General features: G+C 63.6%; 56 protein-coding genes (2 of these 56 only partly in view). 34 read left to right on the top strand and 22 right to left on the bottom strand.

Annotated features, from left to right (window positions below; genetic code table 11):
* Nucleotides 1–175: the start of a class I adenylate-forming enzyme family protein gene (locus G6N68_RS06845; RefSeq protein ID WP_371871543.1), read on the bottom strand. Its footprint begins 1,403 nt before the window's first position; 175 of the gene's 1,578 nt are visible here — the first part of the coding sequence; it begins with the start codon at nt 173–175; its stop codon lies beyond the left edge, outside the window.
* A gap of 55 nt (nt 176–230) precedes the next feature.
* Here G6N68_RS06845 and G6N68_RS06840 point away from each other — a divergent pair, with 55 nt between their 5' ends.
* Nucleotides 231–1,097, top strand: a complete 867-nt coding sequence (locus tag G6N68_RS06840; protein ID WP_163709536.1) for an SDR family NAD(P)-dependent oxidoreductase — start codon at nt 231–233, stop codon at nt 1,095–1,097.
* Between the two features lie 5 nt (nt 1,098–1,102).
* Here G6N68_RS06840 and G6N68_RS06835 read toward each other — a convergent pair whose 3' ends face one another.
* Nucleotides 1,103–1,924, bottom strand: coding sequence for an enoyl-CoA hydratase/isomerase family protein (locus G6N68_RS06835; RefSeq protein WP_163709532.1), 822 nt, complete (start codon nt 1,922–1,924; stop codon nt 1,103–1,105).
* A 108-nt stretch (nt 1,925–2,032) separates the two neighbouring features.
* Here G6N68_RS06835 and G6N68_RS06830 point away from each other — a divergent pair, with 108 nt between their 5' ends.
* The 11 genes from G6N68_RS06830 to G6N68_RS06780 all read left to right on the top strand — a co-directional run bounded on the left by G6N68_RS06830 (nt 2,033) and on the right by G6N68_RS06780 (nt 12,550).
* Nucleotides 2,033–3,283: a hotdog family protein gene (locus tag G6N68_RS06830; protein WP_163709530.1), complete on the top strand. Its 1,251-nt coding sequence runs from the start codon at nt 2,033–2,035 to the stop codon at nt 3,281–3,283.
* A 4-nt stretch (nt 3,284–3,287) separates the two neighbouring features.
* A complete protein-coding gene (locus tag G6N68_RS06825) occupies nt 3,288–4,094 on the top strand; it encodes an enoyl-CoA hydratase/isomerase family protein (protein WP_163718284.1) in 807 nt (268 codons plus the stop codon).
* A 7-nt stretch (nt 4,095–4,101) separates the two neighbouring features.
* Nucleotides 4,102–5,352 (top strand): acyl-CoA dehydrogenase family protein, encoded by a 1,251-nt coding sequence (locus tag G6N68_RS06820; protein WP_163709526.1) that lies wholly within the window; start codon nt 4,102–4,104, stop codon nt 5,350–5,352.
* Entirely contained in the window at nt 5,349–6,164 is an 816-nt protein-coding gene (locus tag G6N68_RS06815; protein ID WP_163718282.1) for an enoyl-CoA hydratase/isomerase family protein, read from the top strand. The genes G6N68_RS06820 and G6N68_RS06815 overlap by 4 nt, the downstream gene beginning before the upstream one ends.
* Nucleotides 6,161–6,961 (top strand): enoyl-CoA hydratase/isomerase family protein, encoded by an 801-nt coding sequence (locus G6N68_RS06810; protein WP_163709522.1) that lies wholly within the window; start codon nt 6,161–6,163, stop codon nt 6,959–6,961. Before G6N68_RS06815 ends, G6N68_RS06810 begins: the two co-directional genes overlap by 4 nt.
* Nucleotides 6,958–8,403, top strand: coding sequence for a class I adenylate-forming enzyme family protein (locus G6N68_RS06805; protein ID WP_163709518.1), 1,446 nt, complete (start codon nt 6,958–6,960; stop codon nt 8,401–8,403). Before G6N68_RS06810 ends, G6N68_RS06805 begins: the two co-directional genes overlap by 4 nt.
* Nucleotides 8,404–8,812: 409 nt before the next feature.
* Entirely contained in the window at nt 8,813–9,496 is a 684-nt protein-coding gene (locus tag G6N68_RS06800) for a hypothetical protein (RefSeq protein WP_163709514.1), read from the top strand.
* A gap of 91 nt (nt 9,497–9,587) precedes the next feature.
* Nucleotides 9,588–9,941, top strand: a complete 354-nt coding sequence (locus G6N68_RS06795; protein ID WP_163718280.1) for a hypothetical protein — start codon at nt 9,588–9,590, stop codon at nt 9,939–9,941.
* A gap of 1 nt (nt 9,942) precedes the next feature.
* A complete protein-coding gene (locus tag G6N68_RS06790; RefSeq protein WP_163709509.1) occupies nt 9,943–10,542 on the top strand; it encodes an SDR family oxidoreductase in 600 nt (199 codons plus the stop codon).
* Nucleotides 10,539–11,297: an SDR family NAD(P)-dependent oxidoreductase gene (locus G6N68_RS06785; RefSeq protein WP_163709506.1), complete on the top strand. Its 759-nt coding sequence runs from the start codon at nt 10,539–10,541 to the stop codon at nt 11,295–11,297. The genes G6N68_RS06790 and G6N68_RS06785 overlap by 4 nt, the downstream gene beginning before the upstream one ends.
* Nucleotides 11,298–11,371: 74 nt before the next feature.
* A complete protein-coding gene (locus G6N68_RS06780; RefSeq protein ID WP_163709503.1) occupies nt 11,372–12,550 on the top strand; it encodes an amidohydrolase family protein in 1,179 nt (392 codons plus the stop codon).
* On the opposite strand, the gene G6N68_RS06775 is transcribed toward G6N68_RS06780, so the two are convergent.
* Entirely contained in the window at nt 12,537–13,985 is a 1,449-nt protein-coding gene (locus G6N68_RS06775) for a cytochrome P450 (protein ID WP_163709499.1), read from the bottom strand. The two genes, G6N68_RS06780 and G6N68_RS06775, sit on opposite strands and share 14 nt — an antisense overlap.
* 119 nt (nt 13,986–14,104) lie before the next feature.
* Here G6N68_RS06775 and G6N68_RS06770 point away from each other — a divergent pair, with 119 nt between their 5' ends.
* Nucleotides 14,105–14,767, top strand: a complete 663-nt coding sequence (locus tag G6N68_RS06770) for a TetR/AcrR family transcriptional regulator (protein WP_163718278.1) — start codon at nt 14,105–14,107, stop codon at nt 14,765–14,767.
* Here G6N68_RS06770 and G6N68_RS06765 read toward each other — a convergent pair.
* Genes G6N68_RS06765 through G6N68_RS06750 form a run of 4 tightly spaced genes read right to left on the bottom strand, consistent with a single transcriptional unit; the run spans nt 14,764 to nt 19,684 of the window.
* On the bottom strand, nt 14,764–16,302 hold the full coding sequence (locus tag G6N68_RS06765) for a class I adenylate-forming enzyme family protein (protein ID WP_371871542.1): 1,539 nt from the start codon (nt 16,300–16,302) through the stop codon (nt 14,764–14,766). The two genes, G6N68_RS06770 and G6N68_RS06765, sit on opposite strands and share 4 nt — an antisense overlap.
* Nucleotides 16,303–16,310: 8 nt before the next feature.
* Nucleotides 16,311–17,513, bottom strand: coding sequence for an acyl-CoA dehydrogenase family protein (locus G6N68_RS06760; protein ID WP_163709493.1), 1,203 nt, complete (start codon nt 17,511–17,513; stop codon nt 16,311–16,313).
* Complete coding sequence (locus G6N68_RS06755) at nt 17,510–18,484, bottom strand: acyl-CoA dehydrogenase family protein (RefSeq protein ID WP_163709491.1); 975 nt, start codon at nt 18,482–18,484, stop codon at nt 17,510–17,512. The genes G6N68_RS06760 and G6N68_RS06755 overlap by 4 nt, the downstream gene beginning before the upstream one ends.
* Nucleotides 18,485–18,490: 6 nt before the next feature.
* Nucleotides 18,491–19,684, bottom strand: a complete 1,194-nt coding sequence (locus G6N68_RS06750) for an amidohydrolase family protein (protein ID WP_240355411.1) — start codon at nt 19,682–19,684, stop codon at nt 18,491–18,493.
* A 138-nt stretch (nt 19,685–19,822) separates the two neighbouring features.
* Between G6N68_RS06750 and G6N68_RS06745 the strand changes: the two genes are divergently transcribed.
* The 5 genes from G6N68_RS06745 to G6N68_RS06725 all read left to right on the top strand — a co-directional run bounded on the left by G6N68_RS06745 (nt 19,823) and on the right by G6N68_RS06725 (nt 24,253).
* Nucleotides 19,823–20,950, top strand: a complete 1,128-nt coding sequence (locus G6N68_RS06745) for an acyl-CoA dehydrogenase family protein (RefSeq protein ID WP_163709489.1) — start codon at nt 19,823–19,825, stop codon at nt 20,948–20,950.
* The gene (locus G6N68_RS06740) at nt 20,947–21,855 is read left to right on the top strand and encodes a TIGR03619 family F420-dependent LLM class oxidoreductase (RefSeq protein WP_163709486.1); all 909 of its coding nucleotides are present in this window, start codon (nt 20,947–20,949) and stop codon (nt 21,853–21,855) included. Before G6N68_RS06745 ends, G6N68_RS06740 begins: the two co-directional genes overlap by 4 nt.
* A gap of 11 nt (nt 21,856–21,866) precedes the next feature.
* On the top strand, nt 21,867–22,490 hold the full coding sequence (locus tag G6N68_RS06735) for a cysteine hydrolase family protein (RefSeq protein WP_163709483.1): 624 nt from the start codon (nt 21,867–21,869) through the stop codon (nt 22,488–22,490).
* Between the two features lie 93 nt (nt 22,491–22,583).
* Entirely contained in the window at nt 22,584–23,777 is a 1,194-nt protein-coding gene (locus G6N68_RS06730) for an amidohydrolase family protein (RefSeq protein ID WP_163709480.1), read from the top strand.
* On the top strand, nt 23,774–24,253 hold the full coding sequence (locus G6N68_RS06725) for a MaoC family dehydratase (RefSeq protein WP_163709477.1): 480 nt from the start codon (nt 23,774–23,776) through the stop codon (nt 24,251–24,253). Before G6N68_RS06730 ends, G6N68_RS06725 begins: the two co-directional genes overlap by 4 nt.
* Nucleotides 24,254–24,290: 37 nt before the next feature.
* Here the strand turns inward: G6N68_RS06725 and G6N68_RS06720 are convergent, their stop codons facing one another.
* A complete protein-coding gene (locus G6N68_RS06720) occupies nt 24,291–26,684 on the bottom strand; it encodes a CaiB/BaiF CoA transferase family protein (protein ID WP_163709474.1) in 2,394 nt (797 codons plus the stop codon).
* A complete protein-coding gene (locus G6N68_RS06715) occupies nt 26,681–28,153 on the bottom strand; it encodes an aldehyde dehydrogenase family protein (RefSeq protein WP_163709470.1) in 1,473 nt (490 codons plus the stop codon). Before G6N68_RS06715 ends, G6N68_RS06720 begins: the two co-directional genes overlap by 4 nt.
* Nucleotides 28,154–28,404: 251 nt before the next feature.
* Here G6N68_RS06715 and G6N68_RS06710 point away from each other — a divergent pair, with 251 nt between their 5' ends.
* The 7 genes from G6N68_RS06710 to G6N68_RS06680 are packed head-to-tail and all read left to right on the top strand — an operon-like array spanning nt 28,405 to nt 34,508.
* Entirely contained in the window at nt 28,405–29,577 is a 1,173-nt protein-coding gene (locus tag G6N68_RS06710) for a cytochrome P450 (protein WP_163718274.1), read from the top strand.
* A complete protein-coding gene (locus tag G6N68_RS06705; RefSeq protein WP_163709466.1) occupies nt 29,577–30,764 on the top strand; it encodes an acyl-CoA dehydrogenase family protein in 1,188 nt (395 codons plus the stop codon). Before G6N68_RS06710 ends, G6N68_RS06705 begins: the two co-directional genes overlap by 1 nt.
* 14 nt (nt 30,765–30,778) lie before the next feature.
* Nucleotides 30,779–31,327, top strand: a complete 549-nt coding sequence (locus G6N68_RS06700) for an FAS1-like dehydratase domain-containing protein (RefSeq protein ID WP_163709463.1) — start codon at nt 30,779–30,781, stop codon at nt 31,325–31,327.
* Nucleotides 31,327–31,740 carry a Zn-ribbon domain-containing OB-fold protein gene (locus G6N68_RS06695; protein ID WP_163709460.1) on the top strand — a complete coding sequence of 138 codons (414 nt, stop codon included), beginning with the start codon at nt 31,327–31,329 and terminating at the stop codon, nt 31,738–31,740. Before G6N68_RS06700 ends, G6N68_RS06695 begins: the two co-directional genes overlap by 1 nt.
* 26 nt (nt 31,741–31,766) lie before the next feature.
* On the top strand, nt 31,767–32,876 hold the full coding sequence (locus G6N68_RS06690) for an acyl-CoA dehydrogenase family protein (RefSeq protein WP_163709458.1): 1,110 nt from the start codon (nt 31,767–31,769) through the stop codon (nt 32,874–32,876).
* The gene (locus G6N68_RS06685; RefSeq protein ID WP_163709455.1) at nt 32,869–33,333 is read left to right on the top strand and encodes a MaoC family dehydratase; all 465 of its coding nucleotides are present in this window, start codon (nt 32,869–32,871) and stop codon (nt 33,331–33,333) included. Before G6N68_RS06690 ends, G6N68_RS06685 begins: the two co-directional genes overlap by 8 nt.
* A complete protein-coding gene (locus tag G6N68_RS06680) occupies nt 33,330–34,508 on the top strand; it encodes a lipid-transfer protein (RefSeq protein ID WP_163709452.1) in 1,179 nt (392 codons plus the stop codon). The genes G6N68_RS06685 and G6N68_RS06680 overlap by 4 nt, the downstream gene beginning before the upstream one ends.
* Nucleotide 34,509: 1 nt before the next feature.
* Here G6N68_RS06680 and G6N68_RS06675 read toward each other — a convergent pair whose 3' ends face one another.
* Together G6N68_RS06675 and G6N68_RS06670 are read right to left on the bottom strand one after the other, a co-directional pair.
* Nucleotides 34,510–35,745 (bottom strand): cytochrome P450, encoded by a 1,236-nt coding sequence (locus G6N68_RS06675; protein WP_163709449.1) that lies wholly within the window; start codon nt 35,743–35,745, stop codon nt 34,510–34,512.
* Nucleotides 35,742–36,974: a CaiB/BaiF CoA transferase family protein gene (locus G6N68_RS06670; protein WP_163709446.1), complete on the bottom strand. Its 1,233-nt coding sequence runs from the start codon at nt 36,972–36,974 to the stop codon at nt 35,742–35,744. Before G6N68_RS06670 ends, G6N68_RS06675 begins: the two co-directional genes overlap by 4 nt.
* A 126-nt stretch (nt 36,975–37,100) precedes the next feature.
* Here G6N68_RS06670 and G6N68_RS06665 point away from each other — a divergent pair, with 126 nt between their 5' ends.
* Nucleotides 37,101–38,714, top strand: coding sequence for a class I adenylate-forming enzyme family protein (locus G6N68_RS06665; RefSeq protein ID WP_163709444.1), 1,614 nt, complete (start codon nt 37,101–37,103; stop codon nt 38,712–38,714).
* 102 nt (nt 38,715–38,816) lie between these two features.
* Nucleotides 38,817–39,656 (top strand): mycofactocin-coupled SDR family oxidoreductase, encoded by an 840-nt coding sequence (locus G6N68_RS06660; protein WP_163709439.1) that lies wholly within the window; start codon nt 38,817–38,819, stop codon nt 39,654–39,656.
* Here the strand turns inward: G6N68_RS06660 and G6N68_RS06655 are convergent.
* Both G6N68_RS06655 and G6N68_RS06650 read right to left on the bottom strand, forming a co-directional pair.
* A complete protein-coding gene (locus G6N68_RS06655; protein WP_163709436.1) occupies nt 39,653–40,345 on the bottom strand; it encodes an alpha/beta fold hydrolase in 693 nt (230 codons plus the stop codon). The genes G6N68_RS06660 and G6N68_RS06655 overlap by 4 nt on opposite strands.
* A 37-nt stretch (nt 40,346–40,382) precedes the next feature.
* Complete coding sequence (locus tag G6N68_RS06650; protein WP_240355409.1) at nt 40,383–41,447, bottom strand: spirocyclase AveC family protein; 1,065 nt, start codon at nt 41,445–41,447, stop codon at nt 40,383–40,385.
* Nucleotides 41,448–41,694: 247 nt separating this feature from the next.
* Between G6N68_RS06650 and G6N68_RS06645 the strand changes: the two genes are divergently transcribed.
* Nucleotides 41,695–42,441 carry an SDR family oxidoreductase gene (locus G6N68_RS06645; RefSeq protein WP_163709433.1) on the top strand — a complete coding sequence of 249 codons (747 nt, stop codon included), beginning with the start codon at nt 41,695–41,697 and terminating at the stop codon, nt 42,439–42,441.
* A gap of 15 nt (nt 42,442–42,456) precedes the next feature.
* Nucleotides 42,457–43,260, top strand: a complete 804-nt coding sequence (locus G6N68_RS06640; protein WP_163709430.1) for an SDR family NAD(P)-dependent oxidoreductase — start codon at nt 42,457–42,459, stop codon at nt 43,258–43,260.
* 19 nt (nt 43,261–43,279) lie between these two features.
* Here G6N68_RS06640 and G6N68_RS06635 read toward each other — a convergent pair whose 3' ends face one another.
* From G6N68_RS06635 to G6N68_RS06625, 3 genes are read right to left on the bottom strand one after another with little or no spacing between them, the layout of a single operon-like run.
* A complete protein-coding gene (locus G6N68_RS06635) occupies nt 43,280–44,179 on the bottom strand; it encodes an SDR family NAD(P)-dependent oxidoreductase (RefSeq protein WP_163709426.1) in 900 nt (299 codons plus the stop codon).
* Between the two features lie 26 nt (nt 44,180–44,205).
* Nucleotides 44,206–45,273: an NAD(P)H-dependent amine dehydrogenase family protein gene (locus tag G6N68_RS06630; RefSeq protein WP_163709423.1), complete on the bottom strand. Its 1,068-nt coding sequence runs from the start codon at nt 45,271–45,273 to the stop codon at nt 44,206–44,208.
* Nucleotides 45,270–46,508, bottom strand: a complete 1,239-nt coding sequence (locus tag G6N68_RS06625; RefSeq protein WP_163709420.1) for a cytochrome P450 — start codon at nt 46,506–46,508, stop codon at nt 45,270–45,272. The genes G6N68_RS06630 and G6N68_RS06625 overlap by 4 nt, the downstream gene beginning before the upstream one ends.
* A 126-nt stretch (nt 46,509–46,634) precedes the next feature.
* On the opposite strand from G6N68_RS06625, the gene G6N68_RS06620 reads away from it, so the two are divergent.
* Entirely contained in the window at nt 46,635–47,714 is a 1,080-nt protein-coding gene (locus G6N68_RS06620; RefSeq protein ID WP_163718268.1) for an NAD(P)H-dependent amine dehydrogenase family protein, read from the top strand.
* Here G6N68_RS06620 and G6N68_RS06615 read toward each other — a convergent pair.
* A complete protein-coding gene (locus G6N68_RS06615) occupies nt 47,685–48,830 on the bottom strand; it encodes an ABC transporter substrate-binding protein (RefSeq protein WP_163709417.1) in 1,146 nt (381 codons plus the stop codon). The two genes, G6N68_RS06620 and G6N68_RS06615, sit on opposite strands and share 30 nt — an antisense overlap.
* 52 nt (nt 48,831–48,882) lie before the next feature.
* On the opposite strand from G6N68_RS06615, the gene G6N68_RS06610 reads away from it, so the two are divergent.
* From G6N68_RS06610 to G6N68_RS06595, 4 genes are all read left to right on the top strand, one after another.
* Nucleotides 48,883–49,515, top strand: coding sequence for a TetR/AcrR family transcriptional regulator (locus tag G6N68_RS06610; RefSeq protein WP_163709414.1), 633 nt, complete (start codon nt 48,883–48,885; stop codon nt 49,513–49,515).
* Between the two features lie 110 nt (nt 49,516–49,625).
* Nucleotides 49,626–50,420: an SDR family oxidoreductase gene (locus tag G6N68_RS06605; RefSeq protein WP_163709412.1), complete on the top strand. Its 795-nt coding sequence runs from the start codon at nt 49,626–49,628 to the stop codon at nt 50,418–50,420.
* 28 nt (nt 50,421–50,448) lie between these two features.
* Entirely contained in the window at nt 50,449–51,612 is a 1,164-nt protein-coding gene (locus tag G6N68_RS06600; protein ID WP_163709409.1) for an NDMA-dependent alcohol dehydrogenase, read from the top strand.
* A gap of 13 nt (nt 51,613–51,625) precedes the next feature.
* On the top strand, nt 51,626–52,636 hold the full coding sequence (locus G6N68_RS06595) for a hypothetical protein (protein ID WP_163709406.1): 1,011 nt from the start codon (nt 51,626–51,628) through the stop codon (nt 52,634–52,636).
* Here G6N68_RS06595 and G6N68_RS06590 read toward each other — a convergent pair.
* From G6N68_RS06590 to G6N68_RS06570, 5 genes are all read right to left on the bottom strand, one after another.
* On the bottom strand, nt 52,631–53,482 hold the full coding sequence (locus tag G6N68_RS06590) for an SDR family NAD(P)-dependent oxidoreductase (protein ID WP_163709403.1): 852 nt from the start codon (nt 53,480–53,482) through the stop codon (nt 52,631–52,633). The genes G6N68_RS06595 and G6N68_RS06590 overlap by 6 nt on opposite strands.
* Before the next feature lie 10 nt (nt 53,483–53,492).
* A complete protein-coding gene (locus G6N68_RS06585; protein WP_163709400.1) occupies nt 53,493–55,037 on the bottom strand; it encodes a flavin-containing monooxygenase in 1,545 nt (514 codons plus the stop codon).
* 69 nt (nt 55,038–55,106) lie between these two features.
* Entirely contained in the window at nt 55,107–56,204 is a 1,098-nt protein-coding gene (locus tag G6N68_RS06580; protein ID WP_163718266.1) for an NAD(P)H-dependent amine dehydrogenase family protein, read from the bottom strand.
* An 11-nt stretch (nt 56,205–56,215) separates the two neighbouring features.
* Nucleotides 56,216–57,295 carry an NAD(P)H-dependent amine dehydrogenase family protein gene (locus G6N68_RS06575; protein ID WP_163709395.1) on the bottom strand — a complete coding sequence of 360 codons (1,080 nt, stop codon included), beginning with the start codon at nt 57,293–57,295 and terminating at the stop codon, nt 56,216–56,218.
* Between the two features lie 11 nt (nt 57,296–57,306).
* Nucleotides 57,307–57,671, bottom strand: partial view of an SDR family NAD(P)-dependent oxidoreductase gene (locus G6N68_RS06570; RefSeq protein ID WP_069420268.1) — the 3' portion only. Its footprint extends 424 nt past the window's final position; the window shows 365 of its 789 coding nt (coding positions 425–789); its start codon lies beyond the right edge, outside the window; the stop codon is at nt 57,307–57,309.

Genomic DNA, 57,671 nt, shown 5'->3' with positions numbered 1-57,671 from the left:
CGTAGGTTAGTTGGCCGTCGCGCTGCAGCACCGCGAGTCGGCTCGGGTATTGCGCCGCGGCTGAACGCACTAGATCAATGGGCTGCCCCGACCAGACCCCCGCGGCGCGGTACTGAGGCCGCAATGCGCCGGCTCGCCGGAAGGCATGTCGCAGCAATCCGGTCGGGCCATCCATGGCTTCCTCCGATGCAAATGATTGTTCTCGATCTAGTAAATGTAACCTCTCACCCATGCCGTCAATGACTTTCGACAACCAGGTAGCCATCGTGACGGGTGCCGGCGGTGGACTCGGTCGCTGTCACGCGTTGGAGTTGGCCCGCCGCGGTGCGCGCGTCGTCGTCAACGACCTGGGCAGCGCCGTCGACGGCAGTGGCGCCTCGACGTCCGCTGCCCAGTCCGTGGTCGACGAGATCACCGCGGCGGGCGGAACCGCGATCGCCAACGGCGACTCGGTGGCAACCGAGGAGGGTGGCGCAGCGATCGTCAAAGCCGCCATGGACGCTTTCGGCCGAGTGGACGTGCTGGTGAACAACGCGGGCATCCTGCGCGACGCTTCGTTCAAGAACATGACGGCGGAGCAGGTGGACGCCGTGATCGCGGTGCATCTCACCGGCGCCTTCAATGTGACCAGGGCGGTCTGGCCGATAATGCGCGAGCAGAACTACGGCAGGATTGTTCAAACGACCTCGGGTACCGGGCTTTTCGGGAACTTCGGCCAGGCCAACTACGGCGCCGCGAAAATGGGACTGGTGGGCATGATGCATGTCCTGGCCATCGAGGGAGCCCGCAACGGCATCGCCATCAATGCGATCGCGCCCATCGCCCGCACCCGAATGACGGAGCAGATCATGGGTGAGGCGGGCAAGGACATGGACCCCGAACTGGTCACCCCCGTGGTGGTATACCTGTCGCACTCCAGTTGCGACCGCACCGCACACATCTATTCGGTGGGCGCCGGTAAGGTGTCGCGGGTGTTCATCGGCGTGACCAAGGGGATCGAGGACACAGCGCTGACCGCGGAGAAGGTGGCCCAGTCGATCGACGAGATCGACGACACCGCCACGTACACCATTCGGGGCGGGCCGACCCCCGGCTAGGTCGTTCAGCGCCCCTGAAACCGGGGCTCGCGCCGCTCGGCGAACGATGCCAGCCCCTCCTGCAGGTCCGCGGTGCCCGACACCACCTCCTGGGCCCACGCTTCCTGCTCGAAGGCTCGGTCGCGCCCCGACTCGGACGAGACCGCGAGCAGGCGCTTGGTCAAACCGAGCATCACCGTGGGGCCCGCCGCCAGTCGAACGGCAAGCTCTTTCGCGGCCGCATCGGTATTGTCCAGTGGCACCACGCGATTGACCAGCCCGAGCCTCTCACACTCCGCGGCACCAACCGGTTCACCGAGCATCAGGAGCTCGGTTGCCTTGCGCAGACCGACAATTCTGGTCAGCAGGTGGATGGCACCTGAGTCCGGGAGGATGCCGCGATGCACAAACGCCGCCACAAGCCTTGCCTCCGTGGACATGACAACCAGATCGCACGCCAGCACCAGGCTCGCGCCCGCCCCTGCTGCGACGCCCTTGACGGCCGCAACCACCGGTTTGTCGCAGTCCAGCACCGACGCAATGAGCCGCTGCCAACCGTGCTGCAACATGCGCGCCACGTCACCCGGGCGGCGCTGCGGTGGCGGTTCTGCTGCCCCTTGCTCTCCCGCCGACGGCAGTACCGCACCGGAACAGAAGTGCCGGGAACCGGCCGCGGTGAGCAGTACGGCGCGAACCGCCGGGTCGTTGTTCGCCTGCAAAAAGGCGTCGGTGAGGGCATCACGAGCCAACGGCGACAACGAATTTCCCACTCCGGGGCGATCTATTGTGATGCGGGCGACCGCGTCATCGCCGGTCGTCACCACGATCCCGGACGCTTCTTCAACCATCGGTCAGCCCCTGCGTTAACGACGTTTCCGTTTTTCGGGTATCTTAATTTCCATCTCGTCCGGCCCTCTATCCGACCAAGACACGGGCCACAATGGGGAGGCAATCCGATGGCGGAGACCGGCCGAATCACCGACGAAGGCCTGGCCAGCCTGCGCGCCACCATCGGCATTGCCGTTCCGCACCCGCAACCTCCTCACTACCTGCGCCCCAACGAGGACGCGTTTCGGCACGTCGCCGAGAGCTATGGCGACGCCAACCCACTCTGGACCGATCCGGAGTACGCGGCCAAATCCGTGTGGGGTGAGTCTGTCGCGCCGCCCGCCCTTATCGGGGGCGACACGCTGATCGGCGAGGATGAAGTCACCACCCTCTCCGACGAGGAACGCGCGCTCACCAAGGGCGACCCACTGCGCGGTGTACATGCCTTCTACGCGTCGTCCTCGCGCGAGTGGTGGGCCCCGTTGCGCGCCAACCACCGAGTCTTTCGCCGCAATGCACTGGTGGCCGCCCTCGACAAGTCGAGCGAGTTCGCCGGCCGCGCCGTCCACGAGTGGTCCGCGCAGGTATTCCGTGACGACGAGGGCACGATCCTGGGCGGCCAGTACCGCAACATGATTCGCACCGAGCGCAGCAAGGCGCGCGGCCGCAAGAAGTACGAAGCGGTCGAGCTCAAGACCTGGACCGTCGAGGAGATCGCCGAGCTCGACGAACGCTATGCACGCGAGACCGTGCGCGGGAGTGAGCCGCGCTGGTGGGAAGACGTCAACGAAGGAGACCAGGTTGGCCCGCTGACCAAGGGGCCGCTCACCGTGACCGACATGGTCTGTTGGCACGTCGGCATGGGCACCGGAATCTACGGGGTCCGGCCCCTCGGCCTCGCGTGGCGCAACCGGCAACGCATTCCGCGCTTCTATACGCCCAATGAGCAGGGTGTGCCCGATGTTCAACAACGCGTGCACTGGGACCCCGCCGCCGCTCGGAATGCGGGCAACCCCACCACCTTTGACTATGGCCGCATGCGCGAGACCTGGCTGATCCACCTATGCACGAACTGGATGGGTGACGACGCTTGGTTATGGAAGCTCGATTGTGAGTTCCGCCTGTTCAATTACGTCGGTGACCTGCACACCATCACCGGTTCGGTGGTACGCAAGTACCTCGCCGAGGGTGAACGCCCGGCCGTCGATCTCGAACTTGCCGCGACCAACCACCGCGGCCAGATCACCACACCTGGGCACGCGACGATCCTGCTTCCCAGCCGGGAGCGCGGACCGGTGCGCTTGCCCGACCCGCCTGGCGGTGCGACGAATCTGACCGATCTGCTGACCGCCGTGTCGGCGCAATTCAGTGAGCGCTGATCGGATGAATTACGACAGCGTCCCCGGACTTCAAGCCGCACAACAGGGCTCGATGCTGCGGTTGACCCTGGATCGCGCCGACCGCCGCAATGCGGTCAACGATGTGATGCTCGACACCGTGATCGGACATCTCGCGGCGGCCGGCGTCGACGAGTCGGTGCGGGTTATCCGCATCGATGCCGAGGGGCCGGATTTCTGCGCCGGCTCAGACCTGATCGCCAACAACGCGAAGTCGGAACGCAAGCCACGCGTGGGCAGCACGCAGCGCCGCCTGCCCAACAAAGCTAATCGGCTCATCCCGCTGATGTTGGAGACGCAGGTGCCGATCGTGGCCGTGGTGCGAGGTTGGGCCACCGGTCTAGGCTTCCACATTGCGCTGGCCGCCGATTTCTGCGTGGCCGCCGACGACGCCCGCTTCTGGGAGCCGTTCATGGCCCGCGGCTTCTCGCCCGACAGCGGTGCGGCATGGTTGCTGCCCCGGTTGATCGGCATGGTCCGCACCAGGCAACTACTCATGCTCGGACAAGAAATCACCGGGGCTACCGCGGCGGACTGGGGCATCATCCACGGCGCCGTCCCCGCAGACCAATTGGACAATGCCGCAACCGAACTCGTATCAACCCTCGCCGAAGCACCCACGGTTGCGCTCGGGCTCACCAAGTGGCTGCTGCAGAGCGGCAATGGACTGGACCTTGACCGACACCTACAGAACGAGGCGATGGCGCTCGAAATATCCAGCCGCAGTGAGGATTTCCGCGAGGGCCTGGCCGCGTTCAAAGACAAGCGCAAGCCGGAATTCCAGGGCCGGTGAGACGATCATGACCAGGCTACCGATCAGCGAATCCACCAGCGTGACCGCAGCGGTCGAGGCGGTCGAACACTGGATCGCAGCGGAGGTGCCCGAATCTTGGCGGACGGCGGCCGCCGAGGGGCCAAAAGCGTTGCGCGCCGTCCGAAGCCCCGCCGACTACGAGCGGTGGTACCCGACGTTCGCGCGGTCGGGCCTGGTCGTGCCAACCTGGCTACCCGAATACGGTGGGCTGGGCGTCGGAGCCGAAGTGGCACGCGCGATCGAGGAGACGCTACGTCCACTGCGGCTTTCCCGGCTCAATCCGTTGGGCCTCTACAACACCGCTGCAGCGCTGTTCAGTCATGGCACCGAGGAACAACGTCGCCGTTTCCTGCCGCCGATAGTGCGCAACGAGGAGAAGTGGTGCCAGCTGTTCAGTGAGCCCGGTGCCGGTTCCGATCTCGCCTCGCTCGCCACGCGCGCGGTCCGCGACGGCGACGGGTGGGTGATCACCGGACAAAAGGTCTGGACCACCTGGGCGCACGAAGCCGACTTCGCGATCCTGCTCGCCCGCACCGACCCCGAACAGCCAAAACACAAGGGCATCACCTACTTTTTGCTCGACATGCACCAACCGGGCGTCCAGGTCCGTCCCCTCCGCCAAATAACCGGTGAGGCCGAATTCAACGAGGTCTTTCTCGACGGAGCCCGCGTTCCGGACGCACATCGCGTCGGCGAACTCAACGACGGATGGCGAGTCAGCGCCGCGACGTTGTCCAGCGAACGACAGATGGTTTCGGGTTCGGGCTCGGGGGCGGGCTCGGGTCGTTTGGGCGGATCCAGCGCAGAGCGCCTGATCAGTCTCGCCCGGGAAACCGGGCGGTGGGACGATCCCGTCGTCAGGGGCAAAATCATGCGTCTGTGGGCGCAGGAGCAGGTCCGCGCCTGGACCAACGCCCGGGTCCGCGCGGCACTTTCGGCCGGGCAATCGCCCGGAGCCGCCTCGTCGATCGGCAAGGTACACCAAGCCGTTCTCAATCAGCAGATCCAAGATCTCATGGTCGACCTGCTGGGCACCGACGCCGTAGCGTGGCCCGCCACCGACGACCCGGACGCGATGCCGCGGGAAGTACACGGCATGCTGCGCAGCCTCGCCAACGGGACCGAAGGCGGCACCACCGACATCAACAAGAACATCCTGGGCGAACGGGTACTCGGGTTGCCCAGAGAACCCGACCCATGGAAGGGCAAGCCCTGGAAGGACATCCCGCGGTCGTGAGCCCCTACCAACGCCTGGACGTCGAGAAGTCGGACGGCGTCGGATGGCTCATCCTGAACCGACCCGACGCCGGCAACGCCTTCGACGCCCTGATGCTCGACGAACTCGAAGCCGCGTGGCGCGAACTCGATGCCGACCCCGAGGTGCGGGTCATCGTCAACACCGCCAACGGCAAGGCATTCTGCACGGGTATGGACGTCGTGCAGGTAGCGCGCGACAAAGATGCGATGCGCCGACATTCCCGCCGGACCCGGGACGCCACGCTGATGATCTCGTCATGGCACTGCCAGGTGTGGAAACCGGTGATCGCTGCGGTAAATGGGGTGTGCGCGGGCGGCGGGCTGCACCTGGTGGCGGATGCCGACATCGTCATCGCCGCGGAGTCGGCGTCGTTCGTTGACCCCCATGTATCGGTGGGCCAGGCCGTGGCCTACGAGGCGATCACCCTGCTGCGGAAGTCACCGATGGAGGCCATCACCCGAATGGCGCTCATCGGCAAGGGCGAACGCGTCTCGGCGCAGCGCGCATACGAATTGGGGATCCTCTCCGAGGTGGTGCCGGACGACCAACTTCGCGCAGCGGCGGCGCGACTGGCCGCGGCGATCGCCACTAACTCACCTACGGCCATGCGCGCCACCAAAAAAGCGCTGTGGCGATCTCTGGAGGTCGGTCTTACCCAGGCGCGCAACGAAGCGGCCGAAGAGATCTGGCAGTTGCGCAACCACCCCGACCATGCCGAAGGGGTTCGCGCGTGGCGCGAAAAGCGGGTTCCACAATGGCAACCGCTGTCCGATGCAGTGGAGGTTCCGTGACGTATCAATGGCTCATCGTCGAGAAGCACGGTCCCGTCGGCTGGATCATCAACAACCGTCCCGAACGGCTCAACGCCTACGACGCGGTGATGCGTGAGGAATTCCCCAGAGCGTGGGCCGAATTGGACGCCGATCCACAGGTGCGCGTCATCGTGCATACCGGAAACGGTCGGGCCTTCCAGGTGGGCGCCGACGTCGACGATCTCGACGGCGAGGCCGTGCTGCAGTTTCAGAAAACGATGCAAACGCTCGACCTCAAACTCACCGCCTGGCACTGCAAGGTCGGAAAGCCGGTGATCACCGCGGTCAACGGGGTGTGCGCGGGTGGTGGCCTGCATTGGGTGGCCGACGCCGACATCGTCATCGCTGCCGCCGATGCGACTTTCGTGGACCCCCATGTGTCCATCGGTCAAGTCTCCGCGCTGGAGACCATCGCTCTCATGCGCAAGGTGCCGGCAGAGGCGGTGCTTCGGATGGCACTCATCGGCAGTCACGAACGCCTGACCGCGCAGCGCGCCTACCAACTCGGCATGATCAGCGAGGTCATTGACCCGCCGGAGAAGTTGCGCGACGCCGCGCAAGCGCTCGCGGAAAAGATCGCCAGGAACTCACCGGCGGCGATGCGAGCGACCAAGCGGGCGTTGTGGGGTGCGCTCGAGTACGGCTTGACCGACGCTTGCCGCGCAGGCGCCAAGCATCTGACGTCCATGTGGGGCCATCCAGACCAGAACGAGGGACCGTTGGCATTCGCCGAGAAGAGGACGCCGAACTGGTCTCCGCTGGAGAGCGAATCGTGAGCCTGGCGGAGGTATTGGACGGCCCGCCCGACATCGCCGTCCACACGCTCGGCGGCGACGTGACACGAAACGAATTGGCGGCCAGCGCAGATCGATTGAGCAAGGTGCTCACCGAGATTGGCTTGACCACCGGCCAGGTCGTCGCCGCCATGCTGCCCAATGACTCCGTCACCATCGCCGCGCTGTTCGGAACCTGGCGTGCCGGCGGGGTGTACACGCCGCTCAATCCTCGGGCACCCGACGCCGAGCTTGTCACGCAACTCGAGACATTGCGGCCTGTTGCGGTGATCACCACTCCGGCACTGGCGCAGCGCTTCGCTGCATCCGGTTTGCCGGTCGTCGCGGGCTCGGAGCTCGAATGGTCCGTGACGTCCACTTCCGCACCACCGGCGGGACGGCGCAGTTACGACGCCGATGTCGCCCTGCTGCAGTTCACTTCGGGCACCACCGGTCCACCGAAGCCGGTGCCGTTGCGTCATGCCACCGTGTTGGATCTGATCGACCGACTGCTGGACAAGCTGCGAGGGGCGAAATCCGCCACGGCCGAGAAGCGCACCCCGATGCCTAACCTGGTGCCGCTGTCCTTGTCGTTGTGGGCCGGTATCTACCAGGTGCTGTTCGCATTTCGGGCCGGCGCCGGCGTGGTGCTGATGGAGCGGTTTTCGCCTACAGACTTCGCGGCGTTGGTCAAGCGGCATCAGTTGCGCTCCACCGTGTTACCGCCAGCGGCCTTGACCATGGTGCTGCACGACGACTCCGTAACAGACCTGTCACCGTTGCGGATCGTCCGCTCGATTACCGCTCCCCTGTCTCCGGTTCAGGCCGCCCGCTTCCGCCACAAGTTCGGCGTGCTGGTGCTGAACTCCTACGGACAGACCGAACTCGGTGGCGAAGTGGTCGGATGGTCGGCCGCCGACGCGCGTGAATGGGGTGAAACGAAGCTGGGTTCGGTCGGGCGGCCGCTCCCGGGCATTGATGTGACGATCCGGAACGACGAGGTGATGGTCCGCACGCCCACCACCGCGGCACGCAAGATCGATCCGGCATTCCTGGACCGACTCACCGACGACGGCTGGTTTCACACCGGCGATCTCGGCTGGTTCGATGACGACGGGTTCCTGTGGCTCGACGGCCGGGTGTCGGAGATGATCAATCGGGGCGGGCTCAAGGTGTTTCCTGGCGCGGTGGAGGACGTGCTGGTGGCCGCAGACGGCGTGCGCGAGGCCGCGGTCGTTGGCATTCCGGATGAGCGACTGGGCGAGGTGCCCTGGGCGTTTGTGGTGCGCTCCGACCCATCCCTCACCGAGACCGCGCTGGTGTCCTGGTGTCGCGAACGGCTGACGCCATACCGCGTCCCGGCTCGCATTGTCTTCGTCGATCAGTTGCCGCGCAACGATGTTGGCAAGGTGGTCAAGCGGGAACTGGCCGCGCTGGCTCAGTAGTCACGCCGGCTGCTGGTGCTCGCCGACGGCGCTTCCATTCGCCGAGCGTATGGCCTTTGGCCCCTCGGGCGTCGACACCACCGGCCGCCAGCCATGCCATCGGCGAGAACCGATACTCTCGTATTTCGAAAGTGGTGTTACTCTTCGATGCAAATACAAATTTCCAGCAGGCGAAGGGGGCGACCATGTGGCAGGAGCTCGTCCGCCTGGCGGTGACATGGGTTGTCATGTGCGGACTGGTCGCGTTCTTCTACTGGATGCTGGCCAACATCGGTACGTTCTGATGGACGACCAAGACCGCCGACGCCGCCGCGGACTCATCGCGTTCCAGATCTTCATCTACGGCCTGCTGATCGCGATGTTCGCCATCCAGTTGCAGATGTACTTCACCAGGGACTGGTGACCGACCATGACACTGGATCAATCAGCCACCCTAGACGAGCACGAGGACCAGACAAGACAGACGCAGCGGCGCGCCGACCGATGGCTGATCGCCGGCACAACGCTGATGGGCACCCTGGTGCTCGGCCCGATCGGCCTCCCTATCTTTTGCCGCGGCCTCTACTTACTCAGAAGGGCGCAACGCGAGGGGCTCTCCGTCCGGCCGACGATGGTCACCCTCATCGGATATGTCGTCATTCTGGACGCCGCCCTCAATAGCATCGGCTGGGCGCTGGATCTGTTCGCCAACCACGCCTTGATCACTCGCACGGTATTCACCGCATGGGGCAACCTGATCGACGCCGGCTACTTCTGGCATTACAACGAACTTTGGATCGGCGGCGCCAGCGCCCCCGGCGAAAAGGCTTGGGTCATGGTCTGCGTCCTCATCGCCTTCCCGATGCGGATCGCCGCCGCAATCGCCTTCCTGCAGATGAAGCGTTGGGGACATCAGTGGCTGATCGTGACCTGCTGGTTCGGCATCGTGCTCTGGACCGGCTACATCTTCAACATGACGATCTACGCCGACGTGCGCTACACCGCCGTCGGCCTGCCCGTACTCGGCTGGTGGGCATTCAACATCTTCTACATCACCCCATTCCTGGCGATTCCCTACCTACACACCGTGAACCGGGAAATCTTCTCCGACTAGCGAGGAAGGAAGGACCGTGTCTCAAACCACCTCGGAGGCAACGGATCCGGTTGCATCGCTGCCGATCGGAACCACTTCAACCTGGGCGAGGATGCACAAATGGCTCAGGAGAGGACTGTACGTCTGCCTCTTTGGATTGGTCATCGAGGGATCGATGACCGTGCCGGTGATGGCGATCTGGTACGGGTGGCCGACGCTGTCCCTCACCGAGATCTGCAGTGAGTTGATGAAGGTGCGCTACTCCGACGACGCGCTGGAATGCCACCAGCCGTATCCGATCGGCGGCCCACCGTTCGGAGGTGCGCCCGAAGCCGCCGGCCAACAAACTGCTCGCGACGACTGGGGGGTTCAGCCCAAACCGAAGTATGACCGCATCGGTTTCAGGGATCTGATCAGGATCCACGACGAACGCGTCGCCAAGCAGTCAAGCGGGCCACATCCGTGACGTGACTGGTCGAACGGTCGTCATCGGGCCGACCAAGGAATTGTCCGCCGCGCTCGCCGACGGACTCGATGCATCCTTTGTCGGGAACAGCACGGAGACATTGCCGGACGCCGATGGCGTGGTCATCGTCGTCGACCCCGATCCCGGACCCGGGCTGCTCAGTGCCCTGCACCCCGAGGAATGGGACCGCATCGTGAACACGGCGATGTGGGACACACTCGCCGTGTTGCAACGCGCTCGCCGTTCCCTGCTTCAGTCCCGTGGACGCATCGTTCTCGTGGTGCCGACCATCGGCCTAGCCGGCGCCGCCCGACTCGTCGGCTATATCACTGCGCTCGAAGGTGTCCGCGCCATGGCGAAATCGGCTGCTCGACAATGGAGTTCCGAAGGCATCTCGGTAAATGTCGTCGCGACGGCCTTGCGACTGTTCGCCCCCGACGAAGCCGCCGCGGCGGCACACCTGTCGGCTCCCGCAGTCCAGGATTCCGCCTCGCTTCTCCAATCTGTTGTGGAGTCAGTCAAATTCCTGCTGCTACCAAACCTCGATCACGTCGCCGGCGAGACCATCGTGGTCGACGGCGGCTCGGTGATGCTGCCGTGACCCTCACCGGCATGACGACTCTCGTGACCGGATCCGGCGCAGGAGTCGGCCGCGGTATCGCGCTGGCCCTGGCCTCGCAAGGCGCACACGTCATCGTCGCCACCCGGACGGAGACCGGCCTGGCGGTCACAGCCGAAATAGTTTCGCGCGGAGGAGCCGCGACGTTCGCCTGCTGCGACGTTACCGACGGCGCGGCGGTCGCCGACGCGGTAGAACTCGCGGTCGCGACAACCGGGCGGCTCGACGCCGTGGTACACAACGCCACCAGCAATCTTTCGAGCCAGCCCCATCAGCTGGCAGATGTCGACCGTGAGCTCTGGGACAGCCATTTCTCGGTGTCCGTTCGCGGCGCCTATCATTGCGCCGTTGCTGCGTTTGCAGCGCTCAAAGAGCGAGGCGGAACTTTACTAGTCATGACCTCGCCCGCCGGCATCGAGGGCAGCGCGACGCTACCCCTGTACGCCACGATGAAGGGTGCACTGCGCGGCTTCGCCAAAAGCCTCGCCCGCGAATGGGCTCCCTACCACATCACCGTCAATGCCGTCTCCCCCTTGGCCTTTTCACCTGCGATGACTGCCGCGATTAAAGCCGATCCTGAGATGGAGGACAGGTTGGCGCGTCGAATTCCGCTGGGACGCATCGGAGACCCCGAGCGCGACGTCGGATCGGCCGTGGCATTCCTGGTGAGCCCGGCGGCGAGATATGTCACCGGTCAGACCCTCGGCGTGGACGGCGGTCATTACACGAACCTCTAACGCACAGCTGAAAATACGCATTCTCGCATTCGGATATAGTGATCTTCGATAGCTGAGCCTGCAGGGAGGCGGCCATGGCAGATGGACAAGCGTTCGAGGTCTGGGATGCCGACAACCACATGTACGAGACCATCGACGCCTACACCCGGTACCTGCCGGACAAGTACGCCGAAGCGCTGAAGTTCGTTGACATCAACGGCCGCAAGAAATTGCAGATCCTTGGCACCATCACCGAGTGCATCCCGAACCCAACCTACGAAGTGATTCCGACGCCCGGCGCATGGGCCGACTACTACCGCGGAATCAACCCGGAGGGCAAGACGTTGCGGGAACTCGCCGACCCGATCCGCTGCCCTGACGAATTCCGGCGCCCGGACTTACGCCTGGCGTTGATGGACCGTCAAGGCGTCGACGGCGCCGTGATGTTCCCGACAACGGCGGGAATGCTCGAAGAACGAACGAAATCCGATACTGAGCTCACCCATGCGATCACCCACGCCTTCAACCGATGGCTGCTCGACGACTGGACATTTAACTACCAGAACCGGATCTTTCCCGTTCCCGCTATCTCGCTGAACGATCCCGCCAAGGGCGTCCAAGAGCTCGAATGGTGCCTCGCCAACGGCGCGAAGACGGTGCTGATTCGGCCCGCGCCGGTGCCCCGCGAAGACGGCACCTCCCGGTCTCCGGCGCTGCCGGAATTCGACGACTTCTGGCGACTGGTCGAGTCGTCGGGCATCTCCGTGCAGATGCACAACTCGGATGCGGGGTACGACCGCTACCTGAACGACTGGGAAGATGGCGACGAGTTCCAGGGCTTCCAGCTGACGAAGTTCCGCGGATTCATCTACGAAGAGAGCCGCCACATCTTCGACACACTCGCCGCGTTCATCGCCCACGGCGTGTTCGAACGCTTTCCTGGTCTACGCATTGGTGTGGTCGAGAACGGCGGGTCGTGGGCCCAACGGCTAATGGAGGCGTTCGACCGGGTCTACCGGAAGAAGCCACGCGATTTCGACGAGCACCCAGGTGATGTCTTTCGCAGGCATGTCTGGGTAAACCCGTTCCACGAGGAAGACATGTCGCATCTCATCGAGGTGCTCGGCGCCAATCGGGTGATGTTCGGCTCGGACTACCCGCATCCCGAGGGCCTCGCCGAGCCGGCGCAATTCGTCACCGAGCTCAAGGACCTGCCGGCAGAAACTACTGCGCGAGTCATGGGCGGCAACCTCAAGGAACTTATCGGCGCCTAGCCAACTTCCGCAGATCGATCGGTAGGTCGTCAGCGGGGGTCGGGCCGGTTCCCCAGGTCAACAGCAGCTGATGGCCGTAGGGAACGCACCACTCGAAACGCCTTAGCAATTGGTGCATCGTGGCCTTCACCGTCATATCGGCGAACTGCTGGCCGATGCACTTGTGGGCCCCGCCACCGAACGGCGCGAATACGAAACGACTCACCGCCGCCTGGCGTTCAGGCTTGTCGACAAAGCGCGCGGGATTGAACGTGTCGGGGTCGGGCCACCAGTCGGAAAGCCGCATGGAGGCGTAAACGTTGATGGCCACCTGAGTCTTGCGTGGCACGAAGTGCCCGAGAATCTCGGTGTCGCTGGTGGTTTGACGAAAGAGCGTGCCGGCTGGGGCGTACATCCGGAGGATTTCTTTGAACGCAGCGTCGAGTAGTGGGTACGCATCGAGATCCAGCAACGTCGGCGCGTCGTTTGGCTGGCCCATCGCCTCGTCACGAAGGGCGTTCTGCCACTGCCGATTCCGGCCCAGCTCGTATACCAGCATGGATAGCGCGATCGCCGTGGTGTCATGGGCGGCCATCAACAGGAAGATCATGTGGTTCACGATGTCGGCGGGGGTGAACCTCGTCCCGTCTTCGTCTTCGCTGCGGCACAGCATCGAAAACAGATCGGTGCCGTTACCGCGCTGGCGGGCCGGAACTTGGCTAGCGAAGTAGCATTCCAGGCGCTCACGGGCGCGGAGCCCTCGTGCCCACGTGCCTCCGGGCACATCCGCCCGCACGACCGCCTGCCCTCCTCGGACCGTGTCGTGGAAGTCTGCGGAAAGCTGGTCCGACTCCGGTCCCAGATGAGTGCCGACGAATACCTCCGCCGCCTGTTCCAGCAGCAGATGCTTGATGGACGGATAGAACGGGAAGCGCGTCGTTGAAGGCCACTGGCTCAACGTCCGATCGATGCTGGGCCGCATCAGGGCGAGGTATCCCTCCAGCGCGCTGCGGGTGAAGGCCTGCTGCATGATCCGGCGGTGGTCGCGATGCTCGTCGAAGTCCAGCAACATGATTCCGCGGTAGAAGAACGGCCCGATGACAGGTGCCCAACCACGTGTACTGGAGAAGATCTTGCCCCGGTTGATCCATGCCGTCTCGAGCGCATCGGGTCCCATGAGCGCGACGACGCGGAACCCGACTCCCCCGGCCCACCACACCGGCCCATATCGCTCGTATCTGCGTCGGGAAAACTCCAGCGGGTCGGCGAGTGTACTCAACACGTGGCCGAGGAAGGGAAACCCATAGTTACCCATGACCGGCTTGAGGTTAGAGCCCGCGGGCGCGGTCGCCAACGGCCGTTCGCTGCTGGGAAATCGGGATGTGACGGCCGCGCCCAGCGCTTGCACGCGGTGCCTATTCACTGGTGATGCGAACTGGGCGGTCAGGGCTGTCACAACGAGCCTCCTATGCTGCTGCCCATCTGGTACAGAACTGTGCCAGACTGACTGAGTGGAGTCAACGGATCTCGGTGAGTGGTCGCAACGGTGACGTCGGCAGTTGCGACGATCTAGCGGTGCCTGAGACCACGCAGCGCGCCTACGGCGGGCAATCCGCGGACACTCGTCGCCGGCAGCGGCGGAGTCGCCTCCTGGATGCTGCAATGGACTCGATGGCACGCAACGAGTGGCGCAGCGCGACTGTCGAAAAACTCTGTGTCGCAGCCGGTCTGAACAAGAGATACTTCTACGAAAGTTTCACCGACCTCGACGCGCTCTCCGCCGCCGTCATCGACGACATCGCCGAGGATGTGCGTGCCGCAACCGTCGAAGCCTCGGACGCGACGGCCGATGGGCCGTTGGAGGCGCAAGCTCTAGCGGTCGTCGCGGCGGCGGTACGAGCGCTCGTCGACGACCCGCGCCGCGCGCGGGTGCTGCTAGGGGGCGTGGCGGCCTCGCCCGAGTTGCACAACCACCGCACCAGGGTGATGCACCGCCTCACCAAAGTGGCGATCGACCACGGCAAAGTCGTGCACGGCGTCGAGTTGGAAACCGATCCATTGGCGCAGGTAGCGCCGGCATTCATCGTCGGAGGCACCGCGGACGCGATCCTGTCCTACGTCAACGGGAACGTCAAACTATCCTTTGACGACTTCATCGCCCAGTTGGCAACCCTCTGGCTGATCACCGGAAACGGGGCGGCGCAGCTCGCTCGCGCCCGGCTGACTCAGCGCGGCTAGCCGAATTGCACACGCAGCTCGTTCTTCAGAACCTTGCCCGTGAGGTTTCGCGGTAGCGCCTCGACCAATTCGAGTCGCTCCGGAGATTTGTGTCGACTCAATCCCTGCAGCCGACAGTGTTCGGCCAACGCTTCCAGGGTGACCTCTCCCCCGGGTTGGGCGACCACGACAGCGCAAACCCGTTCCCCGGTGCGCGGATCCGGCACACCGATGACCGCAACATCGGCGACCGCGGGATGCGTCGCCAGCACATTCTCGATCTCCAGTGCCGAGATGTTCTCCGCATTGCGGATGATGGCGTCCTTGATGCGCCCGGTGATGACGACGTTGCCCTGGTCGTCGATCCGTCCCCGGTCGCCGCTGCGGAACCAACCTTCGGCGTCAAATGCGGCCGCGTCCAGCGAGCCGTCAACGTATCCCAGGAAGCACTGGGGCCCCTTGAGCCGAAGTTCGCCCTCCTCGCCCACGTTGACTTCGCGTTCGCTATCGTCCACTACCCGCACCGATACTCCGGCAACGGGGCGCCCCACGGTCCGGTCGAGTAAGTCGGGCGCAGCCTCTGGTGTCTGCGAGGTGGCGACCGGGAACTCGGTCAGACCCCACGAATTGGCCACGCCGTTCACCGAAAACACTTCCCGCACTTGGCGACCCAACTCTGCGGTGATCGGCGCGCCTCCCCCGACGCAGCCCCGCAAGTCCGGGTACAGCGGTTCAGCTCCGTGGGCGCGCTGCGCAGCCATGAATGCCACGAAGAACGGCGTTGCGGTGCCCAGCAGTGTCGGGCGGTGCGCCGCCAGCCGATACGGGGTCGTCGCCGGGTCGAACGAGTCGAACAAGACCAATCGCATACCGGTGCGCAGGCTCGCAGCGAGCATGGCGGCGCCACCGATGTGCGAAACGGGAAACGCGATCGGGTTGACGTCACTACTGGACGCACCCACGATCCCGATCACTCCGGCCGAACCGGCGATCACCGAACGGTCGCAATGACGAGCGCCCTTCGGTGCGGCCGTGGTACCCGAGGAGTAGTAGATCCAGCGGGGGTCCTCACCGCTACTCGGCGCCGCCGGCAACACCGCCGGGTCGCCTACCGGCAGGCGCAGGCCGTCGGTGACCGGCGCGTCGTGATCAATCACCACGACCGACAGGGGCCGTTCCTTCGCCACCGCCTCCGCCAGCGCGGTGTGATCGTACCCGCGCCAACGGCCTGGGACGACAAGCACTTCCGTCGCGAGCTGTGCTGTCACAAACCGAACTTCACTCTCGCGCCAGATCGGAAGGATCGGGTTCTGCACCGCGCCCAGTCGGGCCAGAGCAACCATCACCACCATCGTCTCCAGCGTGGTCGGCAGCTGCCATGACACCACGGTGCCCTCGCCGACTCCGGACTCCGATAGCGCAGCCGCGGTGCGCTCCCCCTCATCCCGCAGTTGTGCGCAGGTCAGGCTGCGGCCGAAGTCGTCGGCCAGAACCACCCGCTCCGGATGCGCTTCGGCCACCGCGTCGACCAGACCCCAGAACGTCTCACTGGCCACCGGCGCACTCACCCGCTCGGTAGCAGCAGCCGACGCTTCGCGAGGATGTTACGCATCATCTCCGAGCTTCCGCCGGAGATCGTATATGCCCGTGACCACAACCAGCATTCTCGCAGACGCTCCTTCGCCTGCCGCACCGCTGCGTCGGTGGTGGCGACATCCGCTGCGGCAGCAGCGAGTTCGGCACCGTAGGCCGAAACCCGATGGTAGGTCTCGGCGAAGCTCAGCTTGGCGATCGAGCCATCGCCCGGCATATCGGCGCCGGCGATGAGACGTTCGACGTGGTCGTCGATGAACGACTTCGCCACCTCGACTTCGACGGTGAGTTCAGCGATGGTTTGTCGGATGTCGGGGTGCGTCAGCGCCGGGGCGCCGTCGACGAGCGCATCACGGGCCACCGTCACAAGGTCATCGATCAACAATTCGAGCAGGATGACATTGCCGCCGATACCGAAGCGTTCGAAGTCCAGACCCGCCATGATGATCGACCAGCCCTGTCCGACTTCGCCGACCAGACTGTCCGCGTCGAGCACCACGCCGGTCAGGAACACCTCGTTGATTTCGATTGCATCCCCGATGCTGCGGATGGGACGCACCTCGACGCCGGCCGCCGACATCGGCACCGCGAACACCGAAAGGCCGTGGTGACGAGACGAAGTCGGATCAGTGCGGATGAGCGCCAACCCCATATCGGCCCAGTGTCCGTCGGTGATCCATGTCTTCTGCCCGTCGATGACCCAGGTACCGTCGTCCTGTCGCACACCGCGGGTGCGGACCGCGGCAATGTCGCTGCCCGCATTCGGCTCGCTCAGCAATTGGCACCACACGTGCTCGCTCCGCCTGATCGGTGGCAGCAATCTGCGTCGTTGCTCTTCCGAGCCAAAGTGCAGCAGTACATGAGCGGCCAGGTTGACCTGGTCGACGGGCCGCGGTGCGCGGGCGCGCAGAATTTCCTCACTGACGACGCGGTCGTGCAGCGGATGGTGGTCGGCCGACCCGCCGTACTCGACAGGCCAGTCCGCGCCGACAAAGCCCGCTTCGAACAACCCGGCGAACCAGCGGCGAAGTTGGGCTTCCTGGTCCGCATCTTTCGGCGCTCGGTGTCCTTCGCGGGCTTCGATCGGCGGTGCATGCTCCGCAATGTGCGCTCTCACCTGGTCACGGAATGCCGCCAACTCCTCCGCGGTTGGCCTACTGCCGAACGTGCTCACCAGCCGCACACCTCGGCCAGCAGCGCACGACTCGACCGCGCCGTGCCCACCAGTTGGCCGTTGGTGAAAACCCGGCGCAACTCGTGGTGCAGCGGATACTCCCAGGTGAAACCGATTCCACCGGACAGCTGCATGCATTCATCAACGGCTGCAGTAGCTTTCGCAGTAACGAATGCATGGGCAACCGTCGTCAGCACGTTCGCCCTGTCGTCGTGGGCGGCAATCGCACGCGCAGCCTTCATGACGATAGCCCGCGCCTTCACGACGAAGACGAAGAGTTCCACCAGTCGGTGTTGTATCGCCTGAAAGCTCGCAATAGGCGCACCGAAGGCCGTGCGTTCCTTGAGATATGACGTCAGTCGCTCCAGTGTCATGGATACGGCGCCTACCGAGTCGGCAGCGATGAGTAGCCGAGCCACCGCCATCAGCGCTGCGGCCCGCTCAGCCGATCCGATCAGCACACTCGTGGCATCGCCGAGATCGAGAGTCCAGACCGGCCGGGTGACATCCAGTAGATCGTCGTCCGGTCGTCGTCCCGTGATGGTCGAGCCATCGATGAAGTAAATACCGTTGTCCCGCAGCGCAACTACCAGGTTGACCGCGTCTCCGCGAACAACACGCACCGAGTCGGCTACGGTGAGACCCGCTGTGGCGGCACCACTGAGAAGCCTTGGCAGCCAGTGCTGTCTGATCTCGTCGGGTGCGGACGCGACCGCCGCGGCCGCGACGGCAGTACCAAACCACGCCGACCGGTCCTGCGCCCGACCGAGTTCTTCAGCGACTACGCACGATTCGACCGGACGCCAGCCGACGCCACCCAGCTGCTCGTCGACGAGCAAGCCCGTCCAGTCCATCGTTGCGAGGTCTTCGATGGATTCCTTCTCGCCCCTACCTTCGAGAAAGGATCTCGCCGACGCCCGCAGCAGCTCGAGATCGACATCTTGGAGATCGGCAGCGTCGTCGTCCGACATGTCCCGCTAGCCTCGGCGCAGCAGCTGATCTGCGTTGTCACGCATTATTCGTTTCTTGGCGGCGTCATCGAGCGGGTCGAGTAGTTTGACGAAATCCGCAGGTTCGGCCAGGCCCTCGGCGTGCGGGTAGTCCGAACCCATTAACAGGCATTCGTCGTAGCCGAGCCGGTCCACGATGGTCGGGATGTCGTCCTCGGGGTACGGGACCACACCGACGTGGCGGCGGAAGATCTGCGACGGCCGCTCGGTCAGTTTGCCGCCGATCCACGGACCATTGCGGCCCATGCCGCGGCTCTTGTCCATGTGAATGACGAACTGGGGCACCCATTCCGCGCCGTGCTCGGCGACAAGAACCTTCAGTCCTGGGAACCGCCCGAATAGGTTGTCGAAGATGAGGGCCGAGAGCGTGTCTTCGATTGGACGCTGCCCATAGACGTTCATCCACTGCCACGCCGACATGTGCCACGCGGCGGGGTCGGGGTTGTGCCCCCAAGCCGGCGAGATCGCATTGAAATACCAGTACGGCTGGATGTGGAAGACCAAGGTGCACCCGGCTTCCTGCAACCGCGCGTAGATGGGGTCGAAGTATGGGTCGCCCGGTGACCGCCCATATGCGGGGCCGGTGGGTAGCAGCACCAGGCGTGCGCCCTGCTCGATGATCGCTTCGGTCTCCTTGATCGACAGTTCCAGATCTCGCAAGGACAGCAGGGCGGTGGCGTAAAGCCGGTCCTGGTAGTTGAAGCCCCAGGTCTCGTCGAACCAGCGGTTGAACGACCGCAGGTTGGCATAAAGGGCCTCGGTGTCATCGACGTAGTGCTCGGCGGCCAACGCCATGCCTGCGGGGAAGATGACCGCACGTTCGACGTTCTGCTGCGCCATCACCTTCAGCCTGGGTTCACGCTCCAGGTATTCCGGCTGCATCGGCTGAGGCTCATAGGTTTCCTCCGGATTGCCCGAGCCCATCTGCTTGAGCATCTCCTTGAGCGAGCCCGGCCGGTAGGCCAGGTCGAAGCCCAGCCCTGCCTCGCTGTTGAAGGTGGCGATCCGGTGGCCGGCAAGGATGACCTCCTTGCCGTCGGCGCCAACGACAGGTGCGATCGCGCGGTCGTGAAATTCTTTGGGCAGATACCGGGTGAACGCGTCACGGGTCTCGTAGCAGTGGGTGTCGCAGTCAAATATCCCGTAGTCGAGTTTCGTCACCGCGTCGCTCCTCCATGCGAGAATGGTTATTCTCCCTTTTAGAGAACATACTATCCTGGTCCGGCAACACATATCTCGGGCCTGCGTTGGGCCCGACATGCCCAGTCAGGGCACTGGTGCCGGTATTGGAGGCTGCGCGTGGCGAAGAGTGAGGTCGACGAACTCCGCGACGCCGTGCGCGAATTCCTCGCGGAGACCTCACCCAGCGAGACCGTGCGTACGTTGATGGCGACCGACACCGGCTTCGACGCCACGACCTGGCGCAAGTTGGCCGGCGAATTGGGACTGACCGGCATCGCGGTGCCCGAAACCTGGGGCGGAGCGGGCGCGGGCATGACCGAACTTGCAGTGGTTTTCGAAGAAATGGGTGCCGCCCTGCTGTGCGCACCCTTCTTCTCCACCGTTGCGCTGGCCATTCCGGCGCTTCTCGCCAGCGGTGACCGATCCGCCATCGAAAACTTTGTTCCCAGCTTGGTCGACGGGTCTTGCACCGCGACGCTGATCCTGAATGACCAACTCGGACCGTGGAATCCGGAGAATGTGGCCCTGCGCGCTGAGCGCGGCGGAACGCGCTACCTCATCCATGGGTCGGCCCGGCAGGTGCTCGATGGGCACACCGCCGATATCATCCTGGCCGCGGCCCACACCGATGCCGGAATTTCGCTGTTTGCGGTGCTTGCGGGCGCGGAGGGGCTGCGTCGAACGCCATTGGCCGGCGTTGACCGTACCCGCAAAGTCGCGTGCGTCGAGTTCGACGGCGTCGCGGCGCAGCCGATCGGAACGGCCGGTGACGCCGCGGACTACTTGGCCCGCACCTCGGACGCGGCGATCGTCGCACTGGCGGCCGAGCAAGTCGGCGCGGGGCAACGTTGTCTCGACATGGCCGTCGACTACGCCAAGAACCGCATTCAATTCGGCCGTCCGATCGGCAGTTTCCAAGCGATCAAACACCGATGCGCGGACATGCTGGTGTTGATCGAAGGGGCGCGGTCGGCCGCATCGCACGCGGCCGATGTGGCCGACCCAGGTGAGTTACCGACCGCGGCTTCGGTGGCGAAAATGGTGTGCTCGGAGGCCTTCCTTCAGGTCGCCGTGGACAACATGCGCATCCACGGTGGCATCGGGTTCACCTGGGAGCACGACGCTCACCTTTATGTGCGCCGCGCCAAAGCCGGCCAACTGATGTTCGGAAGCCCGGACTATCACGCACAGCGCTTGGCTGAGCTCGTTGGTACTTCATCTCAAGCACTGAAAGGACTTACGTGACCATCTCGTTCTCCCTCGAATTGCCGACCCATCGAGTGGAGGCGGTGGACGAGTTCGTCTCCGCCGAGGCCATTGCCGAGATCGCGCGGACGGCCGAGGCCAACGGCTTCGCGGCCGTGCACGTCACTGACCATCCCGCGCCAGACGCCAAGTGGCTCGACCACGGGGGCCACCATGCCCTCGACCCATTCATCGCACTCGCGTTCGCTGCCGCCGCCACCACCGAGGTCAAGCTGCTGACCAACGTCTACATCGCGGCGTACCGCAACCCGTTTCTCGGTGCCAAGTCGATCCAAAGCCTGGCCGCGCTGTCCCATGGTCGGCTCATCCTAGGGACGGCGGCCGGCTACCTAAAGCCCGAATTCAAAGCACTCGGAATTGATTTCGAGAATCGGGGGGCATTGCTCGACGAGGCCCTTGACGTGCTGGACAAGGCGTTCACCGGCGCGGACATCGCCTATGAAGGCACGTCGTTCAACGCTCGCGGCGTACGCTTGCGTCCACTGCCGCCGAACCCGCCCCCGGTGTGGATCGGTGGCAACAGCAAGGCGGCCATCCGGCGCGCGGTATCGCGCGCGCAGGGGTGGGCACCGTTCAACACCTTCGGCTACGCCACGGCGTCCCGTACCGCAGAGATCTCCACACTCGAAGAATTGGCCGCCGCGATTGACTGGGCCAAGCAGTATGCGGCGCAGATCGGGCGAACCGCCCCACTGGAAATCTGCTTTTCGGCGGGGAACTTACTGGCAGACGACAAGTCCAGCGACGAGCGCCACGACACCATCAAGAAGCTCGAGGCGACCGGCGTGACGTGGCTCACCATCGCGCCTCCTGGTTCGGACCGCGCAGAGCTGATCGAACATTCACAAGCCTTCGCCAAAGAGTTCGTAGCCGGCACGCGATAACGTTTATTCTCATGCCCCAACCGAGTCTGTCCGACCTCCTTGATCCCGCCACCACCGCGTTAGTGACGCAGGAATGTCAGGGCGGTGTCATCGGGCCGCAAGCCGGCCTGCCGATGCTCGCCGAAGAGGCCCGCCGCGAAGCGATTCCGAATATCGCCAAGCTGCTCGATGCCGCGCGCGCCGCCGGCGTCACGGTCGTGCACTGCCTGATCCAACGGCGTCCCGACGGCCGCGGCTCCAACACCAATGCGCGACTGTTCGCCGCAAGCAAGTCGTTTGGCGCCGACTTGACACCCGGCAGCCCGGGCGCCTCGGTACTGCCCGAGTTCGGCCCGCTCGAGTCCGACCTCGTTTTGACTCGCACGCACGGAGTGGGACCCATGTGCGGCACCGATCTCGATTCGGTGCTGCGCAATCTCAACATCAAAACCATTGTCGGTGTTGGCGTTTCGGTTAATGTTGCGATCCCGAACTTTGTCATGGATGCGGTGAACCGCAGCTATCAGTTCGTCCTGCCCCGCGATGCGGTGAGTGGATATCCACGGGAGTACGCCGATTCCGTCATCGACAACACCTTGGCCCTGCTGGCGACGATCACCACGACCAGTGCGGTGGTTGACACCTGGGCCGGTTGACCTGACGGCACCCAATCTGGATGCCGCGCGGCCGGAGTGATAACGTCGTTCTCAATTGGCGTAAATGATCATATTCGCTGCTCAGGAGGAATCATGTCGGCCCGTTCATTGCCGTACCCGGTTTTCGACATCGACAACCACATGTACGAGACGACGGACGCGCTCACGAAGTATCTGCCGAAGGAGCACCGCGGCAAGGTCGGCTACGTCGAGGTCAACGGCCGGCCCAAACTCATGGTCAAGGACCGGATCAGCCACATGATCCCCAACCCCACGTTCGCACGCGTGGCCAGGCCCGGCAGCGCCGAAGACTACTTCCTGGGGAACAACCCCGAAGGTCTCAATTTCCGCGAGTTTGTCGGCGAGGCAATGGATGTCATTCCAGCCTTTCAGGAGCCCGCCCCACGGCTGGAGCTGATGGACGAACTGGGCATCGACCAGTGCGTCATGTACCCCACCCTGGCCAGCCTGATCGAAGAGCGGACCACCGACGACGTCGTGCTCACCCACGCGATCATCCACGCGCTCAACGAGTGGATGCACGAGCACTGGACGTTCGACTACAAGGACCGGATCTTCGCGACGCCGGTCGTCTGCCTGCCGCTGGTGGACGAGGCCATCCGGGAGTTTCGCTGGGGCCTCGAACGCGGCATGAAGACGTTCCTGGTCCGGCCGGCGCCGGTGCCCAGTCGCTTCGGCGGCTCACGTTCCATGGGCCTGCCGGAGTTCGACCCGTTCTGGGAAGAGGTCGTCAACGCCGGTATCCCGGTCACCATGCACGCATCCGACAGCGGCTACCAGAAGCACCTCATGGAGTGGGAGGGCGGGGATGAATACCTCTCGTTCAAGCCCAGTGCGCTGCGTGAAGTGGTCATGGGCCACCGGGCGATCGAGGACACGCTTGCCGCGATGATCTGCCACGGCGCGCTGTCCCGGTTCCCCGATCTCAAGATTCTTTGTGTCGAAAACGGCAGCGGGTGGGTACGAAACCTCCTCGAGCAACTCAACATGGCGTACAAGATCATGCCGAAAGAGTTCGACGAACACCCCGTTGAGGTGTTCAAACGCAACATCTACATCCACCCGTTCTTGGAGGACGACATCAAGGGAATCATCGACATCATGGGTGAGGATCACGTGATGTTCGGCTCGGACTATCCGCATCCGGAGGGCATCGGCGACCCGTTGAGCTTTGTCGACAGGCTTGACGGCATTTCGGACTCCGCCAAGGCGAAGATCATGGGCGGCAACGCCATCGAGCAGTTACGGCTCAAGGTCGCCGTATGACGCAGGCGGCGACCGCGACTCCGAAGGTGTACGACGGCATTGCCGCCTTCGAGGCACACGTCGGCGAACACCTCGGTTACAGCGCTTGGCGGCGAGTGACCCAGCACGAAATCGACCTCTTCGCCGAGGCGACAGGTGACCACCAGTGGATACATGTCGATCCCGAGAAGGCGGCGGCTGGGCCCTACGGCAAGACCATCGCCCACGGCTATCTGACCCTGTCGTTGGTTCCCATTCTGGTGCAACAGATTTACCGGGTGACCGGGCTGTCGATGCAAGTCAATTACGGCTCCGACAAACTGCGGTTTCCCGCGCCGGTTCCGGTCGACTCCCGGATCCGGGCGGGAGCGGAGTTACTTCGAGTGGAACGCAACGACAAAGGCGCCCGGGCCACCGTGCGCGTTACGGTCGAAGTCGAGGGATCCGACCGCCCGGCGTGCGTCGTCGACACCATTGCGGCAATGGTCGAGGCCTGACGCCTTCCCTGCCCGCCGACCCGGCCCGCTGAGCGGGCTAGGCGTTGAGCAGGCGCTCACCGATGACGCGCTGCTCACGCAACGCCGCGATCTCATCAGCGGACAGCCCGAGTGCACCAAGCACGTCGGCATTGTGCTGACCCAGCGTCGGGGACGGTGTTCTGTGATGTGCCGTCGGCCCGGGCGAGATGCGAAACGGCCAGCCCGGGAACCGATGCCGACCCGTGATCGGGTGCTCCAAATCCTGGTAGAACCCACGCGCATCGAGTTGGTCGATGTCATACATGCGGTCGGACGCGAGTATTCGAGCCGCGGGCACTTTCCGCTGGACAAGTGCCGCCACCACCTCATCCGGTGCTAACGCGGCGGTCCACTCGGTGAGCACCGCGTCGAATGCGTCGTGGTTGGCCAGCCGGGCATCCGGGGTCGCGAAGCGCGGGTCGTCTTGTAGCTCATCGCGTTTCATGGCGCCGACCAGACCCGCCCAGTCGGAGTCATCGCGTATCGACACGGCGACCCACTCGTCGGTAACGCTGGTCGGGTACACACCTTGGGGGTAATCGCGGTGCCGATTGCCCTGCCGCGGGCGAACTTTCCCCGTCATTGAGTACTCGATCAACGGTTCGGCCGCTACCGCGGCGCCCACCTCCACTTGCGCGACCTCGATCAGCTGTCCTTCGCCGGTACGTTTCCTGTGTTGGAGCGCGGCGAGCAGGGCGATGCAGCCATGCACACCCGCAATGGGGTCTGCGGGTCCCTGCAGATTGCACGGCGGGCCATCTGGGTATCCGGTCGCGGACGCCATTCCCGACACCTGTTCGATGTTGAGCGCCCAGCCCACGTAGTCGCGCCACGGCCCCTCCAAGCCGAATCCCGGCATGCGCACCATGATGACGTCGGGATTGATCTTGACCAGGGAGTCGTAGTCCAACCCGAACTGCTCTACCACCCGAGGCGAGAAGTTCTCGACCACCACATCGGCTTCGGCGGCCAACCGCAGCGCCAGTTCGCGGCCGACGGCCGAACTGAGATCCAGGGTGATATCGCGCTTGTTGAGATTCGTCGCCTGCCACAGCGGTCCGCGCTCGTACCAGTCATCGCCCTCACGCAGCAACGAACCGGAGTATCGGTGACCATCGGGACGCTGGATGGACTCGACCTTGATCACATCGGCGCCAAAGGCACCCAGATAGCAGGTCAGATAGGCGCCTGCCCAGAAGGTGCTCAAGTCGAACACCTTCAGCCCCGAGAACGGCAGCGCAGCATCGGTAGCGGTACCAGTCGGACCTGGAGTCGCGCGCTCCCCCCACCCGACCGGCGCCTCAACTCCCAGTGGCGGAGCAGGAACCGGCAGGGGCACAGGCGACTTCGACAGCCGAAACGCCGCGCCGGGCCGGGAAAATCGCCATCCGTCGGCACCCGCTTCAACGAAGAAACCCCGCTCGGCGTACTGCGGGCAATCCATGATCGTGTCGCCATCGCTCACCGGCGCAGCCGGGATCCGCATGGCCTGGCTCAATTCGACAAGGTCCGCCACGTTCATCGAATCGAAGAACGGCTGGGCCTTGGCAAAGAATTCGTCCCGCTCCGGCCCACCCAACATGACCGCGATTTGAAGGTCGCCGAATTCCGGCAACCCGACCATCGCGCACACGTCGAGCCAATGCTGGCCCGTAAGACAGTTGATCCCGATCCAGCCGTCGGCGGCCCGCACGATACCCAGCATGGGAGCTGCCTTGGAATTTGTCGGCAGGCCAAGGCTTTTCAGGCGAGCGGCCATCAGCATGGGATAGGGCAGCGTGGACAGCAGCGACTCGAACGTCGAGACATCGACCTCGACGACTTCGTTGGCCGCGCCGCCGGTTCGCAACGCGGTGAGCGCACCGAGCGCGGCGTAGCCGCCGACAACGTATTCGGGGATCCGGGCACCGGCCTGCACCGGCGCGCGCCCCGGTTCCCGCAGGTTGACCCAACCCGATGCCGCCTGCATCGTCAGCGGAGTCGTCGGTTGGTCCCGCAGGGGCCCCTGCTGCCCGAAGTCCGAGATCCGGACGACCACCAAGCGCGGGTTGATCCGCGACAGGGAATCGCGGTCCAGGCCGTAGTCCTTACGCTCGGGTGCCGTGGCGGGCAGGTTCTCGACCAACAGGTCCGCCCCGGCGATCAATTCCTGGACCTTCGTCACATTGGCTGGCTGCGCCAGATCCAGTGCGGCGCCACGCTTTCCGGCGTTGAGGTACTCGAACAGCCCACTGCGCTGTGGATCCGGCCGGCCGGACGGAAACGGTCCCCAGCGGCGCAACGGATCGCCGGTCAAGGGTTCAATCTTGCACACGTCGGCGCCGAGGTCGACGAGCAGTTTCGTACAGTAGGGGCCGGCGATCTCGGTCGCCAATTCGACGACGCGCAAGCCTGCCAGCGGCCGATTCACGCGGGCACCCCGATCGCCTTAGGCTCCATGTAAGCCCGCAATCCCATGACACCACCCTCGCGACCGATGCCGCTCTGCTTGAAACCTCCGAACGGCGCGTCCCCTGGAATGGTCCCGTTGATCGACACCTGACCCGTCCTGATCCGACGCGCGATGGCCAACGCACGCTCGACGTCAGTACCCCACACGGCGCCGCCCAACCCGTACGGCGAGTTGTTGGCGACGGACACCGCTTCGTCGTCATCGCGGTAGCGCAACACGGTCAGCACCGGGCCGAACACCTCCTCCTGCGCGATGTAGGCATCGGCCGGCACATCGGTCAGTATGGTCGGCTCGAAGTAGAAGCCGCTGCTCAGGTCTTTCGGACGGGCGCCGCCGGTGACCACTGTGGCACCGTCGGCTACGGCGCGGCTGACGAAGCCCTCGACGCGCTCCAAGTGTTCGCGGCTGATCAACGGCCCCATTGTGACCGAGGGATCGACGGGGTCGCCGATCACCACATTGCTTGCCAGTTCGGCGAGTCGACCGACCACTTCGTCGTGGATCGACTCCGGCAGTAGCAGTCGACTGTTGAGGATGCACGCCTGACCCGCGTGCATGGTGCATCCTTCGAACAACAACCGCTGCAGCAGGTCTTCGTTGAGGTCGACGTCGGGCAGCAAAATGCTGGCCGACTTGCCGCCGCACTCGAGCAGGACGCGCTTCATCGTGCCGGCTGCGCCGGCCATGACGTCGCGGCCGACGGCCGAGCTACCGGTAAAGCTGACCATGTCCACCCGCGGGTCGTGCGTCAACAACCTGCTGGCCTCGATGCCTGTCGGAGTGACCACGTTGACGACGCCGGGCGGGATGTCGGTGTCCTCGTGAATGATTCGCGCCAACGCGAGCCCGGCCAGCGGGGTCAAGGGCGACGGCTTGAGCACCAGCGTGTTGCCTGCCGCCAGTGCCGCACCCAGCTTCATCACATTGAGCGTGTGCGGAAAATTCCATGGTGTCATCGCCGCAACCACACCGAGCGGTTCATAGCGCAATAGCGTGGTACCGGCCGCTCCCCAGGCATCCATCGGAGCTTCGGCGGGTTCCATCGCGAGCTCAGCGGCGTGCCCGACCATGAACGCCGGCCCTTCGACGTGAATCAGCCGCTCATTGGCCGAGCAACCCCATTCCGCCTGTGCCAGGGCATATATCTCCTCGGCCCTGGCCAGCAGGGCGTCGCTGAGTTGCCGCAGGCAACGCGCGCGTTCCGCCGGTTCGGCCGCGGGCCACGGACCGGTGCCGAAGGCATGACGCGCCGCCTCGATCGCCCGCTCAACATCGGCTACGTCCGCGTCCGGGGCAGTGCCGATCACCTGCTCCGTCGCGGGATTGATGACGTCGTAGCGTCCACTACCTCCATCGATCCACTCTCCAGCGATGTAGTGGCCTCCCCCAAGCTGGTGTGTGTCGACCAGGGAACGCGAATCTGCCACCCGTTGCCTGCCTTCCGTTAGATCGAGCACGTATCGAGAACAGACATATCCCAACTGTGTGTACACCGGCGCTAAGACCGCGTCAACGTGCAGCGATGGTATTTCAGGCTTTATCGTTCACGATTGACAGGCCTGCCCGACGTCCGGTAGACAACTTGCAAACGGACATTTTCGTCCTATCTGTCCGGCAAGCCCAAATCCGAACGGTAGGCCTCCAAGGAAGGCGTGCGTTGCCCACCACGACAGCCCCCCTGCATTCGCCCGACTTCTATGCCGGCGATCCGTACCCCACCTATCGAGAACTCCGTAACACCACGCCGGTGGTATGGAACGACGTCACCAACTTCTGGGCTCTCTTGAAGTACGAGGATGTTCGGTTCGTTTCGGGCCACCCGCACCTGTTTTCGTCGACCAAGGGCATAAGCATCCCGGATCCGGCTCTGCCCACCCCGGTCCAGGAAGGCAACCTGATCTTCACCGACCCGCCCCGCCACCGGCAGCTGCGCAAACTCATCAACTCCGGCTTCACCCGCCGCCAGGTGACATTGCTCGAGCCCAAGGTGCGCGAAATCGTGCGGGGCATCCTCGACGGCGTCGACACGTCACGTGACTACGAGTTCGCCGACGAGATCGCCGCACCGTTGCCGACCCGGATGATCGCCGAACTGCTCGGCGCTCCCCCGGAGGACTGGGAGCGGTTCCGCGTCTGGTCTGATGCGGCGGTGGGCACGGCCGATCCCGAGATCGAGATGGACCACCTGGTGGCCCTCGGTGAGCTCTACGAATACTTCACCAAACTCATCGCGGCACGGCGGTCGGGAGAGGTCAGCGGACAGGACGACCTGCTGAGCATCCTGGCGGCTGCCGAGGTCGACGGCGAACGCCTCAGCGATGAGGATCTGCTTAACTTCTCGTTCCTCCTGCTGGTGGCGGGTAACGAGACCACCCGCAACCTCATCGCTTTGGGCACCTTGGCGCTGATCGATCATCCCGACCAATTCGCTCTGCTTCAATCCGATCCTTCGTTGCTGCCCAGCGCCATCGAGGAGATGCTGCGGTACACCAGTCCCGTCACCCACATGGCGCGATGTGCAACCGAGGACGTGGTAATACGTGGTCAGCAGATCAAGGCGGGCGACACCGTCGTCATGCTCTACGGCGCGGCCAACCGTGACGAAGAGATCTTCGGGCCCACCAGTGAAGAGTTCGATATCACCCGTAACCCCAACCCGCACATCGCTTTCGGAGCCGGCGAACATGCCTGTCTGGGAGCACAACTCGCGCGCCTGGAAGCAAGGGTGATGTTTGAGGTGCTGCTGGGTAGCTATCCGAGCATCGAGCTGACCGGTGACGTGACTCGGCTTCGCGCCACCATGGTGCCCGGAGTGAAGCGCATGCCGGTTCGCTTAGGGACGGGCGCTTGATGGATTTTGACTACACGCCGGAGCAAGAGCGACTGCGACTGGATTACCGGAGGCGCCTGGAAGCGGTAATGACCCCGGAGCGTCGAGCGGCCGTGGCGGGGCAGTTGGAAGGTGGCCCGGCGGTCGCCGAATGCCGACGGGCGCTGGGCGAAGCGGGGTTGCTCGGCGTCGCTTGGCCGGTCGAATACGGTGGTGGCGGATTGACTCCGTTGGAGCAGTACATCTTCGCCGAGGAAGCTCGGCGAGTGAACGCGCCGCTGCCGATGATCACCCTGAACACCGTGGGCCCCACGCTGATCCAGTACGGTACCGACGAGCAGAAGAACAAATTCCTTCCCGCGATCCTCAAGGGCACCGTCGATTTCGCAATCGGCTATTCGGAGCCGGGTGCCGGTAGCGACCTGGCTTCGCTGCGCACCACGGCGGTGCGCGACGGCGACGAGTTCGTCATCAACGGATCGAAGATGTTCACCAGCGGTGCCGAGTTCGCCGACTACATCTGGCTGGCCGCGCGGACCGACCCAACCGTCAAGAAACACAAGGGAATTACGCTGTTCATCGTGCCGACGGATGCGCCGGGGTTTTCCTGGAAGCCACTGCGCACGATGCCGGGGGTGTCGACGTATTACACGTTCTACGACGACGTCCGAGTCCCGGAAAGCGCCATCGTGTTGGGCGAAAACCAGGGCTGGAAGCTGGTTACGAACCAGCTGAACTTGGAACGTGCGGCGTTGGGCAACCTTGGCGCGCTGGAGCCGCTGTTCAACAAGACCCTCGACTGGGCAAAGACCACACCACTCGACGACGGCATGGTGATCGATCAGCCCTGGGTGCAGCAGGCACTGGCTCGGGTAGAGGCGCAGGTTGCGGCATATCGGCTGCTGAACCTGCGGGTGAATGCCACTATGAGTTCCGGTCCTCTAGGCATGGGCCAGGCTTCGGCGGCAAAGGTGTTCGGCACCGAATTGACCCAACAAGTGGCCCGAGAGTTGCTCGATATTGTGGGCCAACCCGGTGTTCGCAAGGGCTCGGCGGCTCCGCTCAAGGGTGAGCTGGAGAGCGCTTACCGCTTGGCCGTGATCAACACCTTCGGCGGCGGGGCCAACGAGTTGCAGCGCGACATCATCGCGATGGCCGGCCTTTTGATGCCGCGCGCACCTCGGGACATGCGTGCCAGCTCATCCTGACAGAAAGGTCGACCGTGACTGAGATAACCAAAGAGGAACTGCGGCAACGCCTCGACGCGCTCATCGGCCAGCCGATCAGTTCCGGCCAGCCCGCCAAGGCGCCGGATCCAGTTAATCAAGCGATGATTCGGCATTGGGCCTATGCGCTCGACGACCTGAGCCCGGCGTATCTGGATCCTGAATTCGCTGCGTCATCCCGCTATGGTGGCGTTGTCTCGCCGCCGGTGATGTTGCAGTCCTGGACCATGGCGCCGCCGAAGCTCGCCGGTATCCACGAGCGCGGCGGAGTTCCGGTGGAAATCAAAAACAATCCGCTGCAGTTCCTTGCCGACGCCGGTTACACCGGCACCATCGCAACCAACTCGGAGTTCGAGATCGAGCGCTACCCACGGGTCGGCGACGAGATCACCGCCGAAACCGTGTATGAAACGATCTCGGACGAAAAGAAGACGGCGATGGGCAGCGGCTTCTTCGTCACCTGGATCACGACCTACCGTGATCAGAACGGTGAAGTCCTCGGCCGTCAACGATTCCGCACCCTCCGATTCAAGACGGGAAGCTGATGGCCAGTCGACTTGCGCCCACGATAAGCCCGGACACCGAGTTTTTCTGGTCCGGTCTGGCAGACCACAAGCTACTCATCCAGCGGTGCGCGGACTGCGGCACCCTGCGGGTGCCGCCACGTCCGATGTGTGGGAACTGCCAGTCCTTGAAATGGGATCCCATCGAATCGTCAGGCCGCGGAACCGTGTACAGCTTCGTGATGCCAAAGTACCCACCGCTTCCGTTCATCCAATACCCCTACGTTGTCGCACTCATCGAACTCGATGAGGGGGTACGCATCGTCTCGAACCTCTGCGATATCGAACCGGAAGCGATCGAGGTCGGCATGCCCGTCGAAGTCTTCTACGAAAAATTCGAAGCCATCCCCAGCGGCAAAGAACTAGTGCTCCATCAATTCCGGCCCGCCCGCTGACCAGCAGCAGCGAACATCGAGAGAACATGGACTTCTCCTTTACCGAAGAACAAGAGACCGTAGGCAAGGTCGCCCGCCAACTGTTCGAGCACCGCGCCACGCCGGAACATCTCACCGACCTGGAATCGCGCGAGAATCGATACGACCCCGACCTCTGGGGTGAACTGGCTTCCTCGGATCTACTCGGAATCGCATTGCCGGAATCGGTCGGCGGTAGCGGCGGCAGCTTCCTGGAACTAGGCGTCCTACTCTCCGAGGTCGGTTGGAGCGTCGCGCCGGTACCCGTCTACCCGACACTGGTCCTAGGTGCGGACACGATTGCGCGGCATGGGGATTCGGCATTACAGCAGCAATATCTGCCCGGAGTGGTAAACGGCAGTACGATCTTGACAAGCGCGCTCACCGAACCGAGCAACTCCGATCCAGCCAGCCCGCGCACCGTTGCCCGCGCCGATGCCGACGTGTGGCGGATTGACGGCACCAAGGACCTCGTTCCCGCCGCGCAACTGGCCGCAGCAATCGTCGTATCGGCTCAAACCGATGACGGCCCAGGCCTGTTCGTCGTCGATACGACCAGCGACGGTGTCGATGTCCACCCCGTGCGCACCACCAACGCGGAGCCCTATGCCGATGTCGAATTCACCGGCGCCCGAGGACGCCGCCTCGACACGAGCGGCACGGACGCCGTCGAAGCCCTCTACACTCGGGCACTCGTCGGGCTGTGTGCCATCCAGGTCGGCGTCACCGAGCGGGCACTCAAGCTCGCCGCGTCGTACACCAGCCAACGCGAACAGTTCGGCCGCCCGATCGGCTCATTCCAGGCCGTTCAACAACGGCTGGCCGACGCCTTCATCGATGTGGAGGCGATTCGCTGGACCACCTGGCACGCCGCGTGGCTGATCGCCAAGGGCCGATCGGCAACGCGCGAGGCCGGGATCGCGAAGTTCTGGGCCGCTGAGGCCGGCGCACGAGTCGTCGCGTCGGCACAGCAGGTACACGGCGGCATCGGAATCGATGTCACCTATCCGCTGCACCGATATTTCCTGTGGGCCAAAGAGAACGAGCTCGCGCTGGGATCGGCCTCGCAGCAACTAGCTCGCCTGGGCGCAGGATACCGAAAGGAAGCAAATGACTGACCGCGCTGTTGGCACCGTCGACCGCACCCGCACACTCGCATGGAACGCCGTGCAGGTGGGCGACGAAGTCACTCCGTTGGAGGTTCCGGTGACCACGACGCTGATTGTCGCCGGCGCCATCGCGTCGCGGGACTACATGCCGGTCCACCATGACCGCGACTTCGCCAATTCCCAAGGCTCAAAGGATATTTTCCTTAACATCCTGACCACGAACGGTCTGTGCGTGAAGTTCCTGAACGACTGGGCGGGCCCGGAAGCAATGATCAAGAAGCTCTCCATTCGCCTTGGCGTTCCCGCCTACCCGAACGATCCATTGCGCTTCACCGGGAGCGTCACCGGCAAATCGACTGCGAATGGCGAAGGCCTGGTTGAAGTTACCTTCAGAAGCACCAACAGCCTCGGCGATCACGCGACCGGTACCGCAGTGCTGAGCCTGCTCGAAGGTGTGGATGCATGACACGGGCTAGCCAGGGTATCGGCGGCAAGACCGCACTGGTCGGGATCGGTCAAACGGAATTCTCCAAAGAATCCGGCCGAAGCGAGATGCAACTGGCCTGCGAAGCGGTAAAAGCCGCAATCAATGACGCCGGGCTGCGGCCGAGCGACATCGATGGCATGGTCACCTTCTCCGTCGACGACAACGAGGAGATCGAGGTCGCGCGCAACGTCGGCATCAAGGACCTGACGTTCTTCACCAGAGTGCCGCACGGTGGCGGAGCTGCGGCGGGCACGGTGCTGCAGGCCGCGATGGCGGTCGCGACGGGAGTCGCCGAAGCGGTGGTCTGCTACCGAGCGTTCAACGAGCGCTCCGGACTTCGGTTCGGCGGAGCGGGGCGCCAGCCCGGGGTGACTCCGCTGTGGATGGCCCCCTACGCACCGTTCGGGTTCATGACGCCCGCCGCCTGGGTTGCGCTGCACGCACAGCGTTACATGACGACATACGGTGTGACCAATGCCGATTTCGGCAAAATATCCGTCATCGACCGTAAGCACGCCGCCAACAACCCCGATGCCTGGTTCTATGGCAAGCCGATAACCCTTGAACAACACCAGAACTCGCGCTGGATCATCGAACCGGTGCTCAGATTGCTGGACTGCTGCCAGGAAAGCGATGGCGGCGTTGCGCTGGTCGTTACCAGTGTCGAACGCGCACGCGACCTCGCCAAGCCTCCCGCCGTCATCACCGCGGCAGCACAGGGCGCGGCCTACGACGGCGAGGTGATGACGAGTTATTACCGTGACGACATCACCGGGTTGCCGGAGATGGGCGTCGTCGGCAACAAGCTATGGCGCGACTCCGGCCTCAAACCGCAGGACATCTCCACGGCATTTCTCTACGATCACTTCACGCCGTTCGTCTTCACCCAACTTGAGGAGTTGGGTTTCTGTGGTCGGGGCGAAGCCAAGGATTTCGTCTCGGTCGAAGAGTTGTCGATCGGGGGTCGCATGCCGATCAACACCAACGGCGGGTTGCTCGGCGAGGCGTATATCCACGGCATGAACGGAATCACGGAGGGCGTTCGTCAAATCCGGGGTACGTCGCACAACCAGGTGGACAACGTCGAGCATGTGCTTGTCACCTCGGGCACCGGGGTGCCGACCAGCGGTCTGATTCTCGCCCCCGACCGCTGAGTCAGTCGCCGAGTTTGCGGACGGGTACGTTGGCCCAACCGCACACGTTGGACATCGCCACCCGGCGCAGCCCGCTGCGATCGACTTCATATTCGGGAATGAGATCCAACAACGCGCCAAGCGCGATACGGCTCTCCATCCGCGCCAAGGCGGCACCTAGACAGCTGTGCACCCCGTACCCGAACGCCAGATTGAAACCCATCCGGCGTTCCCGATCGATGTCCAACCGGTCGGGGTCATCAAACATCCGTTCATCGCGCGTCGCCGAACCCGTTACCAGCAGCACCGCGCTGCCCGCCGGAATAGTGGTGCCGTGCAACGTCACATCGCGGGTGGCAGTGCGCACTTGGTATTGAGACGGGGCCTCGTAACGCAACAACTCTTCGATCGCTGCCGGGATCTTGCTCCGGTCGTCCCGCAACCTCTGCCACTGATCCGGGAAGTCGGCGAACGCGACCATGGCGTTGCCGACCAGCTTGGTCACAGTTTCGGCGCCGGCTCCGCCTAACATGGTGGCGAATCCGGTGATGTCCACATCGGTGAGCTTTTCGATCTGGCCATCACGTTCTATCTCTGTCTCGATGAGCCGACTGATCATGTCGTCCTGTGGTTCGGCACGCCGTTGCTGAACCAGTTTGTAGTAGTAGATCCCGGTCTTCACCGAAGCTTCGTAACCCGCTGGCGTAGTGGCAATTTCACCCGGATGACGCTCCAGGAGGAGATCGAGCCAGAGCCGAATCTGGTCACGGTCCGCCTTGGGCACCCCGAGCATGGTCGTGATGACCTCATTCGGAAACAGCGCCGAAAAGTCCGCAACCACATCGAAGGACCGGGGATCCAGGGCATCGATGCGTTCGTAGACCTTCTCGCGCACCATGTCTTCCAACGCAGCGATGGCGCGCGGGGTGAACACATTGCTCACCAGTCTGCGCATCTTCTGATGCTCGGGCGGATCCATGGAGATGATCACCTTCGGCACCGGGATCGCGTCGTCGTGCGCCTTCACCATGTCCAGCGTTGCGCCCTTTGCCGAGGAAAACGTTTCGTAGTCCTTGGTCGCGGGTGCCACGTCTTCGTAGCGGGTCAGTGCCCAAAAGTCCCATTTCTCGTTGTAATACACCGGCGCTTCATCCCGCAGCCGCCGGTATGTGTCAAACGCTCCGTTGAAGAAGTCATCCGAAAAGGGATCGAACTCCAGGGGCTCATTCGATACGGCACCCGGAAACGTCGCACTCACAGGATCGCTCCGGATTCCTTGTATTCCATGATGGTGTCCCAGTCCAGACCCGCGTCCATCAACACCTCTTCGGTATGTTGGCCATGTTCGGGCGCCCCGGGAGGAACGACGGACTGTTCGTCGAACTGGACCGGGTTGGTAGGAAGCGCAAAAGGAGCACCGTTCATTGTGGTGGTCTGTGCGACATAGCCGTTGGCGGTCACCGCTGGGTCCTGGCACAGCTCTCCCGGCGTCTGGACGATTCCCCACGCACCGAAAAGGTTCGCCAACTGCTCCCGCCACTCGGCCAGCGTGCGCTGCGCGAACGCCTGGTCCATGAGTGAGATGAGCTCAACGCGGTTTTCGAATCGTGCTGCGGGGGTGGCGAATCGACTGTCCTCGATCAGCTCTGGCAGGCCGATGGCGCGCATCGCCTCGGGATAAAACTTGTCCAGTTGCAGCATCATGAGTTGCACGTAGCGGCCGTCCTTGGTTCGGTACGTCCCCACGAGTGGATTCGGTGCGTCGGCGTGGCCGAACTTCGGGATCGCGCTACCGCCGTGTATTTGGCTGACGGCGACGTCAGGGCTGAGGTTCCAGGCCGCAAGTCCCAGCAGCGAGACGTCGACAATGGAACCTTTCCCGGTAGTCGCCTTCTTGTACAACGCCGCGGCGATTCCGCCGGCGATGGTCATTCCCCCAAGCAGATCGCCGAACGCGGGCCGAGACCGCACCAGCTCGTCGGCGTCCTCAGTTAGAACGTGGGCGATACCGCCACGAGCCCAGTAGGAGACGCCGTCATAGCCTGGTTTGTTGGCGTCAGGCCCCTTTGGACCATGGCCCGAACCCCGCACATAAACGATGTTGGGGTTCGCGGCGCGGATGTCATCAACGTCGATGCCCAACTTCTTACGGCGACTGGGCAGATAACTGGTCAGAAAGACATCACACGTCGCGGCGAGTTTGCGGACGACCTCTTGACCACCGGGCGTAGACAGGTCGACCCCGATGGATTTCTTGCCTCGGTTCGGTATCTCGATCATGTAGTTGACGGTGCCGCCGCCCGCGTCCACGATGCCCATGGTGACCAGCCCCCGCTGCGGATCCCCTCCGTCGCGCGGCTCGACCTTGATGACCTCCGCCCCCCATTCCGCCAGCACAGCACCGGCCGAGGGCACGAATGTCCATGCGGCAACTTCCAAAACGCGGACTCCGCTGAGTACTTTGTCGCCGGAAATGTTGCCCTCCAATATTGAGAATGACGGTTCTAACCCGATCGTAGCCGCCGCCCCCTGCGGACGCCCAGACAGCCGCCCGGCTAGACCGCCCGAGAACCAGGGTTCTCACGTATTCAGGAAGGCAACTATCCTGCGGATATGCCCTTCCCGGATATCCGGCCGACGATTCCTGCATTGGTGAGGTCCTCCGCGGCGCGATTCGGGGACAAGGTTTTTCTCATCGCCGATGGGCAGGAGTTGACCTACAACTCTCTCGACAAGCGCTCAGCCGTATTGGCGACCGCTCTGCTGTCGCAGGGCATCGGCAAAGGTGATCATGTTGGCATCTTGATGCCCAACAGCGTTGACTGGGCGCTGGCCTGGTTCGCCGCAACTCGTATCGGTGCAGTCGCCGTCCCACTCAACACCTTCCACAAGGCTTCCGAGTTAGGCTGGACCGCCCGCCATGCCGATCTTCGAGCCATTCTGGCGTGGCCGACTTTTCGCAACCACGACTTCCTGGCCAGGCTCGAGGAGGCACTACCGGGACTGGCCGATCAGCGCGAACCGGGACGTATTGCCGTGTCCCAGGCTCCTTTCCTGCGCACGATCGCGGTGCAGGGGCCGTCCTCTCGGAGGTGGACGACGACGCTGACCACCGATGGCACCCTGTCGGGCAGCGAGGCTGACTTTCTCGTCGACGTCGAGTCCTGTGTGACACCGGCCGACGAGGTGACGATCATCTACACCTCGGGTAGTACCGGGGATCCGAAAGGCCCGGTCCACACCCAAGGCGCATTGGTCCGCCATACCTACAACCTGACCTTCGCCTACGGCGTCAAGCATGACGAGGTGATGTTCACCGCCATGCCGTTCTTCTGGGTAGGAGGGTTGATCACCGGTTTGCACGCGGTGCTGCACCACGGTGCAACCCTCGTCACCCAGCCGGCGTTCGAACCGGCGGAGGCTCTCGAACTCATCGAGCGCTATCGGGCGACCATCACGTTGGGCTGGCCGCAGCAGGGTAAGACGCTTGCCGAACAACCTGAGTTCGCCCAGCGCGACCTGAGTTCGGTACAACGCACCAGCATGCCCGCAATGGTGCCGCCCGAGCGTCGTCCGCAGGGTCCGAATGCGCTAGGCATGACCGAACTATGCGGCAACCACATCGGCGTCGACCCGTATTTGCCCCAGCCGGCTGACCGATGTGAGACCGGAGGGGTGCCGGTTGAGGGACTCAGTCACCTCATCGTCGACCCCGACACCGGACAGCCAGTCCCGAACGGCACCCGCGGCGAGATTTGGGTCCGCGGGTACTCCCTGATGCAGCGCCTACACAAGCTCGAGCGCGAAGAGGTTTTCACCCCGGACGGCTATTACCGCACCGGCGATTGCGGCATCGGCTACGACGACGGCTGGATAACCTTCACGGGTCGGCTGGGTGACCTGATCAAGACCGGCGGTGGCACCAACGTCACGCCCAGCGAGGTCGAACTCGCGTTGCTCGAATGCGAGGGCGTGCTCGAGGCATACGTCGTCGGCGCAGAACACCCCAACGACGGAACGGTCGTCGCCGCTGCGGTGGTACCGCGTGGCAACGCGACGCTTGACGCCGAAGCGCTGCGATCACAACTGCGAGACAGCTTGTCTGCGTACAAGGTGCCGAAATTCATCTGGGTAGCGGCCAAGCAGGATCTTCCGTTCACCGCGACCGGCAAGGTCAAGAAGTCAGAACTCGCGCAGCAGCTCACTGGACTGCTGGCAGAACGCTAAGGCCCGAAATACGGTGCCGGTAAGCGTGTTTAAAGTCGTCCTACCAGTCGCGCAGAATCCCCGTTCTCAGCAGGCGGAAGCAACATTCTCAGCGCTCGGGAGATGGTGTACCGTACGCGTGTGTCAGACCTCACCGACAAAGTCGCGCTCATTACCGGCGCCGCCCGTGGCCAGGGCCGCGCCCACGCCGTCCGATTGAGCTCCGAAGGCGCCGACGTCATTCTCGTGGATATCGCAGGTCCCCTGCCGCCCAGCGTTCCCTATGATTCGGCCACCCCGGAAGACCTCGCGGAAACCGCGGATCTGGTTGCCGCCAATGGCCGCCGCGCCGTGACCGCGATCGTCGACACGCGGGACCATGAAGGCCTATGCGCGGCCGTGGACCGGGGGGTCACCGAACTGGGCCGGCTGGATGTCATCGTCGCCAATGCAGGAATCTGCTGCCCTGCCCCGTGGGATCAGGTTACGCACCGCGCATTTCAAGACACCATCGACGTCAATTTGGTTGGCACATGGAACACCGTCATGGCGGGTGCAAAGCACATCATCGCGGGCGAACGGGGCGGGTCCATCATTCTCATCGGCTCGGCGGCCGGGGTGAAATGGGAGCCGTTCATGGTGGCCTACACCGCAAGCAAGCACGCAATCACCGGACTCACCCGCTCCTTCGCTGCCGAACTCGGTCGCTACAACATCCGCGTCAATAGCCTGCACCCCGGTTCGGTTGCGACGCCGATGGGAACCGGAGGGATGATCGACGCGATGCAGCGGGCGGCAGAATCTAATCCGAACTTGCAATACGGATTTGGCAAACAGCTTCTTCCCAACGTGGTCACTATGCCCGAAGACATCGCCGATGCAGTCGCGTGGTTGGCATCCGATCAGTCGAAATACGTGACGGCGACCGATATTTCCGTGGACGTGGGAGTGTCGCAGGCTTAGCGAGCTGCGAGCACTACGTCGGTGAGCTCGTCTGGGCGTGCGAAGAATGGCGAATGGCCGCCATCGATTTCGACAACTTCGGCACCCACCCTGGCGGCCTGCCGCCTCGCCCACGACGCCCCCACCGCGCGGTCGTCTCGCATCAAGATGTAGGTCGACGGCGTATCCGGCCAGCGGTCGATTGGGCAACGTTCGGTGAATACCGTGAAGGCCTGATGACACATCTCGTCGAACGCATTCCGCGCCAACAGCTCCGGGCAGTCGTGGTAGAAACCTTCTCGCACCGACTCCCAGGTCAACCCGAACGGTCCGGCACCGCCGGTGTCCGGCGCCGGAAATGTGATGGCATCGGGGTTGGCGGCCAGTTCTTCGAGGAACGTCCTGCCGGGAACGGGCAACAGGCCACCGACAAACACCATTCTGAGCACCGGATACAGCGTCGCGACAACGGGTGCGCACAACCCTGCGATCGAATGCGCGACGACTACGACATCTTTCGGGTGTGCGCCCGCTGCCTGGTCGATCGCGGCTATCGCCACGCGCGCCCAGTCCAGAGCACCGGCCGCGTCGTCATCCGTAGGCAGGTCGGGCGCCACGACGGTATGACCGAACGCGCCGAGTGCGGCCCCGACCTCGTTCCAGCAAGTTCCGCGGTGCAGGCCGCCGTGCAATAGCGCGTACAGCGTCATTCGGTCGCCTGGACCGTCATGGGCGGACTCATCACGATCACCGATAGAACGGTCCCGGTTTCCCCGCCTCCTCGAGATGCCCGTACGGGTCGTACACCTTGACGTTGGGGTACGGGTTTTGCTCGAAGGCAGGCTCTGACAATCCGGCGGCGCGCAGGGCGGCCAACACTGCCAACGGGGCAGCGAAAGACACCAAACCCACTGAAACCGAAATCAGCAGCTGGCGAGTCAGCGACGACTTGTTCCCGCCCTGGCGAGTCGGCAACCGTTCGGCAATCCTGTTTATCAGCACCAGATTGCCGTCTTTGTCGCGAACACACATCACCGCAACCATGGCAAATATCACCGAGTCGTACACCGCCATGATGACGGGGAAATAGATGTGGCCAATGCGCAATACGGGTCCGACGGCCTCCGTGTAGAAGAAGATGCCGAACCTCAACCAGGTGAACTGAACCAGTCCGTTGAGCGGTATGGAGATCAGAAAGCCGCCGATGAAGACAGCGACAAGCGGGTGTCCCGCGAGCCAGCTCAAACGCCGAAAAGCCGGAGCGATCAACCGGTTGTGCAGTTGCAGTATGCCCAGGCCGCTCAGCAAGTAGTAAGCCGCGTAGCCGCCCAGGAAGGCCAACGCAGGCTCGAGGTTAGGTGCGATGCTGACGTAGGGCCAGGACAGCGGACAGTGCAGCATCCGCGGGTCGAAGACAGCGAAGGTCGCCCAGTTGGCGAGTGGATCCAACGCGCCCGTGATGAGCCCGGCGAATGCGATGACCACCGCCCAATGCACCTTGCGTTGGCGCACCGATAACCACACCAAGGTGACGACCAGACCGATGGCCAGCGGTATCGAGCTGAAGGCGACCACGAGCGGCCAGTTGTCGAAGCCGAGAAAAGGCGGGTACGGCTCGGGTCCCGGATTGAAGTTCGTAATCCTGGGATCCCCATGGGTGCCGGATTGCATGGTCGCGATGGTGACGGCGGCGAACACCAGGTAGCCGGCGATGAAAAGCCCCCACCCGACCCGTGCGAGCCGCCGTGATCCCGGCGCCCCGTTGGCTACCGCAGGATCGGAATCGATGCCGGGTTCAACGGTATTCGTCACGTGATACTTTCAGCGGCACCGTCGCCCCACCTGAATTGACTGCGACCACTTGAGCCCAAGCCGCGAAACGTCGCGCCGCATACACGCTCGGCGTAAAACACCCGTCCCGCATGTCGACCACATCTCCTCGTCGTCGAGAATTAATGTTCTCACACGCGAGAAATGACGGTCGCTATGCCCACATGTCGGCCGCGGCGCGCTAACGTGCAACGAGGTCGACGACTGCGCGACAGACAGGAACCAGCTTATGACGGATCGGCATTCCAACATCGCGGGGACAAACATGCTCGTCGTCGGGGCATCTTCCGGCATAGGTCGCGCCTTGGCCGTGGCGGCACATGCCAGAGGCGCCAAAGTAGCTCTCGCCGCCCGCCGGGTGGACCTGCTGTCCGAACTGGCCGATCAACTCGAAGGGTCGGCCCACGAACTCGACGTGTCCGACCCCCGCGCGATCGAATCCGTCGTTCGAGACGTTGGTACCGCGTTCGGCAAACTCGACGCTGTTGTTTTCACCAGCGCCGCAGCGCCATTCGCGCTGATTGAGGACACGGACGTGGCAACCTGGTTGCACACGTACGCCGTCAACGCCGTGGGCGCATCGCACGTGCTGCGTGCCGCCCTGCCACACCTGTCCGACAACGCGGTCGCGCTCGTCGCCTCAAGTCATGACGTGGGACGACCACGCGCCGGTGTGGCCGCGTATCACGCGAGCAAGGCCGCGCTTGACGAAATCCTGCGGTCCTGGCGAGCCGAGCATCCAGAGTTGGCCGTCATCCGCGTCAGTGTCGGACCCACCGAAGACACCGAGATCCTGCGTGGTGCCGACCGCGAGCTGCTGGCAGACCTGTATCGGGCCTGGGTGCACCAAGGCCAGATACCGGCGAAGATGTCGGCACTCACCGACGTGGCGAACGCCATGCTCTCGTTGATCGCCATTGCGCGCGCCAACCCAACGGTGGTGAGCGACATCGTGCACCTGGCGCCGCGACACTGAACCGAAGGAAGACTGATGGACTTAGGGTTTGCGGGTGCGACCGCCGTCGTCACCGGAGGCAGCAAGGGGATGGGACTGGCGATCGCCGAAAGTCTGGGCGCCGAAGGCGCCTCGGTGGCGATCATGGCGCGTGGCCAAGCCGCGCTGGAGTCCGCGGCCGAGCGTATCCGCGAAGCCGGCGCACCCGAGGTGCTGCCGATCAGCGTTGACATGGCCGATGCCAAGTCCATCGCGTCGGCGTTCGCGTCAGTCCAGGATGCGTGGGGCACTTTGAATACGTTGGTGCATACCGTTGGTCCGAGCGCCGGCGCATTCGAGGATCTTGACGACGACGATTGGCACGCCGCATTCAACCTTGGCACCATGTCGGCGGTGCGGTCGGTTCGAGCCGCACTGCCCATGCTTCGCGCCGCGGACTGGGCTCGCATCGTCACGCTCTCGGCGCACTCCATCCAGCGGCAGAGCCCTCGCCTGGTCGCCTACACCGCCGCGAAGTCCGCACTGTCCAGCGTAACCAAGAACCTCTCTAAAAGCCTTGGCGCCGAGGGCATTCTGGTCAACTGCGTCTGTCCGGGCACCATCGTCACGGCCAGCTTCACCGAAATACTGAAAGATGTGCTGGCCGCCGACGGCCTCGATTCTTCTGATCCACACGACGTGATGGCGTGGGTGGACAAGACTTACGGCCACCCTTGCGACATTGGCCGCGCCGGGTTGCCCGAGGAGATCGCATCGGTCACGACGTACCTCGCGTCCCGGCGCAACGGTTACGTCACAGGTGCCACCATCAACGTGGACGGTGGTTCAGACTTCATCTGAACCCGTTGGGATGGACTGGTCAGCCCTGGCCAGACGACAATCCGTGTTGCATCTCGTCGAAGATACTGTCCGGTACCAGCAAATCCGCCGGATCCAGGATCTGATCGATGTTGGCGACCACATCCTCGGCCGTAAACGAACCACCCGGGCTGAACCATCCGCGCGTGACACCGATCTGCAACGCTGCAACCCGTCCGTGAAAAGCGCTGAGCACCAGGTGAGTCCGTGTGCATTGTTCGCTAGCGAGATAAGCGACCACGGGCGCTACCTGATCAAGCCGCAAAGTCTTGCGGAATGCCTGCGCCGCTTCCGTGCGGCCCTCCTCCCCCAATATCGCGTCGGCCATGCGGGTATCGCCCATGGGCATGATCGCGTTGGCCGTGATACCCGACTCCGCGCCTTCAAGCGCGGCGACGTTCATCAGCCCGAGCATGCCCATTTTTGCCGCCGCATAGCCAGCTAAACCTGGCTGGCCGAAGGCGCCTGCCGCCGACGACACGAAGACGAGCCTGCCGTAGCCCGCCCGCTTCATCACCGAGATACCAGGCCGCACAACGTGAAACGCGGCAAGCAGATGATGACGCAAGAGCGCCTCGAAGCGGTCCGTCGGCCACTCCTGGATGGGGTCGTGGTGGATGATGCCGGCGTTGGCGACGATGGCGTCAAGCCGACCGAATTCGTTTAACGCCAGGTCGACGGCCTGCTGGCCGCCGTCCTCGGTGCTGGCGTCCGTAATACACGCAACGGCCTTTCCCCCGGCGTCCGTGATCGACTCGGCCACGCGGGTGGCGATTGCGGGATCAGGATGGTGGCCGTCGACGTCGACCCCGTTGTCATGCACCACCACCGCCGCCCCGCGGCGGGCGAACTCGTGGCAGTACGCTTCGCCCAGACCTCGACCTCCCCCGGTGACCAGCACGACGCGGTCATTGAACGAGATCGTTGTCATACCACCTCGCGGCGATTCGTCCAGTGCGCGACGAACGGGGCGATCGTCGACAGGTCGTAGAGCCCCGGCTCGGCCGCAACGACCGCGGGGATGGCGTTGATGGCGTGCATCGCGGTGGCCAGGCAACCCTGTTCGGAGTGATCCTGGTCTTGCGCGCCAAGCACGAGATTAATACTGATGTTGGGTTCACCCTCGAAGGTCACCTGGTAGCCGATCTCGGTGGGCCAGTCGGGGGCCAGGTCGTCGGCCATTCTGGTGAGATGCTCTACGGCCAAAGTCGTTTCGCCGCAATCAACCACAACGCCGAAGCGCATGGCGCCCACCGTGCCGGCCGGAATCTCGCCGGCGGCCACCGACAGCGGCCGCGGCGTCACTGCAACTTCGCGATACCCTTCCACCCCGCGGATCTCCAGGCCCAGTGCCTGCGCGATTACCGTGGCGCTACCGATCCACGCCATTGCGGCGTATTCGGTATTGCTCAACAACGGCGTGGTGTCGTCGGGATCGTGCCCGAAGCCCATTGCGTTGAAGATCAAATCGTGGCTGGCGTACGTGGAGTAATTCAGCACCTCACGGATGTTGATCCGACTCACCCGCTGACTCAGCCGGGACAGGACCGGGACCAGGGATTCACCGACGAAACCGGGGTACAGGCCCAGCCCCAGGAATGACGATCCGCCGGCAGCGCAGGCCTTTTCGATACCTTCTGCCAGTGATTCGTGCAGGGAGCGCGGGTGTATGAACCGGCTGCCGGTCGCCACCACATTCTTGCCGGACGCCAGCAGTTCGCAGACTTCGGCGAAGCAGCCGGGCGTGTCGATTTCCACCTTGCCCATGTAGAGCACGACGTCCGCGTCGGTAGCGATGACGGCGTCCCGATCCGTGGTGGCGAGAACCCCCGCTTCGGGCAGTCCACACAGGGTGCCGGCGTCGACACCCGCCTTTTCCGCGTCGTACACCCGCACGCCCACCAATTCGAGGTCCGGTCGGCTGAGCACGTGCCGCAGGGACATCATTCCGGTGACCCCGGTTGCCCACTGAATGACGCGCACGCCGCGAGTCATGACCAGACCACGTCGAGCCGGGGTGGGGACCGGAACATGGCGCCCGTGATATACGGCGGCGGCGCGTCCGGATCCAGCCTCAGGTCAGGCAGTTCGTCGAACAGCGCGTTGAAGATCTTCGTACTCTCCAATCTGGCCAAGTGCATCCCCAGGCACACGTGCGCGCCGTGACCAAAGCCGATGTGCGGCTTTCGTTCCCGGAAGATGTTAAAAGACTCAGGATCTTCCCAACGGGTTTCATCGTGGTTGGCGCTGCCGAGGCTCAACATCATGGTGGCGCCCTTAGGGATGTGCACGCCGTAGAACTCGATGTCGCTGGTGACTTCACGCATGAAGTTCAGTAGCGGGGTTTCCCACCTGATGCCTTCTTCGATGGCCTGCGGCAGCAGGCTTCGATCATCGCGGACCGCGTCGAGTTGATCGGGATGAGTCAGCAAGGCCATCGCGAGGGTGGCCGTCGACCGTGACGTCGTTTCGGCACCGGCGGGCAACAAATTGCGCATGAACCCGTAGATTTGCTCGTCCGACATCTTGACGCCGTCGATCTCGGCCTGCGAAAGAATGGTCACCATGTCGTCTTTCGGCGACTTGCGCCGGTCTGCGAGCACTCCGATGAAGTACTCCTTCATTTCCGCGGAAGCCTTCATCGCCCGCTGCATGTCACCCCGGAAGCCCAGTAGGTCGATCGCCAACCGGTGAAATTCACCGATATCAGCCTCGGGTAACCCGAGCAGGGCCGCGATCACCCGCACCGGAATCGGCATGAAGACCGCGTCCACCAGATCGGCGCGCTTGTTGTCGCGGAACTTCGCGATCGTGCGCTCTACCAGAGGGCCGACGAGTTCGGTGTCCCAACGCTTCATCGACGAACGCGCGAAGGCGAACTCGTGCAGCCTGCGGTAGACCGCGTGCTCGGGTTCCTGCATTTCCAGGATCGTCGGTCCCTGCAAGGGCCGCACCACGTCTTCGTAACACCGGGTACTGAAGGTGAGGTTGTCGGTGAATACTGCCTTTACGGCGTCGAAGGAGTACGCGGTGTAGGTCTTGTTCCCGTTCCCGGAATCCTCGGGAATACCCATTTCCGGCCAGCCGGGATGCACCGCACCTTTGGCGCGCAACTCGCGTAGCAGTGGATACGGCGTTGCGTCGCCGTCTGCACCCATTCCGGCGTTGAACTTCTCCTGGGCTTCTCGGATGCGCTGGTCGATGTCATCGGTGACCGCGGGTTCCGCCATGTCGCGCCTCCTGCCAGGTATCAACCTGCATCCTGTCGGTTGCAAACCTACATGATGTATGTTGGACCGACCAGAACGAGCCCGACCCGAAACCGCAACTGGAGCAATAGATTGGCCATTCGAGTCGTGCAGTGGGCCACCGGTGCGGTGGGCCGCGCTGCACTGCAGGAGCTGATCGAGAATCCCGATTTCCAGCTGGTCGGCGTGCTCGTCTACGACCCGGCCAAGGCCGGCCGGGACGCGGGCGAATTGTGCGGGCTGCCTCCCACGACGGGTGTGGCCGCCACCACCGACAAGGACGAAATAGTCGCCTTGGGAGCCGATGTCGTCGTGCACGCCGCCAGCAAGGCGCACGCGATCGAGACCAACGCCGAGGACATCTGCCGACTACTCGCCGCCGGCACGAATGTCATCACGACCACCTCGTATAACCATCTGCCCACCTACGGCGCGGAGACCGAGGTGGCGTTCGTCACGGCCTGCCAGCAGGGCGCATCCCGGTTCCACGCGGCCGGCGAGAACCCCGGCTTCATGTTCGAGCGACTCGTCGCAACCGTGACCGGGTTGAGCAAGACCATCGACCGCATCGATCTCTATGAGGCCACCGATGTGTCGGCCGTCCCGAGTCGGCCGATGCTGGTCGACCTCATGGGCATGGGCCGCCCGCCTGAGGACGTGACGGTCGACTCCCCGATCATCAAGAAGCTCGACTTGGCCTACCGCCAGGCACTCAACGCCACCGCCGATGTCCTCGGCGTGACACTGTCGCACATTGACGTTTCGGTGGACGCCACCACACTCCCCCACGACATCGAGGTGACAGCCGGCCCGATCGAGGCGGGAACCGTTGTAGGACAGCGCTTCTCGTGGATCGGGCACTGGTCGGGCCGACCGCTGCTGGCCATCCATGAGGAATGGGTACTGACGCGCGACCTACCGCAGTGGGGCATGACGCCGCTGGCCCCCGGCGAGAAGGCCCCGTTGATACGTGCGGTCATCAAGGGCGTCCCCAGCTTTGAATTGCAGCTCGACGTCGGCTGGGATGGCCAGCTGCCCACCGGACAGCACGCCATGCCGGGCCACCTGATGATCGCCATGGGCGCCGTCCGGGCGATTCCGTACGTACTGAGTCGACCACCCGGAATCGTGACGGCGCCGGTGTTCGGCGCGATCCAGCTAGCGAGCGGCCACGCCGACCGCGCGTGAAATGTGCGAGCTCGGCGCGGCGTGGAACACGTGCGCCGAACCGTCGGGCAGCATCCGACGGGCTACCAGATAGTCCGATCCTAGCCAGCCCTGCCGGATGTATCGGCCGAACCGCAAGAACGTTCCCGGCGCTCCGCTCGCCGCAGGTATGAGCTTGACCTGCTCTATGCCGTTCTTGACCCCTTCGCCGGTCAGCGGGCGCGCCGCCGCCAGCGCGCGAGCGATGACGGTCGCCGCATCGTGGGACAGGCCTGGCATCGAATGTCCGGGCCGTCGGCCATATCTCGCCTCGAAGCGATCCAGAAACGCCTGACCCACCTCGTTGCGCTCGTCGTAGCTGTCCAGACCGATCCAGCCCGAAAGGTGACGCCTCCATTCATCGTTGATGTGGGCCATCTCGAAGGCGGTGGTGGTGTACCGGGGCGGGTCCCAGCCCGCGGCCAAAAGCGCGTCGGTGAAACCCCACAACCCGTGCCCGAACCCGACGTGGACGAGCGCATCAGGGTCCGCCGCCCGCAGCGCAGCCACCGCCTCGGCCTTGTCGGCTTCCACCTGTGGAATCGCTATCGTGGTCACGATCTTCAAACCGGCAGCGGCATAGACTTTTTCCGCGAACGCTAGATACTCCTTGCCGATCAACGATGCCTCGTAGGCAATCGCGATCCGTGATCGCCCGTCACCGATCATCACCGCGGCCAGCATCACGGGCTCCTCGGCCATCGATCCGTTGTTGAGGGCGAAGCACCACTCGCCCAGCGCGCCTTCCGATCCCGACAAAGTGATGATCGGAACCTTGGCCGTTGCATCGACATGGGATCGCAGCGGCACCACGTTGTCGGAAACCCAGGGCCCGAATATGGCCAAGCACCCCTCGTCCACCAACTCGTCGAACGCCCGTTCCACTGCCTGGTAGGTGCCGTTCGGTAACCCGACGACGTTGCGTTGTATCAGTTCTACCGGTCGGTCGATCAGTTTCGAGGCGAGCGCTTCGTCGAACACCAGTCGCAACGCGGCGACGGTGTTGTTGTCGGAGTCGCCGCTCGTCGGATAGTCGTTGAGCAAACCCACCTTTAGCGGTGCGACCGACCCGTATGCGCGAAGCACGTCGTCTGACATACCGGCAACATACACCTCAACCTGCAAGATGAATGTTGCTACGATCATCGGCATGGCGCAGCGCGGCGGGTCGGACGATGATCGTCGCGCACGTGGCGAGCGCACTCGACGCGACCTCATTGATGCAGGTCGGGAACTGTTCGTCGAACGGGGTTACTTCAACACCAGCATCAGCGACCTGGTCGCCAAATCGGGCGTGGGCACCCGCGGCGCCTTCTACCACCATTTCAAGGACAAGGCCGAATTGTTCCGAGCCGTCTTCGAAGAGGTGGAAAGCGACCTCACCCTGCGTTCCATCGCGACGCCACCCCCCGGCGCAGACCCGTGGGAACGGCTGACCCGCGGAATGCACGGATTTCTCGAAGCGGCGTTGGAGCCCGAAGTACAGCGCGTCATGCTGGTCGACGGACCGGTCGTCCTCGGCTGGCAGACACTGCGGGCGATCCAAGAAAACAACAGCATCGCCCTGATCAACGAGATAGTCCGGCAGGCGATCGCGGACGGCATCATCGACGATCAACCCGTCGGAGAGCTCACGCACATGATCGTCGCCGCACTCGAGGAGGCCTCGCGCCTAGTCGCCCACGCCGCAAACCCCACTCGGGCGCGTCGGCGAGCGGCCAAGATACTCGACCGCCTGCTGCTGAGCTTCGCGGTCGACGAACGTAAGTCCTTGCGGCGGTAAATATCTTGCGACGCCCTTGGCCAACCCCGACCGATGTGAAAATGTGTGTTTACGACAAGTGAATAATTTCGCTCTCACTCAGCATCCGAGGAGACCCATGCAGGAACGCCATGTCTAGCGACGACACACAGCCGTTGCGGGTGGCAGTCGTAGGCGCATCTGCCGGGCTCGGGCGATGCATTGGCACCGGGCTTGCCAAGCGCGGCGCCCACGTGGCGTTGCTCGCACGTCGCTACGAGCGCCTGGTCGACGCCGCCAAGGAGGCCGGCAGCGGCGCGGTGGCAATCGCGTGTGATGTCACGGTGGCAGATACCTGCCAGCAGGCGATGGCGGAGGCGGTTGGGGCGCTGGGCGGTCTGGATGCCCTGGTGTACACCACCGGTGTTGGCGTCCTGGCGCCGCTGCAGGAGGTCACAGCCGAGCAATGGGCGCAGCTGTTCGCAACCAACGTCACCGGCGCGTCACTGATCACTGCGGCCGCGGCACCACATTTGGCTGCGGCGGGCGGCTCTGCCGTCTACCTGTCATCGCTCAGCGCCTCGTACACGTCGCCGTGGCCGATGCTGGGGGCCTACGCGGTCAGCAAGAGCGCCCTGGACAAGCTCGTTGAGGCCTGGCGCACCGAGCACCCGGAAATCAGCTTCACCCGACTCGCAGTGGGTGACAGCCTCGGCGGCACCGGCGACTCGCAGACCGAGTTCGCCAAGAATTGGGACCCCGAGGCGATGGAAAAGGCCATCCGATATTGGATGGAAAACAAGTACATGCTGGGTGGATTGGTCGACGTAGAACATCTCACGGAAGTCGTCCACAACGTCATCCGTTGCGGCAACAGCAGTTTCATCCCGTACCTCACATTGGCCCCGCGCCCATCCAGCGCGGTAAAGGAACTCCGTAAATGGTGAACCTTCCACTCCCACGAAGGAGAAGGCAATGAAAACCAAGGCAGCAGTGCTGCGCGGCGTCGGATCCGATTGGGAAGTCACCGAAATAGACCTCGATCCCCCGCACGCGGGCGAGGTCCTGGTGAAAATGGCCTACGCCGGCATCTGCCACTCCGACGAACACTTCTATAGCGGCGACAGTGTGCCCACCCCGGAGATGGAAGAAATGATGCGGGCCGCCGGTCGGGACGTGCCCGAATGGTTCCCCATGCTTGGTGGCCATGAGGGTGCGGGCATCGTCGAGGAGGTCGGGCCCGAGGTCAAGACCCTGAAACCCGGTGACCACGTCGCGGTCTCGTTCTATCCCGCCTGCGGCACCTGTCGATGGTGTACCACCGGTCAAACGTATCTGTGCGACGTGGGTGCCGACATCTACAGCAAAGCGATGACCACCGACGGCACGCGACGCCGCCACCTCGACGGCGAAGACCTGATGGCGATGATGCAGGTTGGAACGTTCGCCGAATACGTGGTGGCCTCCGAGCGCTCGCTGGTCAAAGTGCACGACTGGATCCCGTTGGAGGCCGCCTCCCTGGTCTCCTGTGGTGTGACAACCGGATTCGGGTCGGGATCGGTCGCTGCGGGTACCGAGCCTGGCGACACCGTCGTGGTCATCGGTGTCGGCGGAATAGGCATGAACGCGGTGCAGGGCGCAAAGGTAGCCGGGGCCAAGCACATCGTCGCCGTCGATCCCAACGAATTCAAGCGGCAGATGGCGCCCACCTTCGGTGCGACGCACACCACCGCCGACACGGGTGCCGCGCTGGAATTGGTCACCGAAATCACCTGGGGAGTAATGGCCGACCGGGTAGTGCTCACCCCGGGCGTCGTGCCCGCGGACATGGTCATGATCGCCCTGATGCTGTTGCGCAAAGGCGGCACTTGCGTACTGACCGGAATGCCCAAGATCACCGATCTGATGGTGCCGATGGTCCTGACCGACATGATCTACTCCTGCAAGACATTCAAGGGTGTGCTCTATGGCGAGATGAACCCCCGCGAGGCCATGCCCCGATTGCTGTCAATGTATGAGGCGGGCGTGATCAAGCTCGATGAGTTGATCACGCAGACCTACAAGCTCGACGACATCAACGAGGCGATGCGAGATCTGCGCGCGGGCAAAAACATCCGTGGCGTCATCGCCTTCGAGTGACTGAAGTGCCGCGATGCGCCACATCGACTTCGAGGTAACCGGTTCGCCACCGTCGCTTGATCACTACCGTCGATCCTGGACACCGAGTCCCGACGTGGCCTTGGCCGGAATCTGGCTCGGCGCTGTCGTCAGCGACGAATCGGGTCAGAACTACTGGGGCCTACGGGGCTTGGACGACTTTGTCATCGGTATGACGCACGTGGTGTCGCCGGTGTGCGGGTTTCGTTCGCTGCCAAAGACGATGGAATCCGATGCACCGCACCTGTTCGAAGAGTACGCGTCCATCGACTGGTTCGAGCCCTTCGAGTACAGCGAAGACAGTGACACCGCGCAGATGCTTTACACCAGCGGCCGCGTTGCGCGTGACGCGGACGGCCTGCATTGGTATGACGCGAGCGGTCGGTGGGAGATCCACGGCTACACCGGCAGTGATGTGGTAGTCACCCACGTGCCGCGCCAGGAAGGCGACTGCCCCGTCGCCGACGAGGTGTACTACCGGCACGAATTGCTTTACGCGACCGGCACCATCAACGGTGTGCCGGTGTCCGGCTATGCGCATCAAGACTTCGCTTACGGTCCGCCTGGGCTGTCCTACACCGAATTGCCCATCGCCCGTCACCTGCAGGGGATGTGGGTGTCGTGGCTGCATGAATACGACGACGGCCGACTCGGCGGCGGCAGCTTCTGGCAAGGCCGCGATGACTTGGCCTTCGGGCCGGGTTACCAGGTGAGGGACGGCAAGACCACGGTCCACCACGACATCGTCGCCACCGCGGGCTTCAACGACGCCGGGAAGGTAGTCAGCCTAGAGACGGTAATCGGCGGCGACACATACACTTTTGCGTTCGACACCAGCGGCAGCCCGCTGCATGTGTTCGGCAACCTCATCCGCGATCCGAGCGGCCAGGCCCCGGCACGCAGTTGGTGCTGGGTCGAATACGCCGGTGGCATGTTGACCCCCGAGATCCTGGATCTGGTCATGCAGCGGTTTCGTCTGGCCCGCGCGGGACAACGCGTTTCATGACCTACCGAAGGTGCGCCTTTCCCACCAAACTCCCAGTCGGGGGTATTGGCGCGGCAACAGGCGCACCAGCAGATCGACACCCCGGGCGTCGTTTCCCACCAGCACGCGACTTCGGTTGGCCTGCACGCCATTCAAGATCGTGTCGGCGGCCTTCGTCGGCGACATCTTCAGCAGCTTGTCGTTGTAGGCTTCGGCACGTTTGAGCTGCTCGGAACTGAGTTCCTTCCCGGCTCGTTTGGCTTCGTCGATGGCGGCGGTGGCGATGTTGGTTCGGATTCCGCCAGGGTGCACGACGACGACCTGCACCGGATGGCCCGCAGCCAGCATTTCCGCACGCACCGATTCGGTGAACCCGCGGACGGCGAACTTGCTTGTGCAGTAGGCACTCATCGATGCTTGCGCCATGAGGCCATTCAGGCTGGAGATGTTGACGAGGTGGCCGTCGCCAGAGTTGATCAGGTGCGGCAGGAACGCTTTGGTGCCGTGGATGACGCCCCAGACATTGATGCCGAATATTCGTTCATAGGTTTCGTAGTCACAGTCGATGACCGGCGCCGCACCGCCCGCGACGCCGGCGTTGTTGTAGAGCTGGTGGACGACACCAAAATGATCGGTGACCGATGCGGCATAGTCGTTGACCGCCTCGCGATCGGTGACGTCGAGAACTTCCACATGGGTCTCGGCGCGCAGCGCTCGTGTCCGTTCGGCGGTATCCGCCAAACCGTCCTTGTTGACATCGGACATTGCCACCCGAGCGCCCCTGCGCGCCAGGCCGACGGCCAACGCCCGGCCGATACCCGAGCCAGCCCCGGTGACCACGGCGACCTTGCCCTTGATCGTTCCCATGGCGGCGCCGCTATCCGGTGTGCCCGCTGAGGGCGGGGACCGGTTCGGTATCGGCGGTCGATGACGTTTGGTAGGCGTCGATGTCAAACCGCTTCGTCTGCTGTCGGAAGCGGAAAGTGAAGTCGGGCCACAAGGTGGTGTTGTTGCCCTGGGCGTCCAGATACCAGCTGCCGCATCCGCCGGTCATCCACACCGATCCGGCGAGCTTGCGCTGCAACGTGTCGTTGTACGCATCGACCACGTCCGGGAGTACCTCGATGCGGTTGATGGCGCGGCGGGTCATGGTGTCGATGGCGTCGATGACGTAGTTCAGTTGCGACTCAATCATGTAGACCATCGATGTGTGGCCCAGGCCGGTGTTCGGCCCGATCAGCACAAATAGATTGGGGAACCCCGCGACCGTCGTGCCCTTGTAGGCGCGCATCCCGCCGTCGGCGAAGGTCTGGCTCAGGCTTCGGCCATCGCTGCCGCAGATGGTGTCGAACATCGGCGAGTCGGTGACTTGGAAGCCGGTTGCCACGATCAGAGCGTCGACTTCACGCGCGGTGCCGTCGTTGGTGATGATCGCGTTTCCATCGATTTCCCGGATGCCGTCGGTCACCAGTTCGACGTGATCGTTGTCGAGCGCCGGGTACCAGTCGTTGGCGATGAGCATTCGCTTGCACCCGATGCGGAAGTTGGGTGTCACCTTGCGACGCAACTCAGGGTCTTTGATTTCGAAGCGGATCTTGGCGCGGGCGATCAACTCGAACGGTTTCATCATCTTCGGATACTTGGCCAATCCGACTACCTGGGTCTCGCGTGCCGCGTAGATACCGGCCCGGGCTAGCCGCAGCAATCCCGGCACGTTGCGGAACGCCCATCGCTCCGGTCGCGTGAATGGACGGTCGAACCTGGGCAGCAGCCACGGCGCAGTGCGCTGATAGACATCGATGTGCTTCACCTTGTCGACGATGGCCGGGACTATCTGGATTCCCGAGGCCCCTGTGCCGATCACCGCCACGCGCTTACCGGTCAGGTCAGCGTCGTGGTTCCACTGTGCCGAGTGAAACAGCGTCCCGGCGAAGCGGTCGATACCGGGAATGTCGGGCAACTTCGGTTCGGCCAACGCGCCGAAGGCCCCGATCAGCACGTCGGCGGTCATGGATCCACGAGTGGTCGACAGTTCCCACCGATTGTTCTCCTCTGACCACGCTGCACGTTTCACGTGGCAGTTGAACACGTGGCGATCAAGTACGCCGGCGCGCTCGGCGACGCCTCGGATGTAGTCCTGGATCTCCGGCTGACTGGAGAACGAACGCGTCCAATTGGGGTTCATGGCAAACGAATACGAATACAGGTGCGACGGCACGTCGCACGCCGCACCGGGATAGGTGTTGTCGCGCCAGGTACCGCCGACATCGTTGCCGCGTTCGAGCACGATGCAGTCCTGGTGTCCGGCCTCGCTGAGTTTGACCGCCGCCCCCAACCCGGAGAAGCCGCTGCCCACGATGGCTACGCGGGCATGCCGGGGCAACTCGGATCCCGCCGATTTCGTGCTGGAGTTCGCCGTCATTTTCGGTGCGTACCCAGCAAACGCCCCCGTTAAAAGGAGTTCGCAGCAAATCCGGAAGACAGCCGCCGGCTAACGCACCACACCGCGCAGTGTCACGAGTCCAAGTTCCTTGTGGGTGAGAAAACCGGGTGGCGCGTCGCAGACGGCTGGGATCGTGTTTACCGGCCCCATTGCGGTCCAGGTGTATCCGGGGTTGCCGTGGTCACCCTGCTCGTCGGCGACACCGCGCAGGATCAGTTCGGTGGGCTGCTCGCCCTCCACCACCAGTCGGTAGTGGTAGTAGCCATCCCAGTCCGGCCGGGGATCAATGGCGTCGTGCTCTACGAAGGAATACGTCTCGTGCAGCGTGATGAACGGCTTGCCGTCTACCCATGCGGTCCACTCGTGCTGCTGTGCCGCCACGGTGCCCTTCTTGATCACTCCCTTCAATCCGGGCATGTCCATGTCTTCGGTTCCCTCGTAAGGGATGTCGCGGGTGGCCAACCCCACTTTGACCTCCGTCGTGAACCTCTCGACAGTCTTGTCCACGCCGTCCACCACCATGGTCAGCGACTGTGCAAACAAGGGCCACGCGGCCGCGAACAGGTTCCCCGCTTCGAACTCTGCGGGCTCCTTCCCAAATCCCATCTCGTCGAGGTATTTGAGAGTGTCCTTGTTGAAGTTCACGTATTCGTAGATGTGAATGCGGTCAATGCGGCTGACAATCCGGCACAGCGTTAGCACCAGCAAGTCCGCCGCGAAGCCGGGATGGATGCCGCCGGCGTGAAACGATGTTCCACCCGCCTGACAGGCTTCCTCGATCTTGTCGATGTCCTGGGCGTTCGTTTCGGTTCGGTACCACCAGGCACCACCGGAGGCGACGACATTCTTCCCGCCACGGAGCAGACGACATATTTCCTCGATGTCGGACCACAGCGGCGCGTAGAACACACAATCCGCCTCCAACGCCTCCAGCGCCGACTTGTCGGTCGTTGCGAGCACACCGATCGGTGCCACCCCGACGAGTTCGCCCGCGTCCTTGCCGACCTTTTCCGGGCGACTACACAGCACGCCGACGACCTCGTAGACGGGGTTGCCGGCGAAATGGCGTAAAGCGAGCGTTCCGACATTGCCAATGCCCCATTGGATGACGCGATACTTCTTGCCCACTTTCGGGTCATCCGCCAGAGCCGTCACGGCTACTCCTTCCACATGAGACCGCGAAGCGCCTCCGCGGGCGGAACCTGGTCGGCGGCAATCAATCCCGCGGGCGCCCGACAAACCCAGTCGATGACATTCACCACCCGAGCGGCCGTGGAAATGCAGCCGGCGTCGGTGGTGTCGAACGACGGATGAGAGACGTGCGTGTTGATCTCGATCCGAGGTTCTCCCTCAGCGACGATCCGGTGAACCCCGGGTTGGCCATCGGGCGGGAAGGGCCAATCGGGTGCGGCGGCGCTGGTGAGCCTGGTGATGTGCTCGAGAGTGATCACGGGACGCCCGTCGACGACACCCTCGGCGGCAAACCGTACTGCGGCCATCCCGCCAGGCTCCACCTTGGTCATGATGCAATCGATCGGTTCCGGTGTGTACCAGCGTTCGTCCCGTTGTCGCACCTCGTCAAGTGCGATCCCAAGATGATCTGCCAAATTCCGTATCTGGCCGCCGAACATGGCCACCACGACACCGGGCAGGAACAGCATGGGCGGATCGTCGTCTGGCTTCAGCCCGAAACCCATTGATGTGCCGGTAAATTCGTAATCATCGTAATTTGCGTAATCGAATATCTCCTGGACGGTGATCGACGAAACGCGAGTCGTGAGGCCACATGCCGAGTAGACCAATGTGTCGGCGGAAAACCCCGGATCGATGCCATTTATGTACAACGACGTGTTACCCGCTTCGCATGCCCGTTGCAGCGGGTCCCGCAACCACTCGTCGGCGTGGTGTGGTGTGGTAAGCCAGACCAGTGATGTGCCAACCACATTGGTGCCGGCCGCGAGAAATCTGGCCATCTGGTCGATGACCTCCATCGGCCGCACCTCACCCAGCGCGGTATAAACCACGCAGTCTGCCCCGAGCGCGACCAAGGCATCGATGTCGTCCGTGGCGACGATGCCGGTCGGTTGGCCGAGGCCACACAACTCGGCGGCGTCTTTGCCGACCTTCTCCGGACTGGACGCGTGGACTCCGACCAACTCGAGATCTGGTCGGCCGATGATTGCCCGCAACGAATGCCGTCCGACATTGCCTGTCGAAAACTGAATGACTCTGCGCATTTTGAGCCGCCTTAGTAGTCCGGTATGGGCAATGGCGAGTTGTTAGAGTCAATTCCACCGTCCACGTGGAAGATTGCGTTGGTGGCGTAGCAGTCAGCGGTGCTCAGGTACACGCAGAGGCGGCCAAGGTCCTCCACATTGCCGAGCCGGTGCAGCGGCGTCGCCTCTTGCATCTTCTCCAACGATCCCGGCATCAGATCGAGGCTCGACTGGAGGCCGTCAGTGGCGAACGAACCGAGCGCGATTGCATTGACCCGGATCTTTGGTGCCAACTCCTGGGCCATCGCCCGGGTCAGCGCTTCCAGGGCACCCTTTGCGGTGCAGTAGGCGGCCAGCGCGCGGATGCCGAAACGACCTGCGCCCGAAGAGATGTTGA

Source organism: Mycobacterium bourgelatii (assembly GCF_010723575.1).
GTDB lineage: Bacteria > Actinomycetota > Actinomycetes > Mycobacteriales > Mycobacteriaceae > Mycobacterium > Mycobacterium bourgelatii.
Note: the sequence above shows the minus strand (reverse complement) of the source record. Positions and strands in the feature narration are given on the sequence as shown.

What these genes read in the sequence shown, in the direction of transcription:
- G6N68_RS06840 (WP_163709536.1), top strand. Translation starts at nt 231, where the DNA reads ATGCCGTCAATGACTTTCGACAACCAGGTAGCCATCGTGACGGGTGCC.
- G6N68_RS06835 (WP_163709532.1), bottom strand. Translation starts at nt 1,924, where the DNA reads ATGGTTGAAGAAGCGTCCGGGATCGTGGTGACGACCGGCGATGACGCG.
- G6N68_RS06830 (WP_163709530.1), top strand. Translation starts at nt 2,033, where the DNA reads ATGGCGGAGACCGGCCGAATCACCGACGAAGGCCTGGCCAGCCTGCGC.
- G6N68_RS06825 (WP_163718284.1), top strand. Translation starts at nt 3,288, where the DNA reads ATGAATTACGACAGCGTCCCCGGACTTCAAGCCGCACAACAGGGCTCG.
- G6N68_RS06820 (WP_163709526.1), top strand. Translation starts at nt 4,102, where the DNA reads ATGACCAGGCTACCGATCAGCGAATCCACCAGCGTGACCGCAGCGGTC.
- G6N68_RS06800 (WP_163709514.1), top strand. Translation starts at nt 8,813, where the DNA reads ATGACACTGGATCAATCAGCCACCCTAGACGAGCACGAGGACCAGACA.
- G6N68_RS06795 (WP_163718280.1), top strand. Translation starts at nt 9,588, where the DNA reads ATGCACAAATGGCTCAGGAGAGGACTGTACGTCTGCCTCTTTGGATTG.
- G6N68_RS06780 (WP_163709503.1), top strand. Translation starts at nt 11,372, where the DNA reads ATGGCAGATGGACAAGCGTTCGAGGTCTGGGATGCCGACAACCACATG.
- G6N68_RS06755 (WP_163709491.1), bottom strand. Translation starts at nt 18,484, where the DNA reads ATGTCGGACGACGACGCTGCCGATCTCCAAGATGTCGATCTCGAGCTG.
- G6N68_RS06735 (WP_163709483.1), top strand. Translation starts at nt 21,867, where the DNA reads ATGCCCCAACCGAGTCTGTCCGACCTCCTTGATCCCGCCACCACCGCG.
- G6N68_RS06730 (WP_163709480.1), top strand. Translation starts at nt 22,584, where the DNA reads ATGTCGGCCCGTTCATTGCCGTACCCGGTTTTCGACATCGACAACCAC.
- G6N68_RS06725 (WP_163709477.1), top strand. Translation starts at nt 23,774, where the DNA reads ATGACGCAGGCGGCGACCGCGACTCCGAAGGTGTACGACGGCATTGCC.
- G6N68_RS06705 (WP_163709466.1), top strand. Translation starts at nt 29,577, where the DNA reads ATGGATTTTGACTACACGCCGGAGCAAGAGCGACTGCGACTGGATTAC.
- G6N68_RS06695 (WP_163709460.1), top strand. Translation starts at nt 31,327, where the DNA reads ATGGCCAGTCGACTTGCGCCCACGATAAGCCCGGACACCGAGTTTTTC.
- G6N68_RS06690 (WP_163709458.1), top strand. Translation starts at nt 31,767, where the DNA reads ATGGACTTCTCCTTTACCGAAGAACAAGAGACCGTAGGCAAGGTCGCC.
- G6N68_RS06685 (WP_163709455.1), top strand. Translation starts at nt 32,869, where the DNA reads ATGACTGACCGCGCTGTTGGCACCGTCGACCGCACCCGCACACTCGCA.
- G6N68_RS06680 (WP_163709452.1), top strand. Translation starts at nt 33,330, where the DNA reads ATGACACGGGCTAGCCAGGGTATCGGCGGCAAGACCGCACTGGTCGGG.
- G6N68_RS06665 (WP_163709444.1), top strand. Translation starts at nt 37,101, where the DNA reads ATGCCCTTCCCGGATATCCGGCCGACGATTCCTGCATTGGTGAGGTCC.
- G6N68_RS06660 (WP_163709439.1), top strand. Translation starts at nt 38,817, where the DNA reads ATGGTGTACCGTACGCGTGTGTCAGACCTCACCGACAAAGTCGCGCTC.
- G6N68_RS06655 (WP_163709436.1), bottom strand. Translation starts at nt 40,345, where the DNA reads ATGACGCTGTACGCGCTATTGCACGGCGGCCTGCACCGCGGAACTTGC.
- G6N68_RS06645 (WP_163709433.1), top strand. Translation starts at nt 41,695, where the DNA reads ATGACGGATCGGCATTCCAACATCGCGGGGACAAACATGCTCGTCGTC.
- G6N68_RS06640 (WP_163709430.1), top strand. Translation starts at nt 42,457, where the DNA reads ATGGACTTAGGGTTTGCGGGTGCGACCGCCGTCGTCACCGGAGGCAGC.
- G6N68_RS06630 (WP_163709423.1), bottom strand. Translation starts at nt 45,273, where the DNA reads ATGACTCGCGGCGTGCGCGTCATTCAGTGGGCAACCGGGGTCACCGGA.
- G6N68_RS06625 (WP_163709420.1), bottom strand. Translation starts at nt 46,508, where the DNA reads ATGGCGGAACCCGCGGTCACCGATGACATCGACCAGCGCATCCGAGAA.
- G6N68_RS06615 (WP_163709417.1), bottom strand. Translation starts at nt 48,830, where the DNA reads ATGTCAGACGACGTGCTTCGCGCATACGGGTCGGTCGCACCGCTAAAG.
- G6N68_RS06610 (WP_163709414.1), top strand. Translation starts at nt 48,883, where the DNA reads ATGGCGCAGCGCGGCGGGTCGGACGATGATCGTCGCGCACGTGGCGAG.
- G6N68_RS06605 (WP_163709412.1), top strand. Translation starts at nt 49,626, where the DNA reads ATGTCTAGCGACGACACACAGCCGTTGCGGGTGGCAGTCGTAGGCGCA.
- G6N68_RS06600 (WP_163709409.1), top strand. Translation starts at nt 50,449, where the DNA reads ATGAAAACCAAGGCAGCAGTGCTGCGCGGCGTCGGATCCGATTGGGAA.
- G6N68_RS06595 (WP_163709406.1), top strand. Translation starts at nt 51,626, where the DNA reads ATGCGCCACATCGACTTCGAGGTAACCGGTTCGCCACCGTCGCTTGAT.
- G6N68_RS06590 (WP_163709403.1), bottom strand. Translation starts at nt 53,482, where the DNA reads ATGGGAACGATCAAGGGCAAGGTCGCCGTGGTCACCGGGGCTGGCTCG.
- G6N68_RS06585 (WP_163709400.1), bottom strand. Translation starts at nt 55,037, where the DNA reads ATGACGGCGAACTCCAGCACGAAATCGGCGGGATCCGAGTTGCCCCGG.
- G6N68_RS06575 (WP_163709395.1), bottom strand. Translation starts at nt 57,295, where the DNA reads ATGCGCAGAGTCATTCAGTTTTCGACAGGCAATGTCGGACGGCATTCG.